Source organism: Paraprevotella xylaniphila YIT 11841, from assembly GCF_000205165.1.
Lineage (GTDB): Bacteria > Bacteroidota > Bacteroidia > Bacteroidales > Bacteroidaceae > Paraprevotella > Paraprevotella xylaniphila.
Map to the genome: position 1 here is coordinate 85,082 of NZ_GL883837.1, position 57,671 is coordinate 142,752.

A 57,671-nucleotide genomic window follows, 5' to 3' on the forward strand; every position below is an offset into this window, starting at 1 on the left:
GCAGCAGACTCCGAACTGTTCACCGTGATGGCATTGCCTTCGATGGCAACCTTCACGCCTGCCAGCTTCTCCGGAACTTGGATGCCGGCCTCATACCCGTCTGTCACGGTGACTTCCGCCGTCGTGAAACCACTGGCCAAATAGGCATAGTTCACCGCCTGCACACCCACGGTATAGCTGCCGGCCGGCAATTTCTCGAACATATAGAAGCACGAACCCTCATCCATGGAATAGTTTACGGCATACGCACCGAACATGCTATAAGCCAACTGCTTGCCGGTTTCCGTATTGGCCGGGACCAACATACGGACGACACCGGTCTCATTGTTGCGGATATACACATTGTGGACTGCCACATTGCCATTGCTCAAATAAGCAGCAGGCCATTTCACCATTACCTGACCTTTTTCGGCAGCCTCGGCCGTCACTTCAGCAGGCGCATCAGGATAAACCGGCTCATAATCGGTTTCATTGTAGCTGATGATAAAGTTGTCCGTACCGGCTTCGTAACCGCTTGAAATGAGATCCAACTTGCCATCATTGTCCACATCCCCGAAGTTACCTGCGACCGGATGGTCGTCATCCCATTGCCACATAAATCCTCCAAATATGTCGTTGCTCCAATAATCAAAACCATAAGAAGTATAAAGCCCGACACTACCTCCTTCGCTTACATCAAAAACCCTGCAATAGTCCCATCGGTTTCCATCAGGCTTCAACGCATCCGAACGTCCGCGATGGTATACATCCGGCACATCATCACCATTGAAGTCCCCATAGAAGAAACCACTGTTCCCACAACCGGTCATACCCACAATATTCACCTTCTCCTCATAAAAGCTGAACACAGAGCCTTCAACCGGCGTGTTAATCAGACAGAGGGTTTCAGGTACACCCGTCCGTGATTTACCGCAAATCATAAGATCCATCAAACCATCTTGGTTATAGTCCGTAGCCATCATTACTAAATTCTCCGTAGCCCAAGCTGTGAAAACATCTTCCAACGTACCTTTGGTTTCGAGTCCCAATCCTGCCAATATCTCCTGAGCAGCTGGAATCAACTGGTCTGTCACATCTTTGAACGTGCCGTCCTTTTGGTTATGGTAAAAGCGGATTTCGTCCCCTCCGGGTTCGGCACCGACATCTCCCATGTCTGTACCGTCAGCATATCCGGTAACTACAATATCCAACCAACCGTCATTGTCCATGTCAAGAAAAGCCACAGACCCGTGGCTTAAAGGCTTAGCCTTCATGGTAGGTTGGTCTTGCAAGTACACGCTCTTGATGGATTCACCGGTTTCCGGATTGTCACTCACACCAGTTTCTTCCCATAAGCCACGCCGGTTCACTTCTTTGTCAAAAGGCAAGGCCTCAAATACATTTTGCACTTCAAAACGTTTACCTTCCACATTCCGAAGCAATCTCATGAAACGGCCATTCACATCCATGCCCGTTATCAAAAGGTCTACAAAACCATCCTTGTCATAATCACCGGTCACCACGGAAGTAAAGGCATTCTCTTCATTAAACTTATTGAAATCTCCTCTTTTTGGATTCTCCGAGAACTTCATGGAACCGAGGGTTTCGTCCTCTACTTCTTCAAACCGTCCGTTCCCTAAGTTCTTTACCAACTTATACCCTTGGACATCCCCGACCTCTCCCGGATGAAGGACCAAATAATCCACCAAGCCGTCTGCATTGAAATCAATGGGTTGCGAACCGGCACTCCAAGCTGTCTCGGGCAATCCGTTTTTCGTCCCCATATAATTTTCATGTTCTGTCACTATGGTATCATTCACGGGATTTCCTTCATCGTCCAACACCGGTGCCAGTTCTTCTATGATTTTATTCCCTTCACCGTCCAATACAAAATCCCCCTGATTGTCTTTCATCCATATCGTATCTATTTTCTGTACGATCGTAGAGTCGTAAGTAATCTCCATTATCGGTTCATAATCAGCAAGAAATTCTCTTCCGCCCAATCCTTTCGCAAAAACGGGCCTGGTCTGCCATCCTTGCGATTGCCGACGGCCATCCAACCACAAGTCGTTGATTCCATCATTGTCGAAATCACCAACCTTGGGAGTAGCATTACTATTTGCCCACCCATATTCTTCCCTAAACGTCATATCACGCGTGAACGTGATCGGGTTGTCCTGAGCCTGCACTTCACCAACTGAAGTCAACAATGCCGCGCTAAACAACATTCCTTTAAAAGTCCTCTTTTTCATAATTATATCTTTGGGTTAAACACTGCTTGTACCTATATGCTTCATTTCAAGTACCAACGCTCCTCTTCCATCAAGGCTTGCTCCATTCTTTCCGCATTTTCTCCGAAACGTTCGGAAACCTTTTTAGCCATATAAGCCGGATATTGGTTACGATGGCGGGCCACCCTCAACAGATCAAAGAACCTATTGCCTTCAAAGCATGTCTCTGCCGCCATCTCGTCCACGATACGGTCTTCCACAAACAAGATGGAATCTTCCAACGTTCCGGCCGAAGTTTCCGTATTGAAATCCGGGATGATATAAAATTCATTATCGTACGGAATCCCGTTTCCCCTCCCACGAGTGGCCGTACCTACGTTGTCAGCAAAGATGTCTTCCGTAAAATCCGTGTATATTTCCCCTTTGCGTTCACTCTGTTTCACCCGGTTGGGATTCTCAATCGTCGTGGCATTCAATCCATATTTCAAAACCGCAAAAGCCATTGTCGGTTTCCCCAAACGGTTCAAGGCTTCAGCCAAACGGAGGTAAACATGGGAAACACGGTATAAAGGCAAAGTCCGCTGCAGGTATAATCCCCCCAAAGCCTCATTTTCGGGGTCGCTTCCACCTGTCACAATAGTTTTGTCCATATTGCTAAATTTGCATATATATGTAGCAGCGACATTGTTTAATGTCATTGAACCATAGGCTGAAGCAATTACCGAACCACCGGAAAGGACCGCCTGTCCACGCAGGTCTCCGTCACAGTATCCTGACACGGTAGGCTTTCCTTCCACTCCTACTACATATAAAGCTTCCGCCATGTCTTCCACAAAAGATTGCGCCGGAGCTATAAAAGCCTTGTCATTGTAAGACCAACGCAACAACAACGGATGATAGTCTTTCGGATTTGAACTGTAAACCAATGAAGATACAACTTCATTGGTTGCATAACTCAATCCAGATGTATGCATAAAATACGAAAAGCCCTTACGGGATATGTCAAGCCATGCATTACGATACATCGCCGTCACCGTCAGTTCCCGTTCCTTTATCAGCCTGTAATACGCAGTGGCCGCATCCGCATATTGGTTCAAGAACAGGTATAAATCACCTAAGAGCATATCCACCGGAATAAATACCTTGTCAAGATTCAAACCGTCCACAGAACCGTAGTTCAAATCCCTGACCCCGATATAGGGTTTCAAGTCTTCTATCAGAAGCTCTGCCAACTGCTCTTGGTTCTTCTGTGGATAATCTTTCAAACTGGCTTCCAAATCCAAAACCGGAGTTTCAATCCAACTGACCTCACCGCAAAGCAACGCCAACTGCCAATAGGTCCATGCCCGTATCACCTTGATTTGCGCGAATTCAGGTATCATGACCTTGTCCTCGTAATCGACCAAAGTCGTATCCATGTGGGCTATGGCATAATTGCAATTATTGATGACCTGATAATAATCATTCATCATCTTATATGGGTTGGAAGCAGAAACCTCAAACCGGGATATTTCCTGAAGGTCCACATCCGCATTGGCCGTGGCCTCCATCAAATCGCCACGTAATTCCCCCATCAGTACATACCTATCTCCTAACCTCTGAATTTGGGCCAATATCCCCATGATGGAATACAGCGAATCATTGGGAGAATCCAACCGGTTCCCCGACTCAAAAACGACCGAAGTCGAATCTGTCTCAAACATGTCGGAACAAGCCGTAGGTACAAATAACCCCAAGCAAATCCATGCTCCCCAAACCGTCTTCATGTTCTTTATATTCATCTTCATAACCGACATTTTTACATTATAAATTGATATTCACACCTAATTGGAAAGACCTGGACTGAGGGGTCAATCCTCCGTCAATGCCCTGTTCCAATACAGATGTACTATAAGAAAACTCCGGATCTACACCCAAATATTTCGTCAACGTACAAACGTTGTTCACGGCTGCCCACACGGAAAGGCTTTGAATAAAATTCTGCCGCATCGGGACATGGTAAGTAAGCATCAAACGTTTGAACTTCAAATACGACGCATCTTCTATCCAACGATCCGAAAAGCGTGAGTTCCCCATAGGGTCATCATAAGTAGCACGAGGAATATCCGTTTGCTGCCCATTGGCCATCCATCTGTTTTCCATGGAGACAGACTGGTTATACAAACTCTTTCCCGACTCCAAACTGGCACGCAAGGCATTATAAGCGTCATTCCCCAACGAATAAGTAAACAATGCTCCCAACTCCAGGTTCTTCCATTGGAAATTCAGGTCGAAGTTTCCGTAAATGTCCGGATTCGGATCACCTATTACCACCCGGTCCTCCTCATTGATGATTCCATCCTTTTTCACATCTACGAAGCGTATATCGCCGGCTTGGAAGGGCACGCGCTGTCCAGAAGAAGAAAGAATGGCCAGACCGGCTTCTGCCGCTTCCTGCGAAGTAGAGTAGACCCCGTCCGTAAGATAACCATAAAATACACCAACCGGACGACCGACTTCTGTCAGCACTTGTCCGTCACATACTTCGGTAATGAAACTTCCATTTTCCAAGGATGTCACCTCGTTTTTATAATGTCCGACTGTCGCCCCGATGTTTAATTTAAAGTCACGCATATCCAACGCCCGGACTTTCACGGCGACTTCCAAACCATTATTCTTCAATTCCCCGTTATTGTCCCAAAAGTATTCCAACCCCGCTTCATCGTTCAACGGCCTGCGTGTCACCAAGTCTTTAGTGCGAGAGAAAAAGACATCGGCATTCACAGCCAAACGATTCGAAAACATACTAAAATCCAGACCGATATTGGTTCTTGCCGTTGTTTCCCATTTCAATTTCTCATTGCCGATATTAGCCAAAACCAACCCCGTGGCATCTTTAACAAAAGACGTAGACGTAAAATAACTCCTATTGGCGAAAAGCGGAAGGTTGTCGTTGCCCGACATGGTATAAGCCACACGAACTTTAAGATTATTGACGAAATCCACATTCCGCATGAACTTTTCCGATGAAACCAACCAAGCCCCAGAGACAGACGGGAAATAGCCCCAGGAAACACCAAATAAATCCAATCCTCCGGCTTCGCGGCCAAAACGCGAAGACGTTTCCAAAGACATGCCTACATTGAAAAAGTAACGGTGCCGGTAAGCATAATCCGCATTAAAATACCAAGCCGTGTTCCGGTCCGTATATTCATGACCGGTCAACGTGCGAAGGTCGCTGTTTGTATTGGAAAGCGCGGTCATATAGTCGTTTCCCGTATTATACCCTTGCCCCATGGTATAACGATAATAAGTATTGTAGAAACGGCCTCCTATACGCGCATTCAAATCATGCCGCCAGTCTTTCAGAATCTGCCATGCCAAATAACCGTCCACCGACATAGAAGTCTGCCGGGCCATAAGGTTACGCACTTCATTCAATGCCGTGGCGTAAATCTCTCCCCTATCATTATACAACGGCTCATTGGAAACACCGGCATCCGGGATAAAGAGGTTTTCATTTTCTTTATCATAAGAAATCCCGAACAAAGCGGCAACTTCCAAACGGTCCGTTATCTGATAGCTCGGTCTTAAGTTCAAATTAAAACGATATTTATCCAACTCGGGAACATCTTCGCCTGTCAACGCCAAGGGGTTGCCGACATTCAGTTCGTCGACATCCGTCAAACGCCCGCTGAACGTCCCATTGTCGTTGTACTGCCACGGAGCATACAACGGGGATTTCACCAATGACAGGAAATAAGGCGAACGCATGCCGTCCAATCCTTCAAAGACAACCTTATGCCCTGTTTGCGCATAAGAAATGTCGGTCTGGATTTTAAAATCCTCCGTCAATTTGATATCTGAATTAAAACGTACGTTCAAACGGTTGAAACTCGTTCCGTCTATGTTCCCGTCGTTCTTGGCATATCCCAAGGAAAAACGATACAATGCTATATCATCTCCACCGGCCACCGAAACGCCATAGTTTTGGATAAAAGATGTCTTGTTGATTTCATTCGTCCATTTCGTATCGTTGTGTACCGCACGGTAAAACGAACGGGTCGGGTCGTCATTGGTAAACTGGAATCCCTCAACCTCATCACGTTTCATGCCGGACATGATATCTGTCGCATAACGCCGATAGGCTGCCGCCCCCATCAGAGGCAGACTTTCAAAAGGTGTCTGAAATCCCATTGAAATATTTGCTTCTATCTGGGTGGCCATTTCACGTGCACGTTTCGTGTCTATCAGTACTACGCCGTTTGCCCCCTTGGCTCCCCAGACCGCAGAACCGTTCTTTAAAATCGTGACTTTCTCAATATCCGAAGGGTCAAGCAAGGTCAAAGGGTTATTATAATAATTGTCCACAGCACTGGCTACTTGATCCTGCATCTGCCATATCACGCCATCCACCACGAATAGGGGTTGGGCAGAAAGGTTCACGGAATTATATCCCCTGATAAAGAATGAGGAGCTGCTACCGGGATCCCCCGAGTGGGAAATAGCACGCAACTGGCCGTTTAACAACGATGTCATGTCATCGGTCATGCTCAAAGTTCCGGATGTAAACCCATCCACCACGGCTTCACCGTCCGACACCGACATTCCGTCGTCATAGTACGCATGTCCGGATACCGTAAACAATGACACATCGACTTCATTGCGCCCTTTCACCGGCACGACTTGCCTTGAATATCCGGGTGCCTCTACATAAAGTGCTACCGACAAGTCCGGCACTCCAATCTCATAATTTCCGTTCTCATCCGTCATGGCAGAAACATTCAGGTTAGGGGTCGTCACACGTGCGCCGGCAAATCCCTTTTTCGTCACAGCATCTATTATCCGTCCTTTCACTTTATAGGGCATGTCCGTTTTCTCCGTCCTCACCGAAACACTATCATTTTTTCCCAAATCCTGTGCTACGGCAAGCTCCGACAACACGACAAGTCCCATCACGGCACTTATCACTTTTACTGAATGGTATTTTGATATATTAGTCATCATACTTACGCTTTAATGAGTTTCTAATTATTTTTTGCAGGAACGAACCTGATACGGTCTATCCTAAACCGCCGTACATACTTTACATTCAACTCCGATGGTGACACGTTAGTCTTAATCTCCAATGTTGTCTTCGGGGATATCTCATTCACCTTGTCGGCGTTGTCTTCATCCAAATACCACATTGCATCGTAAAAATCGGAGGTCGGGAATTGATATGCGCTCCACACTTTCACCGTCTTCATATAGACATCTCCCACGCTGTCTCCTCCAACAATCAGTTCCTCGTCATTTTTCCCCTGACGGCTTTCATATTTAGTCCTACCGTTTTCCTGTTCCACCTTCATCCTATAAGACAGACAAGTCTTTTCCGTCGCACGGCTGTTGCCGTCAATCGCAGGAGGAACGAAATCGACATAAATATCATATTGGGTAGCCAATACATTGGGAATATCGAATGTCACGCCCGGATTCAAGGAAGACCCGGACACTTCCAGGTAACTGTTTTCACTAATCCCCTTTACCACACTGGTTCCGTCAACATCCCGTACATAGGCTGAAGTACCTGAAGCCGTAACCAAACGTCGGTCAAGATCTTCACCTTCCACTATTATAGGCTGGTTCCACACACACGTATCATCCAGATGGAGATTCCCGTCAGCCAAAAACATCAAGCCGTTGGAAGCCGGTTCTTGCCGATACCCGGCAAAATAATCTTTCGTATTCCGTATGACGCTTCCGGTTACAGTGACCAACGAATCAGCACTTCCGGGATCTGTTATCCGACCGCCGAAGGTCAATCCATACACAATGGCCTGCCCAGTCTGCACTCTCGTGATAGAATCCGCCACAGCCTCATCGACATTATAAACTTTGAAATAAGGACTGACTTGCTCATACGCCTTATCCCAAGCCTCATTGTCCGGCAAGATCATGGTGTAGACGGAATCTTCATCGTGAATCCATCCTATCCCATAATAATAATTCTGCAACAGCCGGTTATAGTCCCTAAAAACAGAGTCCTTCTGACTGCTCTCTCCCGAAACATAGATTTTCTCCGAGAACTGGTTTATAAAGTCATATATCTTTGAATAATTCTCTTGAGTGGAAATATACTCCCAAAAGTTATAACGATAAGGGATCGTGTCGTTCAACTTGTGCAAGACTCCGTTTTGTGCCAATATATCCTTCTGCACAATGGATATGCCGTTGAATACATCTGCCGACTCGTACGACATGACCTTTCCATCCAACATGTATATGGACTTCCCGGCTTCTGTCGCAGTCGAATTGGAATAACGGGCTATATGATTCTTTACCATCCGTTGCAACGCCGCCTCGTCATCCATGTCCACAGAAGACAGTGCTTCATCGACAGGTGCCCAAACCGTGTAAGTCTGTGTCGAGCCCAACAAAGAGTCCGCACCCGTCTTCATCAGGATTTGACTGAACTTGGTCAACTGGCTATCATTAAGAATCATATCCATTAAACTTACCTCAGGGATGCTTCCGTTACGGCTGTAATGTTCATCCCAATCATCGTTACAAGAAACGATTGAACCTCCGATGCCTAATATCAGGCAAATTATACCTTTATATCTCATACGTCCATTTCCTTATTTAATCACGTCCTTCATCCCTAATCATATCCGTAGGAATAAATTCAATATAGTCTAATTGAAAACCACGCCCCTTAAAGTCCACACTCCTTGCACGGAACGTATGCGCTCCATATTCCTCAAAGTGATACTGTCCCACGATGTAACGCAAAGCAAAGCTTACATCGCGCATGGGCACATTATCCCATCCTCCATGCCAATACCATAGAGCTTCCGGTGCTTTCATGTATCCCCGGTTACGCATCATCTTGTCATTCTCTACCCCGTCGTCATTGGTTTCGCTGTCCTTTACCCAACCCACGCGAGGGTCATCACCGTTGATTCTCAAATCCACAGGAGTACCTGCAATATTCCCGTCCACATACATCTGCCCCATTCCACGCGTACCGCCGGAGTTATAACCGATACGCATTTCATAGTCACCGGGAGGCAACGGAATCATACGCAACGTAAAATCATAGCTTTCCTGCATCACCAATTCGTCCCCTTGATAATCGGCCCAAGAATCTTCTGCCTGAAACACACAAACTCCCGCATCATTATAAGTGAAATACTCTCCACAGAATTCAGGCGTCACCGTATATCCGCTTGTACCCTCCGGGCGCGTACTGCTATAACACTTCCAACGTATATTGTTGTTCGTCAGATGAGGTATGCAAGCAAAGAAGTCGAAACGGATTCTTTCATGCAGCACATCCTTCTCCATGACTTCTTCGTCATATACCAATATGCCGTCCAAAGTATGTATGAAACCGTTGATCGCATCTACGTTGCTTTCCTTCTCAATCACCCTTAACGAAGTATTATCGCTGTTTTTGGCATTGAGCCTGTTGCCGGCCTTGATTTTTATCAAACGATAAGTGTACATCGTCTCATAATACTCCGTCCGTTCATTGGCATAATCGGGATTAGTCGTTTCACCCGTGTATAAAAACGAGTTGGTGGCCATTTGGCGGTTCAGCATGTGATAGGCTATAAAACGGTTCAAAGGATTGTTTTTGCTTTTATAGTTTCCCAAATCTTCCGAACCATAATACGTCCTGGCATAATTCTCCATGCTGGAAAGGTCCGTTATCCCATTTTGTTTCAGCAGTTCATCCGGCTCACAAAACAACGTATAACCTAACTTCAGTTTTTCCGGCACAGCCAATACCAACCCGATTATCTGGTACCGATCCGTATTAAAACTATTCACATAATCAGGGTCATAAAGCTCCGTCATTTCATCCGCCCAACCGGAAGCCTCGTAGGCTTCGGCCCAAAGTTCAAACCCTCCGTGTGCCTTCAGCGTCTCCAACAAAGTCTTCTCGGAAGGTTCGATAACTTCATCTACAATATGGACAACCCCGTTATGCACTTCGTGGTCCCCACTGATAAGCGTAGACTTTTCATTGACGTAAATACGCCGTTCTTCCCCTTCCTTACCGAAGGATATAAGTAAATACCGGTCTGACAACGTGGGTTCAGACAATGCGCCTTCTTCAAATTCATCCACTAAGATTTCTTTGGTCGCATTACGTATGACACTGTTATAGACAATCTTCTGCTTCTGTTCCGAACTCAGGCCGTCCCATGACAGGCCCTTTTCTGTCAGATATTTATTAATCGCATCATTCGTAGGCGCAAAACAGGTAAAATGCCCGTACACTTCCAACAAAGCCGTTTCCCCACACTCATCCATTAGTTTATAGAAGAGGGACAACTCCGGAGTCTTCTCACAGAACGAAGCCACAGTCTCTCCCGTAAAAGTGTACATCGCATCTTCCTTGATATCATCGCTGTTGCAGGATGACAGACCGCCGACACAAGCAAACAGCAAACCCACTGCCCATGCTTTAATGGCTGACAAATATCTTTTATCCATATCCATAATTTTCAGTTTTTAGAAATATCTTCAGAAGCCATATAAAACCTATTCTGTACCAACAATGGATTCACCCGAAGCTCCTCTTCGTGAATAGGAAGGTAAATGGCATCCTTATCGTCAAGTTTACTTCTCACAGTTGTCTCGTCCAAACTCATAGACGTATATTTGCGCATCAAATAAGTATTTACGATATTCGTGGGAGACCCTTCCCTGCGCATACGCCGCACAAGGTCGAAATAGCGCTTCCCTTCAAAAAGGAACTCACGCTGACGTTCGTCGAAGACCAGGTTACGGACTTCCGACTGGTTCGTGTATTTCCCTTTCAAACTGCCTTCCTCCAAGTCCGGATGGGCACGGTCATAGGTATATGAAACCAAGTCCACGGCCTCTTCCAGATTGGCAGCACCACCGATTTCAGCCAATGCTTCGGCCTTCATCAGGTAGACATCCGGAAGCCTGTAAAAAATCCAGTTGTTCGACCCGTCTCCAAAGCTGAACAGCGGGTTTTCATAATCCTGTGCACTGCAATATGCCACATATTTTTTTATGGAATACAAGCCATCGCCAGCATATCCTTGTACGTGCCTTAAATCCAGTCCTCCGAAGAAATCCGAACCGGCACTCAAATCGTAGGCCGACAACAAGGCATTCACGTCCGTTCCTCCGTAAAAAGTCCGGACCGCCCCGTTCTGCGTATTATTATCGAACTGCAATTCCCAAATACTTTCATCCGAGTTTCCACTGTAAAACAAAGCATTAGAGAAATTGGACGAAGGCAACAAAGTCAGGGGATTATCCCTCGATGCCAATATCTTATCACAGTAAGCCACGCAGTTCTCATAATCATTCAACCATAAATACATGTCGGCCAGTAAAGCCCAAACCGCCTTTTGTGTAACCCTACCTTTATTATAACCTTCATTGTCCGGATATTCTTTCACCGCAAAGTCTTCTATGGACTTCAAATCGGTAATCAAAGTATCCAAAATACTTTCACAAGAAGATTGTGCCACCTCATAAGCACGCGTATCATCAAGGTAAGGCTCCTCCACGTATGGGACATTATTAAACGCCCGCACCAAAGTGAAATAACAAAAGGCACGTATGGTCTTGGCTTCTGCCAAATATTGCTTCAGATGAGCCTCCGTGAAATCAGAATCATACTCACGTACCACAGGAGCATTCTTGATTAAGGTATTGCAGATATTTATCACGGTATATACCTCGCCCCATTTTACGTATCCGTTAGCGGCGTTGATATTGGCATTTAAGATATACCCCAAATCGGTATCCGAACCCGTCCCCGGCACTACATTGTCCGAACGGACTTCTCCCCACACGATAAGCCGCCTCATAAAGCCGTCTTCGTTCATCGCCCTGTAACAAGCCCCGACTCCACTCAGCACGTCCTGCTCATCTTTCCAAAAATCCTCTGCCACCATTTCCGACTGGGGCAGCAAAGTAAACCAATCGTCACAAGCCACTGTCATTCCCAAAACAGGAAGCAAGAATAAAGCACGTATTTTCAAAAAAAACTTTTTCATTTCTACCATTTTTTAAGTTAAATGCCCACCGTTAAACCGAAAGTAAAGTAACGGGAACGCGGAGTCCTGTTCTTATCCTCGCTCACTCCTATATTATTAGGTGATATTTCCGGATCTGCCCCCGTATATTTGGTCACGGTCAAGAGGTTATTCAAGGTCAAAGACAAGTTCAACGTATTCAGATGAGCCTTTTTCAACATCTTCGGATCGAAAGAATAGCTCAACGTCAACTGTTTGAAACGCAGGAACGAACCATCTTCCACAAAACGGTCACTGCCCAGATAGTTATAACCGTACTGATAAAGCGCACGGGGAATTTCCGTCATGTCGCCATCCTTGCGCCAACGCCAGTTCGTTGCGATGGACTGGTTATTGGTGGAGTACATGTTTTCTGCATCCATGCGCCCGTAATTGATGATTTTTCCACCTACACGGTAATTGAAGAACATGTTCAATGTCAGTCGCTTCCAACGCAACGTCGCTCCAAATCCCCCGTCAAACTTCGGATTGGAATTACCCAGATACACGATATCCAGTTCGTCTATGGTACCGTCATGGTTGACATCTTCATAAATGGCATCTCCTCCACGGAAACGGTAAGCATTTGAAGTCCCGTAGGCAAAATACATGGGGATGGTTTCCCCTTTTCCGTCCAAGACCACATTTCCATTCTCGTCGCGTACGACCGGAGCCGTAGCGTTTGGATTATCGGGCTGATATTTATCATATTGGTATACGCCTTTATACCTGAAACCATATATGGAACCGAAAGAGTTGTTAATCTGCAAGCGGGTCAAGTATCCTCCATTGGTATAGTTGAAATCCGGATTGTAATTATTCAGCACATTCTCGTCCAACTCAATGATGGTATTCACATAATTGGAGAAGTTAAGGCTCAAGTCCAAAGCCCAGTCTCCACGCTTCACCATGTTATTGGTACTGAACTCCAACTCCCAACCGTCGTTGTCCATCGTTCCCGCATTGACATACGACACCGACCCGAATCCGGTGGAAGAAGGAATCTTCTGGTCCTTAAACAACAAATCTTCCGTACGGCGATGGTAGACATTGGCCACCAGTTTGTAACGCCAGTCGAACAAGGTCAGGTCCACGCCCAAGTTATAAGAAGTAGAACGCTCCCATTTCAAGTTCGTCAGTTGCAATGAAGAGGGCTTGATGGCGGGCAAGTCGATATAATTCGAACCGTAACTGTTGTAGCGGCTTAAATACAAATATTCATAATCCGGCCGGTTACCCGTCACGCCCCAACCCAAACGTAAGGCAAACTCAGACATCCAGTTGTCGGCAAAGTCCATGAATTTCTCTTCGGAAATAAGCCACTTTCCGGAAACAGCCGGGAAAAATCCCCACCGATTGCCGGGGCCGAAGCGGGAACTGCCGTCCCAACGGGCGGTCAAGTCCAGAATATAACGGTCCAACAGGAAATAATGCCCACGGAACAGGAAGGCCATGTTGCGCCCTTCGCTCTTCCCACTGTTAAACGTATTCAAGTGTCCCTCGGAAGTCACATCCGTCCCCACAGTAGAAGCCAAACCGTACCGTTCAAACTCCTGGTACTGGGAGTTTGATATATCCATCTGCCAACCGGCATACAACATCAAAGACTGCCGCTCCCCGAGGTCCGGTTGCCAAGTGATATTATGGTCTGTATAAATGGATACGGCCTCAGACTCCTTACTATAAGACTTGTTCACGCTTCCATCGTTCCAGTTCTTGGACGTGGTTTCACGTGGCAGGAACTTCGTATCCTTCACGTTCTCCGAATCGAACTTGACATAACCGGCATAACGCAACTTGGCGGTGCCCGCCGGATCCAGGAAATCATACTGCAAACGTAATGTCGGCATGATACGCATGTTCGTCTGTTGGTACGAAGCCAAGTATCCCATCGCTACAGGGTTCTTCAAATCCCTTTGGTCGTCATTCAACTGGGTATTTTGCGCGATATTAAAATAGACATCCGTATTGTTCCCGTTCTTGTCTTGCCGGAAGACAGAAGCGTTTGGCATCTTCTTACGGGCGACGTCCAACAGGTTTCCGCCCTCCTCATTGTTCTTGTCATTGTCCGTGTAAGTGATGGCAAATTCCGTAAAGAACTTCAGACGGGAGGACACGGCATACTCCAAGTTCATCCGGTTGGAAAAGCGGTGCAGCTCCTGCCCGATGATGGTACCCGTCTGCTTGTAGTATCCGAAAGAAGCCCTGAACTTCGCCTTTTCACCTCCTCCGCTGACCGAAAGGTTATGGTCGTGCGTAAAGCCGTATTTGGAAACTTCGTCCACCCAATCTGTATTGTTGTTGAAGTTCTCAAAGTCCTGGGCTGTCCCGTACGCATTCACAAACTGCGCCTTGTCGTAACTATATTCCGGGATATTGCAATCTTCCTGGTTCCGGTTGAAGTAAGCCTGCTTCATCAGCATCGTATAATCGTCGCCATTCAGCAATTTGGTGCCTTCAGGCTGCTCCGACCCCGAGAAACGGTAAGAATAACTCACCCGTGTAGGTCCCGTCACACCTTTTTTCGTCGTAATATCAATCACACCATTGGCTCCGCGAGACCCCCAGATAGCTGCTGCCGCACCGTCCTTCAACACCGTAATCTCTTCTATATCGTCCGGACTGATGCACAGTAAGGAAGCAAATTGTTCCTGGTCGGCCGAAGCAAAGTCGAAAGAAGCGTCGATATTGCTTTCAAAGGGGATACCATTCAACAGAATCAAAGGTTGCGAATTGGAATTGATGGAAGTGATACCACGGATACGCATCACGGAACCACTGCCCAAGTCTCCCGAGTTCGCCACAATGTCCAGTCCGGCAATACGCCCCTGCAAGGCATCGTCGATGGAAGCCACAGACACCCCTTCGATAGCTTTCGTGTTAAACTTCTGCATGGCTCCGGAATATTCCCGTTCCGGTATGGCCAAACCGCCTCCTCCCACTAATTTGGAGGCTTTCACAGTGACTTCCTTCATCACGTTCTGCGATTCCAGTTTCACATCGAACCTGCGTTTGTTCCCTATGGGCAAGGTCAATTTCTTATACCCGACAAAAGAAAAATTCAAGGAGTTGTTGGGGTTCTTGATCTTCAAAGAAAAGTTCCCGTTGAAATCGGTCAAAGCCGAAGAGTAAATACGGCCATTCTTGTCTTGTTCTATCACGGTAGCCCCGATAAAGCCTTCAGGTTCGTCTTCCGCATACACCTTTCCGGTCACTATCACGCCTCCGTTTTGGGCAAACAGCCCATTGTGAAAGAAAAGCAATGCAAACCACAATAATATAGCATATACCTTATTCATAATCTTTTATTTAAAGTCTATTTTTGATAATTAATCGCATGGTCCACCAAATGCAATACAGCTTTTGACGAAGATAAGATTTGAGTGGCCAACGTATAGTCGTTGTCGTTCACGATATAGTCACGGGTCAATACATTATAATCCTCTTGATTCGATGTGATGACCTTGGCTTGTTGTTTTTCTCCGTTCCCGTTTTCCGGCTCGAAAGTGATGCCGCTACCGTCACTGCTCGCTTTGACATACACAAAGATTCCCTTATCATCCCGCGCGGCGGTCGGATAAGCCTTGCCTTGGTAAGAAACTCCGCTCACCGGCAACATGCCGTCTATAAAATGGAAGCGCAGGAAGTTCAACAAGTAGCGTGTCCAATCTGCTTTTACATCCAAATCCGCCTGGGCACTGATTTCGTCCCATGTATGCAGGTCGGGGTCGTCACGGAAAGCCTCTTCCAAGGCAGCACGCGTAGGCACCAGGACGGTATAGCGGAAATTATTAAAGGAAGTCACTACCGGTCCTATGCCGGACATCTTGCTGTTCTCCCCCTCGGAAGTCTCAAAAATCGGCTCTATGTCTTTATAGTCTTCGTTATCGGCCAAAGACAAAAAGACATCGTCATTCCCGACCAACAAATCAAAAAATGCACGATAATCTTCATTGGCAGTCATCGTATAATAGACCGACTTGAAAGGGTCCTGCAATATCCGGTCGATAAAGAATGTACGGCCATTGTCCATCTCATACCGTGCTTTCCTGTGGTCTTTCTCCAAAGTAACAACCTCTGCCTCAGGTAACCCTAATTCCATGTCACCGCCTCCTTGGACTTTCACCTGCTCGCCTGTTCCGGAAAGCGCGAGCACGGAGCCGCCCTTTGTCAGCACATACGGCAAAGTGCCCTCATCGATGAAACCGGAAAGCGGTTCGTCTTCATTATCGGCCACCACGATGTGCATGTCCAATATGTCTTGCAAGCGGTTGGCGACCTCTTCTGCCCCTTCCGTATCCAAGGCATCAGCCCCGACTGTCCGCAAAAGAGTTCCTTTCGAGCCGTCTTCGTTCGTGTCGTACACGTCCGCAACGACCTTTCCCATCTTCACATAAAAAGACCAGATTTCCCGCTTGTCTACTCCTTCATTCGCCCAAAGCGCCCACGTGATGGGATCCCGGTAGTTCGCCATGGCATCGTCTGTCGGGACAAGCAAGTTGTATTGGTTATCCATGGAGCGCAGGTAAAGGTGGTATTTCAGGTTATTCACGTCATCCATGTCATCATTTTTAATGGCCGCAGACATGGTGGTTGTCGTGTCGGCCGTCAACACCGGACCGTACACGGCCTGATAATCCACGGGCGGATAAACCTTATCCGTCATATACACGATACCGTTGCATGCGATGTATGCCTTTTGTACATCCTCTTCCTTCACAGACATCTCAAAACCGGCATTATCCGTCATGATATCCCAATTATGAGGCAAGGAGGTCAAGAAAGACAAACGCTGATGGTTTTGCAGGAAAACCGAAATGACATTCGTAGGCACCTCGTCCCATCCGGCGTAAGAATCCCGTAAGAACTGTCCGCGCGGCGATTCCCAATAATCTTTCATGGCCGCGTCGGAAGGGACGAACATGACCCCCATGTCCGTATTCCCGCCATACACATTATTCGACGGGTCGAAAGCCAATGTCCCGTACCCCGTAATATCCACCTTGCCCTCCGGGTCGGAAGAAAAATCCGTCAGGTTAAAGTAACGCTTCACAAACACGGAATCACTGATATTCCCCGCCCCGTAATAAGCCTTCACGGCATCGTCCACGCTCCCGTCATAATAAGGATAAGCAAACTTTTCCATCAGACCCGCAAAAGTGTGCATCCCCGCCGTCGAATTGATGACTTCCGACATATTGGGGGCGGGAGCCACTACGTCGTCCGCAATATGCAAATAACCGTTCTTGCAGGTCACGTCCTTCCGATTGGATTCCACATGCGCGTCATTCACATAAAACCCTTGAGTGTCATAGGGCTTGCCTTCCTCACCTTTCATGATTACCGCCCAATCGGCTTCTGTCAGGCCGGAAGTCGAAAAGAATTCCGGTGTCCAATATAATGCCATTTTAGAACCGTTGTCAGCCAAATAAGCTCCCTTACGTTCGCGGAAACGATTCCAAAAAGCAGTCTTCGGCAACGCGTCCGGCTTCACAAAAGAAATACTGTCTAAATAAGAGGCAGACGTTGCACGCCTCAAAGCGATGCCTTCCCCAATCCCCTGGTCGTTTGAAGAAACATTGGCCAACATGTGACTCAAGTAAGTCATATTCAGCATAGAGGAATTGAACAAATAACGCTTTTCCGAAGCCGACATCTTGTGAATCAGTGCCGGCCCGTCGCCTGTAAGTCCCTTTGAAAGGAAATAACGGGAAAAAGCCTCGTCATTAGCCGGAAACATGGTCTTACTCCCTGTAAGCCTCAAGGTCTCCTTATATCCCAAATCGTTCACTAACGCCAAATAGCAGTCAAACTGTCCGCTCGACTCCAAATATTCATAAATATTGGCACCTAACCAACTCGGCTCCTCATTATCGTAAATATAGTCATCCTTGCATGAATTCAACAAAGGAAAGCCTAACACGATGTATAGGCACCACCTCATGACCTGCTTTACATTTCTTTCCGCATGCATCTGTTTAGTATTAGAGATTTATACTTTTTAATATTTCACACCGCCTACTTTTCTTCCTTTCGGCAATACAAATTTAGCGGATATTAGGTCATTTGGAAATAGACAGATGCATCAAAATTTAAAAAATACAGTTCATAGCAGCAACAAACACCCGTATCGGCCCCGTCATAACGCAAATAATACCGTATGAGAATTAAATGTTTCTCTTTTAGCTCTCATGAGTGTGTCATTTACACTTTACAACAAAAGAGCGCGAATCGTTTAGCTCTTTTAACGGTTCCATCGTTTTTCATTTTCTTCTGCTCCGGCAAATACACGCGCCGTCTCCTTATCATCTGCCAAATATCACAACGTCATCCTTTTCGAGTTCCGGCAGACAAAATGAAAGGAGAACAGGACTTATTGGAATAAAGAAAAGCACGGCATAAAGCTGTTCCATACGTTTTCCTGCACATTCTTGAATACAGATTTTTACAATTCAGGATCTATTTTTTATTTTGTTAAGCAAAATTGCGAATCAATCTCAGCCAAACGAAAAACCGTTTGGCTGAAAAAACACTTTTTTTCTCCGCACGTCATTCCGGCAACCTCTGCACACCGGCTGAAAAACGGCCTGAAAACGGGACACAAACGTACGCTTCCGGGGCGTTTTTCCTCTATTTGGGACATTTCCGTCAACAAAAAACAAATATCAAGATGACGGAAAAACACCGCCATACGTTTACACCTCAACCATTCACACGCGGTAAAATCAGGCATCCGGAAGACTCCGTGACAAGCCAAAGCCGCATATCGCTGACCATACGCTTCCACCTCCTTGCACGAGAATCGAATATTTCCAGAAGACTCCGGCCGAGGGGACGGATACAGCAATCTCGCCCCCCTGACATTGACATTCTGACAAAATGAAAATCCGGTTCCCATGCCCCAAAAAGGACATGAGAACCGGACGCTTATAAAAATAACCTTTACTACCGCTCTACTTCGTCTTCGGCAAAGCCTCCTCCACGACTTTGGCCACTTGCCGGGCCAAGGCATCGAATCCGGCATCCACGGGATGCGTTCCGTCTCCCCCGGCATAATATTCGGGATGGTCTGCCACAACGCTCCACAAGTCGTTGACCTCGATGCCCTGCGACTTCACATATTCCGTCGCGATGGCATTACGGGCCTTCATACGCTCCGTGATAGGGGCAAACTCCTTCATCCCTTCACCTTGGCGTACCGGCGTGATCGTGGCCCAAATCAGTTTGGCATCGGGCGCATACTTCCTGAGCAACGCCACATACTCGGGAAAAGCTTTTGCATACTCTTCCTCCGTATAATCAAAACCGTGCAGGCCGTTGTTGAAATGAATCACGTCGAAGTGGTTGTGCTTCAGTATGGCCTCCACCTCGTCGAGCAAGGCAGGGTCGCCCACACTCTTCGAACCGGAAAGCCGCCCCACGTAGGCTTTGCCTTCCAACAACTTTTCGACTTTGGGGTGATACCCTCTCGTGATGGAGTTGCCGAGCAACAGGACGTGAGGCTTGTCCGTCTGGTTGGCACCCGTCAACCAGACATCGGACCATTCGATGTATTCGCGGGCAATATGTTCCTGTGCCCCGGCGGGAACGCAGAAACACATAAGGCCACTTAAAATTATCGAAAACAATGCTTTCATGACCGGTATTCCTTATTTTTTCAAGAAACGGTAAATCTTGGCATCCTTGCCCGGCACGTCGTAGGACAGACCGTCCTTGCCGACTTTCACGTCAGCACCGCTCCACAACTCCTTTACCGAGGAGAAAGAAGACGGGGAAAGCCCCAAACGCTCCAAAGCCACCTTACCGGCAATCTGGTTGTCTTTATAGTTCACGACAGACACATACAAATACTTTTCCGTATCCAAGACGAAACAGTTCTCCGCTCCGTCGCCCTTGTCGTTGTATTCGCGATAGCCATACACCGGACGGGCCGAACGTCCGAAATCCGCCATTTCGTTCACGTCCTTGTTCATCAAAATCTTTTGGGCGCGTTCGCGGGAAAGTTTGGCATCCCCACGTCCGGACTTGTCCTCCAAGCTGTAATTGTCCGACACCAATACCATCCCCGACACGGCCCCGTTGGTGATACGGGCACGGTTCTCGCCTTCCGTTTCCTTCTCCGCATCGTTTCCTACCAGCACGAGATGGTCCGGGTCGTTATATTGGTAAAACTCATTCGTCCACCAACCGCCCGACACGGCGTTCAGGCTGTATTCCGACTGTCCGATCTTGCCCCAAGTGTCGCAAGCGATGCGGCGTGAGTTCCCGTACTGATAAGGGAATATCGGAGCGATGGAAAGGGCGATGAACATCGGTTCGCCTTTGTCCACCTCGCTGATGAAGTGGGAGAAACCTTCGTTATAAGCCTCCACGGCCGTGGTCACGTCCTTATTATAATAGGAGTCGGCCTGCACCATACCGTTGCTGGTAAAGTCCACTTTCAGGTATTCAAATCCCTCTTTTTTCTTGTTCTGCACTTCACGGCTGATAAATTCCTTCGTTCCGGGATGCGTGGGGTCGAGGCAATACGCGCCGTCCAACTTGGCCGGTTTGCCGTTCACCTTAATCACACATTCATACCCCGTATACTGGCTGCCTTCGCAAATCTTCCTGTACAACATGTCTTCGTTCCACCACAGGCAGAAAGGCGTGACGTACGAACCGGGCACCTGCCCGTTCTTCTTCACCACTTCCGAGAACCGGGTACGTTGTTCGCTGTTCATGCCATCCCATGCATCAATGCTCATCACGTTGATGCCTTGGCTGTTGCAAAATCCATTCGGTTTCAATGTCTCTTTGAAGTATTCGGATACGGCCACGTCCACATCATAGCTGTTCTTGTCCGACATCACGCCCCAGCTCTGCCAACCGAAAGGCGTGCCGCGCTTCCATGTCTTACGCATGGGCTGCACCAAAGTATTAGCCCGGGCATATTCCTCCATTCCATTGCGCCAATCGGAAAAAGCCCCGATGAACATCAATGCCGAACGCACTTCCGGCCCTTTTACCTTTCCATGCGGCAGCTCGTCGCGCGTCTCCTTATTTGAAACCCCGGAGAACACCTTCAACGCTTCCACGCGGCTGTCGCCCGAAGCTTTCACCTCCACGGCACTCTTCCAACGGTTATGCTCCACCGAACCCAACACGATGCCCCGGCGGCTCTCTCCCGCATAAAGCGCGGAAACCTCGTAAGAGGTCATGTCGCCTGCCAGACGGTTCTTATGGTAACGTACGAAACCGTCATTGTCGAAAGGAATCTTCAACATGCGGTTCGTCTGCGCCGGAGCATACAGGTCGTAAGGCGTAGCCACCGCCACGGGCGCAAGGTAGTTGGAACGAAGGGAGGCATCCCCTTTCAGCACCACGTCCGTCAACACGTAATCCCGTCCTTCATACACGTAAAACTCTTGTGTAAGGGTCACGTCATCGCCACTGGCAGGCGATGAGAAGACAAACGCATGGCACGTCCCCTTTCCAAAGGCATCGTTCACCGTACGCTTCTGGTAGTCGGCCTCCGCACACGAAGCCGAACTGATACGGAAACCGTCCTTGCCATGGATGTCGTACGTAGCCTCCGGCACAGAACCCATGAACACGGGCCGGTAAGCCTTCCCGCCGTTATACTCCACATTGAATTGTTTCCCATTCTCCACGTACGTGATGCGCAAATCTCCCGCCTTGATGACCACATCTTCTGCCATAGCCGCCATGGCCGGGAACAGGCATGCACACCACATCGTACAAATCACTCCTTTCTTTCTCATTTTCATATAATTATTTCACAATCTTTTAATATACCAAAGTTTTGCAGACTTCTTTCGTTCCATCAGCATAGTGAATCCTCACCAGAGCCATACCGTTGAAATGTGGCAAGTCCAATTCCATTTGGGTACGACCTGACAAGTCTCTCGTACCGTTCAGACGTCCCTGCATATCATAGACCTCTATGCGATTCATATCTTTACCGGAATAAACCATCAAACGCTTTCCTCCGAGGGGTACGACTTTCGTTCGAACCATTGCTTCATTTTCCATGTCTTTCACTCCACTGCCTCCCGTTTTCTTAAAGCGGTACACACGTACATCTTTCTCTGGAACACTATACGGTAAGTTCCCGTCCACTTTTATCAATTCATTCGTCCAAAGCTCACGCACTTCGGAAAAAGCATCGGAAGAAATATCCAGTAAATCCAATGGAATATTACCCGAAAGCTCATTTTTCTGATAATTGAACACCGCTACGTACAGATATTTATCGTTATCGAACATGAAGAAATTTTCCGCTCCGTCCGCATTTCCGTTATACTCCTTGTAACCATATACCGGACGGAAAGAACGTCCCATGTCTGCCATCTCATTGATGTCCTTGTTCAGCATCACGGTCTGCGCCACTTCACGCGACCGTTCCGCCCAACCTTGCCCCGAACGGTCGTTCAGGCTGAAGTTGTCCGCCACGAGCATCATGCCCGTCACAGCCCCGTTGGTATAGCGGGCGCGGTTCTCGCCAATAGTATTGTTCAACTGGTCCTTGTTCCCCACCAACACCAAATGGTCGGGGTCGTTATATTGGAAAAGACGGTCGGTCCACCATCCGCCTGAGATGGCGTTCATACTGAATTCCGTCTGTTCGATAGACCCCCATGTGTCACACGCGATGCGCCGGGAGTTCGCATATTGGTAAGGAAAGAGCGGAGCGATGGAAAAAGCGGCAAACATGCCATACTTATCCATTTGACGGTGGATGTAATCCATTCCCTCGCTATAAGCGGCCACCGCCGTAGTCACCCCCGGGTTATAATAAGAATCAGCTTGTATGATGCCGCAATTCACAAAGTCCATTTTGATATACTTGAACCCATACGAATATTGCGTACGTATGAAATTCGCCATGGCACTTTTCGTATAAGGATGCGTAGGATCCATACAATACGCACCGTCATACCAAATCGGTTTGCCATTAGCCTTGAGCACGACATCCCAACGCGTCCACTTCGTCCCGTCGGAAGCCGTACCTAACACATCGTCCCAATTGGGGTTCTCCCCACTCCACATGGAGAACGGCGTACTGTAACACCCTACCATTTGGTTTTTCTTCTTACATTGGTTGATAAAGTTCAAATGCTCCACATTGCTCATTCCATCGCCTGCGTCAAGGCTAAAAATAATATTCCCTTGGCTGTTGCAAAAGCCCGCCGGAGTCAGCACGTCATGGTAATAATCTGAAATTTCCACATCCGTGGCATAAGAGTTCTTGCTTTCCAACACCCCCCAACTCTGCCATCCGAAGGGCGTGCCGTATGTCCAGGTCTCGGTACGCGGTGCCACAAGGTTGTTGGCATCGGCAAATGTCTCCATCCCCACGCGCCAATCATCGAAATATCCCACGAACATACGGGCAGAGGTCACGACCGGCCCTTTCACCTTGCCATGAGGAATGGCATCACGCGTTTCTGAAGTCGACACACCGGAATATACACGAAGTTCGTTCACGCTCCCGTTATTCGACAAGTTGGCACTGACGGCACTCTTCCATAAATCATGATCCACAGACCCTAAAACCAACCCTTCCCGGCTCTTCCCCTCGTAAAGCGCAGAAACCTCGTACGAAATGACTTCACCACTCATCTTGTATTTTCCGTAACGCCCGAAAGCATCATTGTCGAACGGCACTTTCAACATGCGGTTACCATCATCGGACATGTAAAGCGTATAATTTGCGTCCACAGAGACAGGAGCCAAATAGTTGCTTCGGATAGCGGCATTCCCCTCCACAGAAAGGTCCGTCAGCATGTAATCCAAGCCGGGATAAATATAAAAACGTTGCTTCATCGTCACTTCATCACCATTGTCCGGACGGCTGAACGTAAACGTATAGCATTTGCCCGTACCGAATTCATTATCCACCGCCTCTTCCGCACGGGCCACGTCGGCAAACGAAGCCGTTGTCACTTCACGTGCCACCCCTTCGGCATTATCATAACGGGCGACCGAAGCCGAATGGTTCACGACACACTTCCGCGCAGCCCCCCCTTCGTCCAGTACGTTGATACGGAAAGCCTTCTCGCTTTCCATATAAGTGATTTTCCACATCCCGTCCGCCACGACGATATCATCGGCCTGCGAAACAGCCGGCACGGTCCACAAGGACAAGAGGAACATTTTTTTGATAAGTGTAATATCCAATCTTTTTTTCATTGCTATTTTATCTAAGATTTAATTTTCCCAAACATTACATTCACGGCCACAAAGAGACTAAAAAAAACAGAGAAGCCGCAAGAATTACGGCGCAAAAAATAGAAAAAATGCTTCAGGCCGCTTCTTCCAAAGAAAAAAGCGGCCTGAAAAGGAATTTATTTCACCACAATGGTTTTCCGGAACACAATATTGTCGGATGCCCGCCCTATCTGAATTTCCACATCACCGGGTTCCACGACGCGTTTCAGATATTCGTTACAGAAAGACAACTCTTCAATGGGCATTTCCAACTCCACTTCCACTTCTTTGCCTGCCGGTACCTCCACTTTCTTAAAAGCCTTGAGCTGCTGCACCGGCTGTGAAACGGAAGCGACGAGGTCATGCACATACAGTTGTACGACCTCCTTCCCGTCACGTTTACCCGTATTCTTCACTTTGACCTTGGCTTTCAATTTTCCATTTGCCGAGAACACGGTATCGTTCAGGCTGAAATCACTATACTCAAAATTCGTATAACTCAATCCGTACCCGAAATTCCACAAGGCATAAGGTTTGTCGAACACGTAATGGCCGTTAGGCTCATCCAGACTTCCACCCTTGTCGAACACCGTTTCGCGGTCAGTCCGATAATAATTATAATAACACGGCGTATTACCGGTACTGCGCGGGAAAGAGACATTCAAACGACCGGAAGGATTCACCTTGCCCAACAATACATCGGCCATGGCATTCCCCTGCTGCTCGCCGCCATAAAACTGCAACACTACGGCATCGGCATTCTCCTTGGCCCAAGTCATGACCAAAGGCTTACCGGTTATCAGCACCACCACTACTGGCTTGCCTGTCGCTTTCACCGCTTTCAACAAATCCAACTGCTTGCCAGGCAACTCTAACGAAGAAAGGTCGAACCCTTCTCCCGAAGTCACTTTGTTGGCCTTGGCATTCCGCCCTAACCAAAGACTACGCGTACCCACAGCCACGATGGCAATATCACTTTTACGGGCCAACTCCACGGCGGCAGCGATACCGTCTTCTTTCTGGCTCCACCAATCACAACCGTCCAACTGGTTCACCTGTACCTTCTGTCCCAACGCATTCTTCAAGCCGTCGAACAACGTGACACACTCATGATGGTCGGCATTGACCCATCCATAATCACCGGCCACACCGTAATTGCTGTTCGGGCCCAACAAAGCGATAGATTTGTAACGCGACAAATCCAAAGGAAGGATATTGTTCTTATTCTCCAACAAGACGATACTTTCGTCCGCCACAGCCTTGGCTAAAGCCACATGCTCTTTGCTACGTACCACTTTGTCCACCTTGGCCGGATCAATGGCATCCTCGCCTTCATCGAAAAGGCCGAGTTTGAACTTGGCTTCCAGTATCCGCCGACAAGCCCGGTCGATATAGTACTCATCCAACTGCCCTTTCTTCACCTGCTCCTCCAGTGTCTGATAAGCCCAATCCCATACATCCATATCGATACCGGCGATAATGGCCTTACGGGCCGCTTCTTCGGAAGTGGCCACGGCCTGATGGAACACTTTCAAACGGTCTACAGCTCCCCAGTCGGAATACACATACCCTTTAAAGCCTAACTCCCCGCGCAGGAAGTCTGTCATATAATAAGCCGAATGCGTCATCGGCACACCATCATAAGCACTATAACAACTCATGACCGACACGGGATCGGCATTGCGGATGACTTTCGCAAAAGGATAAGCATACAAGTTACGCAACTCTCGCTCCCCCCCGGCCACATAAGCACAATTCAGACCTCCCGTCGGTGTACCATGAGCCACAAAATGTTTGGGCATTGCGCCTACGCCTTCCGTTTGCGAACCACGCACGAAGGAAGTGCCCATCTCGCCAATCAGGAACGGGTCTTCACCGAAAGTCTCTTCCACACGCCCCCAACGGAGTTCACGCGCAATGTCGAGCACAGGACATTGCAACTGCCGGATACCTATCACATGAGCTTCCCGGCCGATGGCTTCGGCCATATCCTCCACCAAATCAGGGTTGAAAGTGGACCCTTGCGCAATAGCCTGTGGAAATATCGTGCACCCATCCTGCAATACCCCATTGATGCCTTCCACGGTAATCAAGGCCGGAATCCCCCACAGTGTCCGTGTACGGAGATGATGTTGGAGTTTTTTAAACAGTTCGGCTGCTTCTTTCGCCGTCTTGCTCATCTCATGCATCGTACCTGTACTCTCCTTATAATGGCTTTCCACGGCATTAATGTCACTGTTGGAATTGTTTTGCAGTTGCAAGACCTTCTCATGCAAAGTCATGCGCCTCAGCAAATCTTCCACCCGTTCTTCCACGGGCAATGAGGCATCTTGGTAGCGTGGCTTCTCTTCAGCCACAGATGGTAAGGTGCCGCAAATCAACAACGCGGCAAATAAGAACTTTTTTTTCATTTTTTATCGTCCAACTTATTGAGTAAATAAATCATAAACATGCAAAAATAACATTCTTTCGGTCGTCTGATGAAATAAGTTTGCTCCAAAAAGCAACGGTTTTGGCGCAAGCCAAACGGGACTACCCCGGCATCCCGGAGCATTCGTCCTTACGTTCCAAGAAAAAGGCCCGGACGACCTTCACAGGCCATCCGAGCCCAACAACCTAACCTAATTCACAGTTAATCACTTAAACTGTGCTTCTTTATTTTACAATCTTGGCCACTTTGTCACCGGCTTCCACCACGAATACGCCCTTACCGTTCACCGTAATGGCTTCATTGGTTCTGCCTGAACCGACTTCAGAGCCTTGCATATTGTAAATATTCACTTGTACATCTTCGTCAGTTACTACCGTCAGCACGTCACCATCCACAACCACTTTCAAAGCCGCAGAAGTTGACATCGGTTTTACGCCATCAGCCCCTTCCGCCACCGTAACATCCGTCGTAACGAACGGAGTGGCAGCATAAGCGTAGTTCACGGCTTGCACACCCACTGTATAATCACCTGCCGGTAATTTGTCGAAAGTGTAATATTGATAATCTTCCGCATAAGTAGTCGCATACGTCCCAAACATCTGATAAGACAACTGTTTGCCCGTCTCTATGTTAGCCGGGACCAAAATACGGAACATGCTCCCGTCCTTACTCCGTGCATACACATTGTACATGGCTTTATTTCCATTCCCCATTTCCGAGCGGTCCCATTTCAGGGTAATGTAACCTTTTCCGGTTTCCGCTTCTATGATTTCCGGCTCATCGGGCATAATGACTTCCGCACCCTCCGTCACGTTATAACTGGGAATCGCATCATCAGCCTTATCCGTCCAATCCGTACACATGATATCCAACAAACCATCTCCGTTCACATCCCCAAAAGTCGCATCCATGGTCTGTCCATCACCATCGCTTTGAGGAATTCGTGCCCCATAGCATTCTGCCGTCCAATAATCGGCATATTGCGGATAGCCATAAGCACCAACCTGCCCTTCGCTAATACTGAACAAACGGCTCCATGAATAAGCCTGACCGAATTTCTCAGGCACGGACTCGTCTTGGCAAATTTCGTCACAACAACCACGTTGATAGAAATCGGGAATGTCGTCCCCATTGAAATCGGCAAACATAACGCCCAATTTCGCCACCGTATGTGCAGGAAGAATACCTGTAGGCCATTCTTCCACAGACGCATAATCTTCACCCATGCCGAACGTCAAATAACTCGAGAAACGTGGCCTGCCTCCCGCAACAGCCCCATGAATCCACAAATCCATCTTACCGTCCTGGTCAAAGTCGGTAGCCAACATCAAACCGGAATCCATTCCCCAGGCCGAGAAGACATCCCTTACCTCATAATTCGCATCTCGCGCAATACCCAACATATCCAAAATACCCTGAGCAGCCCCGACAAATCTGTCTGTCACATCTTGGAACTCTCCATTTTGCAGGTTACGATAAAAACGGATTTCATCTCCTCCAATCTCTACTCCGACCAACTTACCCTCTGTACCGTCAGCCCAACCTGTAGACACAATATCCAACCAACCGTCGTTGTCGAAATCTATAAATGCCACCGAACCATGAGACAAAGGCTTAGCCTGCATTGTCGGTTCCTCGGTATATTCGCCTTCTACCGTCGTACCGGTTTCCGGGTCATATATGCTTTCTCCCAATTTATATAACCCCTTCCGGTTGGGTTCTTTGTCAAATGGCAGAGGATGGAACACGTTCACATTCTCAAAACGCTCCCCGTTCACGTTACGGAACAACTTGACAAAACGCCCCTCCGTAGGAGCCTGTCCTGTAATCAACAAATCTGTATAACCGTCACGGTCATAATCCCCGGTCACTAAAGACGCATACTGTGAACCTTCATTAAAGAGGAAATTATCATCGCCGGTATAATTAAATGCAGCCAACGCCGCATCTTCCACAGTCTCGAACTGTCCTCCGCCTAAATTTTTCACCAATGTGTAACGGGGATTCAATCCTGACATGTTTCCACCTTGATTTAAGGTTATAAAATCCACCAACCCGTCGGAATTAAAATCAAAAGGTTGGCTTCCGAAGCCACGAAGAGAAACAGGCAGTCCGTTCTTCATACCTACAAACTTCTCGGTCACAATGGTATCCATCACGACCTTGCCGTCCAATATGGAATCCTGCAACTCATACGAACCGTCTTCGTGCCATATCGTATCAAAGAATAGACTTTTTCGTACGTTGTCTCATAGTCAAAGATGGCTTCCAAATTAGCAGAAAAAGCACCATCCCCATTGGAACGGGCCAACACGCCGCGACATGCCCAACCGTTTTCACAGGATGTACCTCCGTAATACACGTCCATGAAACCGTCATTATCGAAGTCGGCCACAATAGGGCATCCACGATGCACGGGCCATCCCACTTGGTCGCGGAAGTCCCGATTCTGTTCAAACGTTACACGCTGTGCCTCGGCTGCCTGACACAAGGCTAAAGCCGCACAACAAGTCAACACTGTTTTAAAAGTAGCATTTTTCATGTCTTCTGTATTTTTATTCGTTTAAAGTTATTTTCGAAAGACCCGGACTGCCTTCTAAGGCCGCCCGGGCCTTCATTCACATTCAATCACTATAACCGTTTTACTTATTTCACGACCTTGACGGCCTCATTTCCGGCCTTTACCACGAATACGCCCTTGCCATTTACGGTAATGGGTTCATTCGTCATTCCCGAAGCTACCTCGGCACCTTGCATGTTATAGACATTCACCGAGATATCACTAGCACTCGTCACAACAATAGCATCACCATTGACAATGACCTGCATACCCCGTGCCACAGACTGCGAAGACACACCCACATAATCACTCTCCGTCACAGACACCTCGGTCGTGGTCCATGCCGTAGCCTGATAAGCATAATTCACAGCCTGCACCCCCACGATGTAATCACCCACAGGAAGCTTGTCAAAGACATAAGAAGCTGCCCCATCCTCATTACCTGTATTCACATAACAACCAAACATAGCATAAGCCAACTGCTTTCCAGTCTCAAGGTTAGCCGGAACCACCATGCGCAGCGCACCGCTTTGCTTGTCCTGTATATAAAGGTTGAACATGGCCGGATTGCCATTGTTCATATCCGAAGCTTCCCATTCCACAGTTACACGTCCTTTCTCCGGAGTAACATTCACTTCACCCACTTCCTCCGGAGCATAAAATTCCACTCCGGTCTTATTCCAACTGATAACCTGTTGGTCGTTACGCCCATTGTCCGGACTTCCTGTATAATCTGAAGTGAGAAGCTCCATATTATAATCGTTATCAAAATCTCCGAAGTTGTTCACGCTCGGCTCGCTTTTGGCCAGATAACCGCCAAACACCTCATTGCTTTCATCATTGAAGAAATAGGTATTATAAACCGTACTATTATCGCTTAAATCCACAAAACGCCCCCATCCTGCGGCTTCTCCTGTGGCAGGATTGACCTTGGAAGTCCATCCGTTGGTCATATAGTCCGGATAATCATCCCCATTCAAATCCACACAAATGAAACGATAGCAGGATGCCATGGCGGCCGGAGTAATATCGGTGGGGATTTCTTCAAACCGGAAACCGTTTTCATCCGATATGTTTCTCAGTTGGTTAGATTGCTTTAACGTACGGGTACCACCCCAACCCCAAGAGCATCCCTGTGTGCCTAACTGCATCAGGTCGGTACGTCCGTCCTGATCAAAGTCCAACGCGAGGGTAATGCCTTCTTCGCATCCCCAGGCACGGAACACATCAGCCATTGTACCATCCACGGTCATACCATAAGTATTCAACACCGTACTGGCCGCTTCAATAAGCGAAGGAGAATTTGTCACATCCTGAAACTCGCCATTCTGTAGGTTCTTGTAGAAACGGATCTGGTTACCGGTGATTTCCCCCATATTCTCACGCGCCTCTGCATATCCTGTCACAACCACGTCCAACCAACTATCACCATCCAAATCAATGAACACGACAGAACCGTGGGACATTTGCATAGGTTTCAGCGTAGGCTTGTCTATATATGCTCCCGGAACATCCGCACCGGTCTCAGGATCTGTTGTATCTTCGAGTTGTTCATAGATTCCTTTTTTAGTCAGTTCCTCATCGAATGGCAGCGGATGGAAAACCCGCGCTTCCTCGAAATGGTCACCGTTCACATTACGCAATAACATCGTATAACGTCCTGCAGGCCCATTACCGCAAAGCAACACATCCGTGAAACCATCCTTATCATAATCCCCCGTCACCAATGAACCGTAAGGGCTATTCTCATTAAATTTGTCACCATTGGTATTAGAAGACAATCCACCTATACTAGAAAGAACCGGATCCTCCAACACCTCAAACTGCCAATCTCCCTTATTGATGACCAATACATAACCTTGCGATGTGCCGGTATCATTTCCACCGGTATTAAGAATAATGAAGTCCACCAAACCGTCATTATTGAAATCAATGGGCTGGCTACCTTGCCCGAACGCCGTGCGCGGCAGTCCGTTCTTCATGCCTACAAACTTCTCGGTCACAATAGTATCCATCACGACCTTACCGTCCAATATGGAATCCTGCAACTCATACGAACCGTCTTCGTGCCATATCGTATCAAAGAATAGACTTTTTCGTACGTTGTCTCATAGTCAAAGATGGCATCCGTAACCCCTTCAAACTGACCGTCGCCCAAGTTCTTGACCAACACGCCACGCGACTGCCAACCTTTGTTCTCGGAAGTTCCGTTCAAGTACATGTCCATCCATCCGTCATTGTTGAAGTCGGCCACAAAAGCCCGGCTCCGATGACTCGGCCATCCGCCCATATCACCCAACGTGAAGTCTGCCTCAAACGTCAGAGGGTCTTGTGCCTGCAACCCTTGGACACCAGTCAAGGCCGCAGCTCCCAACATCATTTTAACTACTAGTTTTCTCATATTTGCTAAAATCATTTATTACTTTAAAAACCATTCACTTTCATCCATCAGACGGGCTTTGACGGCCTCGCCCCCATTTCCAAAACGGGCTGCCACTTTCTCTGCTGCATAAGCCGGCCAACGCCCACGGTGGCGTGCAATACGCATCAAATCGAAGAAACGGCTGCCTTCGAAAGCGGTCTCTGCGGCCATTTCATCAATGATACGGTCTTCTACATATTCGATAGAATCAGCCTTGGCGGCAGCCAAACGGATGGGGTCTTTGGAAACCACCACCGTATCTTTTTCCTCTCCCGTCTCACCGTCTACCACCTTGATGGTATCATACGGTGTATAATCCGGGATGAGATAATCCGAGGTAGGAAAGCCTATGGCCCGCCCACGCCCACGGGTTGCCGTACCTACATTATTATCGTAGGAATCGGACGTAAAGTCCAAAAACATTTCCCCCGTGCGTTCAGATGCCGGAATCCTCGTCGTATTGGCCAAATTTGTCTTGTTCAAGCCGTATGCCAAGACAGCAAAAGCCGTAGCCGGACGCCCGTAACGGTTGATGGCCTCAGCCAAACGCAAGTAAACCTGTGAAGTACGGTATACCGGCAGATTACGTACATAACGCAATCCTCCCAACGCTTCATTTTCCGGATCCTCCACTCCGCCAGATGTGGACAAGGAATAGAATTTATCAATAAGCGTACCCTTATAATCCCCCAAACCATCGGTAGTATAAGACACAGAAGAAGTTGTACCATTCGAGAACTCAAACAGCCCACGTAAATCCCCAGTAAAGAATCCCTGTATACGGGTGGTATTTTCGGCGGCATAGTAATGTGACACACGTGACATCCAATCCACAAAAGAAGTTGTAGGTACAATCGAAGGCACTTCATTGTATGACCAACGTACCAACTGTGGGTGGTAGGCATCGGGACGGGAACTGTACACCAAAGAAGAAAGTAATTCATTGGAACCTGTATTCACATAAGCTGATATCCAAGCTGCAGACCCACCCGTACGAGCCGTATTCGTCCAATAGTTACCATAAGAACTTGTCAATGTCAGCTTACGTTTGTCTATCAGACGGTAATATGCCGTAGCAGCTTCCGCATAACGTCCCAAGAAAAGATACAAGTCGCCCAATACCATATCTACGGGGAGGAACATCTTGCGCGAATCGAAATTGTCTATCGTCCCATAATCCAAGGCACGTACACCTATATATGGTGTCAAATCATCAATCAGCAGCTGTGCCAAATCTTCAAGCCCCTTCTGCGGATACTCCTTGAGTGCGGCCTCCAAGCTCAACACGGGTTCTTCAATCCAACTGACTTTCCCGGCCGCCAAGGCCAGTTGCCAATAGGTCCAAGCCCGTATCACTTTGATTTGCGCATATTCGGGAATCATAACCTTGTCTTCGTAAAACACGATATTCGTGTCCATCTTCGCTATGGCATAATTACAGTTGTTAATAATATTGTAATAATCATAGAACGAAGCATACTCGTTATCCGACGAGACCTTGAAATTGGAAATCTCCTGAATATCCACTTTTGCATCCTCGGTCGCTTCCATCAGGTCGCCGCGCAACTCGCCCAACAGCACATAGCGGTCGCCCAAACGTTGCACCTGCGAAAGAATACCCAACACGGAATAGAGAGAGTCATTAGGAGAATCCAAACGGTTGTCCTCCTCAAAACCTACCGTAGTAGAATCTGTCTCCATCATATCCGTACAGGCGGGGAAAGCTGCCATGCAAGCACAAACGACACCCACAGCTTTCATATAGTTTTTGATAAATGTCTTCATATTCACTTTCTTATTTTGCATTACAAATTCAATTTCACCCCAATCTGGAACGAACGCGACTGTGGCACCAACCCTGCATCCACACCTTGGTAAAGCACGGACTGACTGTATGAAAATTCAGGATCCGTACCCAAATACTTCGTCAGCGTGCAAAGATTGTTCACTGCCGCCCATACCGATATTCCTTGCAAGAATGAGGTAGAACGTACGGGAACACGGTAAGACAACATCAGGCGTTTAAATTTCAAATAGGACGCGTCCTCAATCCAACGGTCTGAGAAACGGGCATTCCCCATCGGGTCATCAAAAGTGGCACGAGGAATATCTGTCACTTGGCCATCTGCCATCCAACGGTTCTCCATAGCTATGCTTTGGTTGGACAAACTGCTGCCCGACTCCAAGTTGGCACGCAAAGCATTATAGGCATCATTACCCAAAGAATAAGTAAAGAGTGCCCCCAACTCCAAATCACGCCAACGGAAGTTCAAATTGAAGTTACCATAGATGTCCGGATTCGGGTCACCGATGATCACACGATCATCTTCCCCGATGATACCGTCCTTAGAATGATCCACGAAACGCATGTCACCGGCCGAGAAAGGAATACGCTGCCCCGAAGAAGAAAGAATGGCAAGCCCGGCATCTGCCGCCTCTTGTGCTGTGGCATACACCCCGTCGGTCTGGTAACCATAGAACACGCCCACCGGCTGTCCTTCTGTAGTCAATACCGTTCCTCCGGCCAATTCCGTAGTGAAACTGCCATTGGGCAAGGATGTAATTTTATTCTTATAATGGCCTACGGTCAACCCTATATTGAACTTGAAATCTTTCGTATCCACGATACGGGCATTAGCCGCAATTTCAAATCCCTGATTTTCCATTTCGCCATTATTGTCATAATAATACTGCAAACCAGCCTCTTCGTTCAAGGAACGGAGCGTCACCAGATCTTTCGTTTTGGAATAGAAATAGTCGATGTTCATGCTCAAACGATTGGACAGGATACTAAAGTCCAATCCTACGTTAGCCCGACCTGTAGTTTCCCACTTCAACTTTTCATTCCCGATATTGCTCAAAACAATTCCCGTCGCATCATTAGCCACCAAAGAAGATGTGAAATAAGTACGGTTGGCATAAACAGGCAAATTACCGTTACCGGCCATCGTATAAGCCACACGCAACTTCAGATTGTCAATGAAGTCCACGTTGCGCATAAACTTCTCGGAAGAAATAAGCCAGGCTCCGCTGACCGACGGGAAATATCCCCACGACACACCGCATAAGTCTATACCTCCGGCTTCGTTACCAAAACGAGAAGAAGTCTCCATCGACATACCCAAGTTCAGGAAATACTTGTTCATAAAACCATAATCCGCATTCAAATACCAAGACATGTTACGGTCCATGTATTCCGTCCCGAAAAGATAACGCAAATCACTTGTCGTATTGGACAAAGCTGTCATATAGTCGGAGCCCGTATTGTACCCTTGGCCGTATGTATACTTGAAATAGTCGTTATAAAAACGATAGCCCAAGGCTGCGGACAGATTATGCCGGTACCCTTTCAGGATGTCCCATTTTAAATAGGCATCAAGCGAAAGGGAAGTCTGCCGGGCCATAGAGCTGCGAACTTCATTCAACGCCGTAGCGTACACTTCACCCAAACTATTGTAAAGCGGTTCGTTCGCTATGCCTGCATCGGGAATAAACAAGTCTTCATTTTCCTTATCATAAGAAAAACCGAAAAGCGCGGCAGCCTCCAAACGGTCGGTAATCTGGTAAGTCGGACGCAAGTTCAATGTAAAACGGTATTTATCAAGCGTCGGCATATTATCTTTCTCCAACAGAGCCAACGGATTACCATAATTCAACTCATCCACATCCGTCAAACGGCCGCTCAAAGAACCACTTTCATTATATTGATAAGGAGAATAAAGCGGCGACTTTACCAATGCAAGGTAATACGGTGAACGCATCCGGTCCAATCCGTCAAAAGTCACCTTATGTCCAGTTTGCGTATAAGCAATGTCGAACAATATCTTGAATTCGTCTGTCAACTTGATGTCTGAATTGAAGCGCACATTCAGGCGATCGAACTTTGTTCCATCTATGTTTCCATTATTTTGGGCATATCCCAAGGAGAAACGGTAAAGAGCTATGTCATCACCACCCGACACAGATATACCATAATTTTGGATAAAAGCCGTTTTGTTGATTTCATCCATCCAGTCGGTATTATTATGCACCGCACGGTAAAAAGACCGCGAAGGGTCATCGTTCGTAAACTGGAAATCTTCCACTTCATGCCTATCCATACCAGACATGACATCAGTGGCATAGCGACGGTAAGCATCAGCTCCCATCACAGGCATAGTCTCAAAAGGTGTTTGGAATCCAAAAGAAATATTAGCATCTATCTTCGTTGCCATCTCTCCGGCACGCTTGGTTTGAATCAACACCACACCATTCGCCCCTCGTGCCCCCCAAATAGCCGAACCGTTCTTCAACACCGTTACCTTGTCTATATCCGACGGGTCAAGCAAAGTCAGCGGGTTATTGTAATATCCGTCCACGGTAGAAATGCCCTCCTCATGAGACTGCCATACCACACCATCGACCACGAACAATGGTTGGGAAGACAGATTCAAAGAATTATAACCACGTACAAAATAGGAAGCACTCGCCCCGGGTTCACCCGAACGGGCAGAAGTACGCATCTGGCCGGCCAATAAGGAATTCATATCTTCCGTCATGCTTAACGCACCGGAAGTAAAGCCATCTACCGCAACCCGTCCGTCTGACACGGACATTTCGTCGTCATAATAAGAATGCCCCGGTACGGTATAGAGCGACACGTTTACCTCCGTCCGCCCCTTGACAGCCACCACTTGACGGGAATACCCCGGCGCATCCACATAGAGAGGCACCCGCAAATCGGGCAAACCAATCTCGTACTCACCTTTTTCATCGGTCATGGCCGACACATTCACATTCGGGGTCGTGATACGGGCACCGGCAAAACCTTGCCCAGTCACGGCATCCACAACCCGGCCTTTCACATGGTAAGGCATCCGGACCTTTTCTGCCTGCCCGGCCTTTACCGAATCTGCGGGAACCGGCTCCTGGGCCTGCAATGCAAAAGAGAAGAAAGCCAATCCGGCCATCGTTCCCGTAAGTTTCAACAAATAAGAATTAAATATAGAATACATAACTCATCATGCTTTAAGGATTAACAAATCAAGGTACAGGCACGAAACGAATCCGGTCGACACGGAAACGGCGACGATACTTCACATTCACTTCCGAAGCTTTCACATTGGTACGGATACGGAATGTCGTACGTACTTTCACATCGTCCGTGGAATTATCCTCATCCATGAACCACATACCATCATAATAATTGGCTGCGGGCAGTTCCAATGCTTCCCAAACTTTCAAAGTCTTCACTTTGTTGTCGCCTACACTGTCTCCTCCGATAATCAAATCCGGATCGTCATCATCGTCACGCGAGATATTGGCAGTACCATTCTTGTCAGCGCGCGGATAGACCAATCGGAACTCCAACCGCGTTTTTTCCTCGGCCAAAGCGACTCCGTCAATGACGGGGGGAACAAAATCCACATATACGTCGTATTTACCGGCCAAAATCTGAGGTATCTCAAAAGTAACTTCCGCTGTTCCCGTAGCATTGGTCACCTCCAGATAACTATTGTTGCTCACACCCTGCACGGCACTGTTGGCATCCGTATTGCGCACATAGGCACTTGTACTGGTACTCGTAGTACGACCGTTCAAATACTCGGCTTCCACTAAAATTTCTTTATTCCATGTACAAGTGTCATCTAAAACCAAATCTCCTTTCGCCAAGTACATCAACCCGTTGGAACCATCCAGTTTCGTATAAGGCGCAAAATAACGGCCTGTCTGATAAATCACATTTCCCGTAACTGTCACCAAAGAATCCTTTGATGCCGGGTCATCAACCCTTCCCCTGAATGTCAAACCGTTCAGGATAGCCTGCCCCGTCTGTACATCACGAATCGAATCAGCCACAGCCTCGTCCGCATTATACGTCGTAAAATAAGGACTGATATGAGCATAGGCTTTGTCCCAAGCTTCGTTGTCCGGCAGAATCATGGTATAAAGCGAGTCTTCATCATCAATATGGCCAATACCATAATAATAATTATAAAGCATCGGATTGTAATCCACAAACACCGAATCCGTTCCGACGCTGGCTGATGCATCATACCTCTTTTCTATAAAACGGTTGATGAACTCATACACCTTGGAATATTCAGGATAAACGGACATATATTCATAGAAATTATAACGGTAAGGAATGGTGTCGCTCAGTTTGTGCAGAATACCATTAACCGCCCGCTCATTACCTTCCTCCAAAGCCGTCCCATTGAAAGAACCCGTCCCGTCATACGCCATACGTTTACCGTTTAACATATAGATGTACTTCCCCGGCTGAGTGGAAGTAGGGTTGCTGTAACGGGCGATATGATTACTTACCAGGCGTTCCAATGCAGCTCGGTCTGTCATGTCTACATTCGCCAAGGCCTCGTTTACCGGCGCCCACACAGTATAAGTCTGGTTAGATGCAAGCAAGCTATCCGCCCCCGTCTTTTCCACTATTTGGGCGAAAGTACTCAACGATGCGTCATTACGGAGCAAAGCCATCAGGCTGACCTGAGGCACACTACCATTCAAGTCGTAATGCGCATCCCACTCGTCGTTACAGGAAACAAACAACGCCGCCCCCGATAACAAACAGATGATTCCTTTATTTATTTGTTTCATTTGTTCTTACTTTCTTAATAGTTATTACAAGCGATCCTCATCACGAATCATATCCACTGGAATAAACTCGAAATAGTCGATGGAAAACTCACGACCTGCGAAATCCACACTACGCATACGCAACTTATGTGCCCCATAATCTTGGAAACTATACTGGTTCACAATATAACGCAAAGCCTTATACCAATCCCTAAGCGGAATGTTATCATGTGCATACCAACAAGATTCAGGTGCCTTCATGTACCCCAAATTACGCATCATCTTATCATTTTCCACTCCATCGTCCGCAGTCGATTCATCAGCCACCCATCCCGTACGGGCATCGCCTTGCACGTCTCCGATTTTTAAATCGACAGGCGTCCCTGTGATAATCCCATCAAAATAGATTTGTCCCATTCCACGCCATCCTTCGGCATTATAGCCGATACGGAACTCCCAATTTCCAGGCGGAATAGGCAACAAGCGCAAAGTGAAGTCATAATTGTCCTTCATATTGATCTCGTCACCTTGGAAAGCCGCCCATCCTTGGCTTCCCCACATCAGGCATGAGCAAGCATCGTTAAATGTAAAATACTCCCCACAATAATCCGGAGTGACCGTATAACCATTTGCATCGGAAATATCCACATTATGCCAACGAATATTATTGTTAGTCAACTGCGGAGGTAGTGACATGGCATCGAAACGAATACGTTTGTGCAATACATCATTACGCATTACCGCGTCGTCATACACCAATATATTCTTCAGCGTATGGATGTAACCATTCAATGCTTCGATGTTGCTATTCGCCTCGTCTATGCCCACGTAATCTCCATTGGATTGTTGGTTAATCTTATTACCGGCCTTGATTTCCATGATGCGATAAGTGTACATGGTTTCATAATATTCCACCAGTTTATCCGCATACGTCGGATTAATCAACGCCGCCGGCGTATCAAACACCATGTCATTCGTGGCCATCTGACGGTTCAGCAAGTGATAAGCGACGAAACGATGTAACGGATTCTTCTCGCTCCTATAATTACCCAAATCCTCAGAACCGTAATACGTACGGGCATAGTTCTCCAAACTTACCAAAATCTCTTCGCGAGTATTACCCGTAATTCCTGCCTGCTTCAACAATTCATCCGGCTCGCAAAAAGCAGTCCAACCATAACGGCGGCTCGTCGGCACATGCAACTTATAGTCGCCATATTGATACATATCCGACCCATAAGTATTCACATAACTTTCATCATAAAGTTTCTCCATTCCTTCGTTCAAACCGGAAGCCTCATAAGCCATAGCCCATATAGTCAGGTTCTCGTTATTTTGCATCACCTCCAAAAGGGTCATTTCTGAAGGTTGGATAACCTTGTCCACCACATGGATTACTCCGTTATGCACTTCCTGATCCAAACGTTCCACACGAGCCTGCCCGTTTACCCAAATCTCCCGTCTGTTATCTGCCGAAGTTGTAAACGAAAGAATCAAATGACGCTCAGATAAAGTCATAGAAGACAAAGAACCGGCAACAAACTCCTGTGAAGTATATTCCGCAGTACCTCTAATCACACAGTTGTACACAATCTTTTGCGCCTCCTCTGCCGGAATGTCGTCCAAAGACTTATTGTTTGCCGACAAATAAGCAGCAATGGCGTCATTATTGGGCACAAAACAAGTATAATGGCCATAAACCTCCAATAAGGCATCCGCCCCACACTTGGTTATCAATTGGTAAAAATCCGACAATTCGGGGTCGTTCTGGCAAAATGAAGCTACCGTCTCTCCCGTAAACGTGTACATGGCATCAGCATCAATATCATCGCTATCGCAAGACACCTGTACGCCTGAGAGGCATAAGACCGCTACCGACCACAGCCCCCACTTAAATAATTTATGTATATTGTTCATAATCGTCAATTTTTAGAAATATCGTCCGAAGTTTTATAAAATGCGTTTTGTTCCAGCAAGGAGTTCAAACGTAATTCATCCTGATGAATAGGCATATAAATGGCTTCTTTGTCGTTAATCTTACTGAGTACTGTACTTTGGTTTAAACTCATAGCCACATATTTACGTAGCAAGTATGTGTTAACCAAAGCCGTCACATTACCTTCACGACGTGCCCGACGCACAATGTCAAAATAACGCTTGCCTTCAAAAAGGAATTCACGCTGACGTTCATCGAAAACCAAATCGCGAACCGCTGATTGCGGAGTAGAGGCGGGATATTGCACTTTTAAACTTCCAGATTCCAAATCAGGGTGCGCCCTGTCATAAGTATAAGAAACCATGTCCACGGCACCGGCAATGTCCCCCAACTCGACCAAAGCCTCGGCCTTCATCAAGTACACGTCGGCCAAACGGTAAACAATCCAATTGGACTCATTATTCCCGTATTGGAAATTATTGGACTTTACCTCTTCAAAATCCGTAGCATAACAATAAGACGTATATTTCTTAATCATATATAACCCGTCCTCTACATAAGACTGGGCACGGCGCATATCCAAGCCGTCCCACCAATCCTCTCCATTCTGTCCGTCGAAATCAAGCGAAGACAGCAACGGGGAAGAGTTATTGGAACTTCCATAAAACGTGTTGACCGCCCCATTGGTCGTATTGGGATCGAACTGCAATTCCCAAATACTTTCATCGGAATTTCCAGTTGCCGGGCCAAACACCGTATTAAAATAGGTATCAGCAGGTAAAAGAGCCAACGGATTTGTCGCCGTGGTCAGAATCTTATTGCAATAGTCTACACATTGACGATAATTCCCCCTCCACAAACTCATATCAGCAATCAAAGCCCAAATAGCCTTCTGCGTTACTCGCCCACGGGTATAGGCCGTGTTTTCACCATATTCTGTCACGGCCACATTTTCTACAGTCTTTAAGTCACGAATCAAAGTATCCAAGACATTCTCAAACGGAGTTTGTCCGACTTGAAATCTTTGCGTGTCGTCCACATAAGGCGTTTCCATATAAGGTATGTCCTTAAACGTGCGTGCCAACGTAAAATAACAGAATGCTCGGATTCCCTTGGCTTCTGCCAAATATTGGTTCAAGTCTTCCTCCGTAAAGTCCGCATCGCGTTCCCTCACCATTGGTGCGTTTTGAATCACCGTATTACAATAGTTAATGACCGTATAAAAATCATTCCACTTGCAATAGCTGTTGGCCTCGTTCAGGTTAGCATTCAGGATATAACCGATTTCCGTATCCGTCCCCAAACCATTTATCACATTATCAGAACGTAATTCACCCCATACAACCAAACGGCGCATGAAGCCGTCTTCCAACATAGCCCTATAACAGGCCCCCACGGCACTTTTCACGTCTTGCTCATCTTTCCAAAAGTCCTCGGCCACCATCTCGGACTGCGGCATAATGCCAAACCAGTCATCACAGGAAGCCGTGACACCCAAGAAAGGCAAACTTAGGAAGAAGACACCTATTTTATATATATACTTTTTCATCTCACATTTATTTTTAAAGGTTAAATACCTACGGTCAGGCCAAATGTAAAGTAGCGTGAACGCGGTGTACGATTCTTGTCCTCGCTCACCCCGATATTGTTCGGTGAAATTTCAGGATCTGCACCGGTATATTTAGTTATTGTAAACATGTTGTTCAATGTCAAGGAAAGATTGAGAGTATTCAGATGTGCCTTTTTCAACAACTTCGGATCGAAAGAGTAATTCAATGTCAATTGCTTCAAACGTAGAAAAGAACCATCTTCTACAAAGCGATCACTACCCAACCAGTTATATCCACTCTGGAAAAGAGCACGCGGGATTTCCGTCATATCCCCATCCTTGCGCCAACGCCAGTTCGTGGACACGGACTGATTCTCCGTGTTGTACATGCTCTCGGAATACATCCGTCCGTAATTAATAATCTTACCCCCCACGCGATAGTTGAAGAACACATTCAAGGAAAGGCGTTTCCAACGGATGGTCGTACCGAAACCACCATCGAATTTCGGGTTGGAGTTACCCAAATACACGATGTCCAATTCGTCTATCGTACCATCATGGTTAATATCTTCATAAATTGCATCTCCCCCACGGAAACGGTATTCATTCGTCGTTCCGTATGCGAAATACATCGGGATGGGGTCACCGGAACCATCCAACACCACATTGCCATTGGCATCACGCACCACCGGTGCCGTGGCATCCGGCTTATCCGGTTGGTAAGTATCGTATTGGTACACGCCCTTATACCGGAAGCCATAAATGGAACCGAAAGAGTTATTCACTTGGAAACGGTTCAAGTAAGACCCGTTCGAGTAGTTGAAGTCCGCATTATAGTTATGCAACACATTCTCATCCAAGTCAATAATGGTGTTCACATAGTTCGAAAAGTTCAAACTTAAATCTACAGACCAATCGCCACGCTTCACCATGTTGTTCGTGCTGAACTCTATTTCCCAACCATCATTGTCCATCGTACCGCCATTGATATAGGATATGGAGCCGAATCCCGTTGAAGACGGGATGGACTGGTCCTTGAACAACAAGTCATCCGTACGACGGTGGTATACGTTCGCCACCAAACGGTAACGCCAGTCGAAAAGGCTCAAGTCCACACCCAAGTTATAAGAAGTAGAACGCTCCCATTTCAAGTCTGTCAACTGCAAAGAGGCAGGTTTGATAGCCGGAATGTCAATGTAGCTCGTCCCGAAACTATTGTAACGGGCATAATGCAAGTACTCGTAGTCCGGACGGTTACCAGTCACACCATAACTCAAACGCAAGGCAAACTCATCCATCCAGTCATCCGCAAAATCAAAGAATTTCTCTTCTGAGATAAGCCATTTCACCGATGCAGAAGGGAAGAAGCCCCAACGGTTACCTGGTCCGAAACGCGTACTGCCATCCCAACGTGCAGTCACATCGAACACGTAACGGTCAAGCAGGAAATAATGGCCCTGCAAAAGGAAAGCCATATTGCGCCCCTCGCTCCGCTCGCTCTTGAACGTATTCAGATGCCCCAAGTTGGTCACGTCCGTAGCCGAAGTGGAAGCTAGCCCGTAACGTTCAAACTCTTGGTTCCTGGAATTGGCCATGTCCATTTCCCATTTCCCGTAAAGCATCAGGGAATGTGCCTCTGGAAGCTTGGGCTGCCATGTCAAATCATGAGCCGTGTAGATAGAAAAAGCTTCGCTCTCCTTTCCGTATGCCTTGTTCACGCTCCCGTCGTTCCAATTCTTGGATGTCGTCTCACGCGGCAAGAACTTGGTATCCTTGACATTTTCAGAGTCGAATTTGATATAACCCGAGTAACGGAGTTTGGCTTCGCCTGCGGGATCCAAAAAGTCATATTGCAAACGCAAGGTGGGCATGATACGCATGCTTGTCTGTTGATAAGAAGCCAAATTACCGATAGCCACGGGATTACGCAAATTCTTTTGGGCATCATCCAACTGCGAATTTTGCGCTATATTGAAATAAACATCCGTGTTATTTCCATTGGCATCCTGCCGGAAAATCGAAGCATTCGGCATGCGCTTGCGGGCAATGTTCAAAAGATTGTCCTCACCGTAAGGGTCATCCGTATAGTTCTTGTCATTATCCGTATAAGTGATGGAAAAATCCGCTGAAAACATCATCCGCGAACTTACGTTGTAGTCCAAATTCATACGGTTGGAGAAACGGGTCATTTCCTGGCCGATAATGGTACCCGTCTGGTTATAATAACCGAACGAAGCACGGAATTTGGCCTTATCACCACCACCGCTCACCGAAAGGTTGTGGTCGTGGGTAAAACCATGCTTGATGACCTCATCCATCCAATCCGTATTGTTGTTAAAGTTCTCAAAATCCTGAGCCGTTCCGTATGCAGAAATGAACTGTGAACGGTCATAGCTAAACTCTGGGATATTGCAATCTTGTTGGGCACGATTGAAATAAGCCTGTTTCATGAGCATCGTGTAATCATCGCCATTGAGCAATTCCGTACCCTTCGGCTGGGTATAACCTGAAAAACGATAGGAATAGCTTACACGTGTAGGTCCTGTCGCACCCTTCTTTGTCCGGATGTCAATCACACCATTGGCACCGCGGCTTCCCCAAATGGCCGCCGCCGCACCGTCTTTCAAGACTGTGATTTCTTCGATGTCATCCGGACTGATACACAACAAGGAGGCAAACTCTTCCTGGTCGGCCGAAGCGAAGTCGAACGAATCGTCGATATTACTTTCAAAAGGAATACCGTTCAGCAAGATAAGCGGCTGTGAATTGGAATTGATAGAAGTGATACCACGGATACGCATCACCGTGCCACTACCCAAGTCACCCGAATTGGCCACAATATCCAAGCCCGCGATACGTCCTTGCAAGGCATCGTCAATGGAAGGCACGGACACCCCTTCGATGGCTTTCGTATTAAACTTCTGCATCGCACCGGAATATTCCCGCTCGGGAATAGCCAACGCACCGCCACCTGTCACCAACTTAGATGCTTTGACCTGCACTTCTTTCAGCACATTCTGTGTCTCTAATTTCACATCAAACTTCCGTGTCGCCCCAATAGGCAAGGTCTTACGTTTATAACCCACAAACGAAAAGTTCAAAGAATGGGACGGGTCTTTCACCTTTAATGAAAAGTTTCCGTTAAAATCCGTCAGGGCAGATGAATATATACGTCCGTTCTTGTCCTGCTCCACGACGGTGGCTCCGATGAAACCATCAGGTTCATCATCGGCATAAACCTTACCGGTGACAATTACGCCACCGCTTTGGGCATAGGCAGCTCCCCCTAAAAGGAAGAAAGCCAACCACAATACCACTGATTTTATCTTATTTTCCATAACCTATCTGATTATTTTTTTATTAACGATAGTCTACTACATGATCCACCAAGTGGATGACTGCGTGAGAAGAAGCCGTAATTTGCGTAGCCGCCTTATAGTCGCTATTATTTACGATATAATCACGCGTAAATACATTATAATTATTCTCGTCCCCCGTCACCACATGAGCCTGTGTTCCCGTGTTCTCGGAAGTAAACGTCAACTGGTTGCCATTTCCCGATACATTCAAGTACACAAAATGGTTGTTTTCATCACGGGCAGCCGTGGCATACGAACCATTATAAGAAATGCCGTCCCCCATGGGAAGGATACCGTCCACGAAATGGTAACGCAGGAAGTTCAGCAAGTAAAGCGTCTTTGCTTTTTTCTTGGCCGGATCGGTTTCAGCCGCAATCCGCTCCCAAGTCCATAATTCCGGGTCTTCGGCAAAAGCCTTGTCCAAGGCTTCTTTAGTGGGAACCAATACCGTATAACGGAAGTTGTTGAACGAAGTAACAATAGGACCAAGCCCAGATGAAGAAGTCGTTACATCCAAATCAAAAATAGGCTCCACGTCCTCATCCTCTTCAAAATAAGCCCATACACGTTCGTCGCCCTGCAGCAATTGATAGAAAGCCGCATAGGCCTCGTGTGTCTCAGCATCAGCCATCGTGTAATACACCGACTTATAAGAATCCTGCAAAATACGGTCGATAAAGAACGTATGCCCGTTGGTCATTTCATAACGTGCGGGATTACCATCTTCCAACGCAACCACATGAGCCGAAGGCCATCCCATTTCTACATCACCGAGCCCTTTGACCGACAACGCGCTGCCAACGCCTTCTGCCTGCAACACGGCACCGCCTTTAGTCAGGAAATAAGGCTGAGTGCCTTCATCCATATAACCGGAAAGAGGCTCTGTTTCATCATTGGCCACAACAATGTGCATGTCCAACAAATCTTGTAACCGATCGTTTACTTGATTCCGCTCATCCCCCGTTTCATCATCCAACGTACGAAGGAGTTCTCCTTTGTTTCCATTTTCATCCACGGCATACACATCGGCTACGACACGCCCCATGTACACCCGGAACGACCATATTTCACGATTGTCGATCTGTTCATTCGCCCAAATGGCCCATGTAATGGGATCGCGATAATCAGCCAAAGCTTTATCTGTGGGCACTAACAAATTGTAACGGCTATCAAGCGAACGGAGATAGAAATGGTATTTCAAGTTGTAATCATTGTCCACATCGTTCTTAATGGCCGGCGACATGATTGTCGTGGAGTCAGAAATCAACACCGGAGCATACACGCTTTGGTAATCCACAGGCGCGAACACTTTGTTGGTCACATAAATCAATCCGTTGTTTGCCGGAATAGTTTTCACTACATCGTTTTCCGTAATCCCCAACTCGAAACCTGCATTATCAGACATAATGTCCCAATTATGCGGCAATGCACCGTTGAACGAACGCTGTTGATGATTCTGCAAAAAAGCAGAAACCACAGTCGTGTACACACTGTCCCACTGTGGAAATTTGTCAGAAAGGAACTTACCTTCTTCAGATGTCCAATATTCCTGCATGGCCTCATTCGTAGGTACAATCATCACTCCCATATCGCCATTACCGCCATAGGCATGTGAGGCAGGGTCGTAAAGTAACGTACCATAACCATTGATATCCACTTTGCCTTCCGGGTCAGCATTAAAATCCGTTTGGTTGAAATAACGTTTGACAAACACGGTAGAATCTTCGTTAAAAATACCACCATATGCAGCCGCCAAATTGGACTGAATCGCCCCGTCATAATATGGGAAAGAGAACATGTCCAACAATTCAGCAAACTGAGAAACCTCAGGAGTAGAAGTGATAACTTCTGCCATGTTCGGCAAAGGTGTCACCACACCGTCGGCCAAATGCAAATAACCGTTCTTGCAAGTCACATCCTTGTTCTGTGCCTGCACGTGAATACCATTCACATAGAAACCGCTTGCGTCCCAAGGCATTCCCCACCCTTTGGAAATTACATTCCAATCGGACTCCGTAAGGTTGATTCGAGAAAAATACTGAGGCGTAAAGAATACCGACATTCGGTTTCCATTATCTGCCAAAAAAGTACCTCCTTTTCTTTCAAAACGCTTCCAAAAACTTGTCTTTGGCATATCCGCATAAGAAACATAAGGAACCGTGTCCAGTAGAGTCGCAGATGAAGTCCTACGCACAGCAGTACCTTCGCTCAAACCATCTGCATCAGAGGTGATGTTTGCCAACATATTGCTCAAATATGCCATGTTAAGCATTGTGGAATTGAACAAATAGCGTTTCTGCGAAGCCGGAAGATTATGTACGAAATCTGCCCCGCCGCCATGCATTCCATTTTCACGGAAATAATCGGCAAAAGCCTCATCGGTAGCAGGAAACAGAGTCTTGCTACCCGTGCGGCGCAATGTCTCTTCATAACCCAAGTCTTTCACGAGTGCCAAATAGCTCGTGTACTGACCGCTTTTCTCCAAATACTCGTAGATATTCTCACCCAACCAAGCAGGAGCCTCGTCATCATAGATGTAGTCATCCTTGCACGAACTGAACAAAGACAAGCACACCGCAGCACAAAGGCAAGCGTTCAGGTTATTCATCTTATGTTTTCTCATATCTTATTAATTAATAAACTGCTCATTTAAGGAAAGTCTGGATTGCCATAAATAGGCCTTCTGACATATAGCGTACGACCCACATGGTATTGCATTTAGCACTCAGACACAATAAAGATGTCAAGGAGTTCCATGATATTATTTTTAACAGTCCGACAATGCCACAGCACGTACCTTTTCCTTTTTATCCTGATACAAAAGTAAGCACAAAGAAGCCATACAGAAGACAAAAATGCGTCAAAAAACGAAATTCATGCTTCAAAATAGGCTGAAAAACACAATAACGCACGTTTTTACCATTTTCTCACGCAACAAAGACTGTTAACTTCCCCAAGCATTAACGTTAAGTGTTTTCTCAACACTTTATAACACCTCCAAACCGAGATTTCTGTATTCTTAACACTCACAAGGAAGCACCGGATTAACGCCAACCACACAACCACAGGACACGACCTTGGCCGTCGCCTCCAGACATAAAATCAAAATGTAACTTCTGCCCCATCGAGAATCCGATATTTCCGCCCGACACCAAGGCCAGACGGAAATATCGGATTCTCACGCATCGGGATTTTATCATTTTGAAAAGGAGAAGGAAGAAGCGGCGACATTCCGCAATGGACAAAATCCTGTTTGTCCGTACACGAAAAAAACAATGAAAGCATTCTATCGCTTCCACGAACATTTTGCACTCCGTTTTTCAAGGATTTTTTTGGCCAAATAGAAGAAAAAAGCAAGGATACCCCAACCAGAATCTCCTTTTCCTTCACAAAAACATCATCTCTTGCGGCAGACATCCCCAAATTGTGCGGCAAATGATTTTTCGCTTTGCTCCAAATGAAAAATCGCTTGCCGCAAGAAAAACACTTAAAATGAGGAAAAGGAAGGAAAAACGGGATTTTTCACCACTGATTTCCGTATCAGGCCAATATATTTCCGCCTAAATCAGCGTCTCCAAAAAGATTAGAAAGACCTTTCTGCTAACTTTCCGGCATAGAAAAGCCGCATCCTGTTGCAAAAAGACAGGATACGGCTTTTTACCACCTTGGCTGCACCCTACACGGAAACAGCCGACATCACGGCATTACCGCAAATCCAAAATCTTGCCTTTGGGCTTGGCCGTCAACTCAAACTCCAACGTGCCCCCCTTCATGATGTCTGCATGCTTCAGCACATAACCGTCCAGTTTACGCCCGTTCAACCTTATGGACTTCACATAGACCGCGCCAACCCCGCCCTTACGCTTCACAACGATGGCGAACTTCTTTCCACCGGGCAGCATGATTTCCGCATGGTCCACCGTGGGGCTTCCTATCACATACTCTCCCGATGCCGGGTTTACCGGATAGAAACCGAGGGCAGAGAAGACATACCAGGCCGACATCTCGCCGCAGTCGTCGTTGCCCGCATAACCGGAAGAAGAAGTGTTGTACAAGGTACGTTTGATATGGTCCACCAACTGTTGGGTCTTGGCCGGTTGGCCGGCCATGGCATAAAGATAGGCCACGTGATGGCTAGGTTCATTGCCATGGGCATACAGGCCTACGAAACCGGAAGCATTATCGTTTTTCTCTCCACTCGTCTGGTCGGAAGTAAAGAACTCGTCCAACCGCTTGCAGAAAGCGTCTTCACCACCCGTCAGTCCAATCAAATCCGGAATGTTTTGCGGCACATACCAATAATATTGCCATCCGTTCCCTTCCGTAAAAGGATATCCCCCGTTTGCCCCATATTTATAGGGGTCGAAAGGCAATATCCATTCGCCCTTACTGTTCTTGGGTTGGAAGAATTTCGTCTCGGGATGATGCAGGTTGCGGTAGTAGGCCGAACGCTTCATAAAGAACTCATAGTCCTTGGCCTTATTCAAATGCTTGGCCAACTGCGCCGCACACCAGTCGTCGAAGCTCTGTTCCAAGGTGATAGACACCGATTGCGTCTGCAAGTCCTCCGGCATGTAACCGTATTGATCCCAAATCTCGAAAGGGGAATTGAGATGGGGAGTCGTCAGACTCATTTTCACGGCTTCATACGCTTTGTCCACGTCGATGCCCGGCAGCCCTTTCAAGATGGCATCTGCCACAACGGGCACGGCATGGTTGCCAATCATGCAATAATTGTCCTGCCCCCACAACTGCCAAACCGGCAGATACCCGTAATAGTCATATTGGCGTATCATGCTGTTCACAAAATCCGTGGAGCGTTCCGGTTCCAACATCGTATAAAGCGGATGGGCGGCACGGAAAGTATCCCACAAAGAAAAAGTGCTGTAATGTACCTGTCCCACGGGCAGACGGCGCACGGAATAATCCGCAGCCATATACTCCCCATTCGCGTCGGACATCACATTCGGCTGAATCATAGTATGGTAGAGTGCCGTATAGAATATCTCCTTCTCATGCTCCCCGCTCTCTACCTGCATTTTCCCAAGCTCCTTGTTCCAAGCTTCGTATGCCTGCGACTTGATGGCATCGAAAGATTTTCCGTCGGCCTCCGTACGCAGGTTCAGACGGGCATTCTCTATCGAGACCGGCGAGATGGCCAGTTTGCATTCCACCACGTCCTGCCGTCCGAAATCGAAGACAGCCTTAAGGTTCGTGCCGTTCACCACCGCGATGTCCCGGTGCGTCCGGTTGTCGTTCATCATCTCCGAAGCCACGATGGGTTGGGAGAATTCCGCATAGAAGTAGATTTTACGCAATTTACCCCAACCGGTGATGATGCGGTAACCCTCGATGGCCGACGGTCCTACCTGCCGTATCTGCGCATTGATGACGCGCCGTCCCCAACTGCCTTTGTTGGCCGAGTGGTCCAAGTCGAGAAATACCTTGGAGGCTTTCTCCTTATTATAATAGGTATAGCGGTGTACGCCTACACGTCCGGTGGCCGTCAGCTCGGCATTGATGCTGTCGTCCTGCAACAGCACACGGTAATAGCCCGGCACGGCATCCTCCTTCTCGTGCGTGAACCTCGACTCCTTGCGGTTCTCGTTCATGGGGAGCATGAGGATGTCGATGAAATCCGAAGCACCCGTCCCGCTCAACCGCGTATGCGAGAAGCCGAAAATCGTCTTGTCGTTATAGTCATATCCCGAAGCCTGCCCCCAGTCCGGCGCTTCGCGGGTATCCGGCGAGAGCTGCACCATCCCGAAAGGTACGGTGGCACCCGGATAATTGTTTCCACTCAGGCTCTGCGCCACCGCGCCCGTTCCGATAAAAGGATCCACATAACGGGCCACATCTTGCGCCGAAACGGCATGCCCCAATCCGCAGAGGGCCAAAGCCCACAAATATTGTTTCTTCATGATTTCCATTATTTAAGTTCTATCACATCACCTTTTTTCAAATAAGCCACCACGCAACGGTCCCCGTCCAAGTTGGACACCCACTTTTTCCCATTCAGGCGGATTGCATAATCCTTTCCCTCGGGCACTTGCAGGCGGAACAGGTTGTCCGCCGTGGCCTTCAACGAGGCTTTCACCACCCGGCTATCTTTCCATTCTGCCGACACTTCGGCACCGCCTTTCACGCAAAGTCCGGAGAAGCTGCCGTCCTTCCATTCTGTTGGCAAACAGGGCAATATCTCCACATAACCTTCGTGCGCCTGCACCAGCATTTCGGCCAGTCCGGCGGCACCGGCAGCGTTCCCGTCGAAGATGAACACGTCAAAAGGCGCACCGGCAATGCCTTCCGGAGATATGGTCAGCAAGTTTTCACGCGCAAAATCGGTCAGCAAGATGTTCAGGCTCTCTTCTGCCTTGGCCGCATCTTTCAGGCGGGCATAGAAGCATACCATGTTGGCCCGGCTCCATTCCGTGTCCTCCCACCCCTCGGCAGCCAACCGGTGTTCTATGGTGGTGCGCACGGCTTCCGTCAACTCCGGGTCTTTCCCGTTTGTAATCTGGGAGTAAGGATAATAAGCCAACAGGTGTGAGGTATGGCGGTGGTTGGGATGCGCCTCTTCATAGTCCTCATACCATTCGCACAAACCTCCGTAACTGTTGACACGGAACGGAGGGAATTTGGCCAAAGCCAGGCGCAGGGAGTCGGCAAAATCCTTGTCCACGCCCAAAATGTCGGAAGCCTGCACGCAGGCCGACATGATTTCATGGGCCAACACTCGGTCGCAGGTCGTCATCATGGACGCTCCAAGCTCCCACCCCTGATAGCGGAAAGAATTTTCGGGAGACACGCAGGGGCCTGTCACCATATAGCCCGTGTTGGGGTCTTCCACCATGTAATCCAACAGGAACTCGGCATTGCCTTTCAACAAAGGATAGGCCGTGCGGCGCAAGTAATCCTTATCCAACGTGTACTCATATTGCGTCCATAAATGGGTCGCCATCCAAGAACCGGCCAACGGGAACAGTCCCCAGCCCATTCCTTCTGAGGGAGCCGTGAACCCCCAAACGTTCGCCACGGTATGTGCCGTCCAACCCTTGCAGCCGTAAACCGTGCGGACGGTCTTGGCACCGTGGCGGGCCAAGTCGGCGATGTAGGTGAACAGCGGGGCATTGCACTCGGCCAAGTTGCCGACGTTGGCCAGCCAATAGTTTTGTTCCGTATTGATATCCAAATGGTAATCGCTTGTCCAACACATGTTGCAAGCCAGATTATCATTGAAGAAACCTTGCAAGGCAATGGGCAACGGCGAGTTTTCACGCGAAGAAGCAATGGTCAGGTAACGACCGTATTGGAAGAACAGGGCCTGCAAGCCGGCATCTTTGTTTCCTTCGCAAAGGGCCTTCCATCTGCGGTCCACCGGAACGGATTTTTTGGAATCGTCGGCCAACTTCAACGACACGCGGGCAAACAACGGTGCATAATCCGCCACATGTTCCTCCTTCATCGTTTCGAACGGACGGGCAATGGCTTCCCCTACAGTCTTCTCGCACAATGACGCATATTGCCCGTTCTTGTAATCGGTACGCACATCGGCCACGATGGTCACGGCATCCGCATGCTTCACGCGCACCGTCTCTCCCGCAGCTTCCACCTCGCCGTTGTCTACCTTCACCACGACACGTCCCTGGAATTTCACACCTCCCGTCCCCAATTTAGGAAACAAAGCCTGCCCGTCGAACACCAACAGGTTTCCTTCCGTGCGCACCTGGGCCGCCGTAATCATCTTCATCCTCATATCAAAAGAAACGGACTGTTTCTTGTCCGCAGTAAAGTGCATCACTACGGCATCTTGGGGGTTGGAAGAAATATACTCACGTTTGTACTTCGTACCTCCTTTCTTAAAAGAAACCGTCGCCACCGCATTCGTCAAGTCCAACTCACGGCGATAGTCCTCCACGCCTCCCTCTTTTCCGGCATAATCAAACTTGATTTTCAAATCGCCAATCGGCAAATGGGTGCCGAAAGAATGCGGCGTTCCCACCAGTTCGCGGCCGGCAATCCCGTTCCCTTCTATCAGTTTGCCCGCAAAAAACAACTCCCTCAGACTGTCCAACCGTGCCCGCCCGAAAGGCTTCTCCTGATTCGGGTCATATTCCCCGGCCCACATGCTGGACTCGTTCAGTGCCACCGTCTCCTCGTCCACACCGCCAAAGACCATGGCTCCCACCCGGCCGTTACCGACGGGCAGGGACTTCATCCATTCATCCGCAGGAGCATCGTACCATAAACTTGTTTCCTGGGCGGGCAACTGCAATACAGGCACACACGACAGGAAACCCAAAATAAATCTCAGTTTCTTTTTCATATCATCGGATTGTTTAGTATTCACAAAAATACGCACTTCCTCTTAACATAAGTCGCACCTGTATTTCTTATTTTAATAGAAATAGCTCCAAAAACATAGAATAAAGCATGATTTACAATGTTTGAAGCATTTATTTCAATCTTCATCACTTTTTGCCACGTCCTCCGGCATCCGTTTTCTCTCGCTCTTCCTACAGCCCTTGTTTGCCCACACAACAGGCTCCGATAGAAATAAAGCCACAAAATCTGCTATTTTTATCAGGTTTAATCCATATTTTTACTAATTTTGCAAAAAGTCTAATCACATATATCATGAAAAGGACCCTATTTTTATTATACGCCCTTTGCTTGTTTTGCATAACACCTGCGTATTCGCAAGACCCGCAAGGGTATTCTTTCATGCACATCAACAGCGAGACCGGATTGTCGCAAAGCAATGTAAAAGCCATCATACAAGACAGCTATGGCTTTATATGGTTTGGAACTAAAAACGGCCTGAACCGTTACGACGGGCAGCGGGTCGTTCAATTCGACTGCAACGACTATGCCCGTCAGCGTAGCAACCAGAATATTTCAACCCTATTCGAAGACGACCGGCACATCCTATGGATAGGTACCGACGAAGGAGTCTTCCGGTACGATCCGGCGGCCGACGTATTTACGTTCCTGGATGCTCAAACCGATAAAGGGGAGACCATCACCACCTGGATTTCCACCATATTAAAAGATGAGAAAGGAAACATCTGGATATGTGCCCCAAGCCAAGGCGTGTTCCGTTACGACGAAAAGAAACTTTACCGCTACTCCGATTTTCCCAACGGGTCTTATCCCCATAATATCTGCATCTGCGACAATGGGGACATTTATGCCGTGTCATGGTATACCGGACTTCTTAAATATGATGCCCACAACCAGAACTTCGTCCAAATAAAAGAAGACGCAAAGGGACGCTCGTTGCTGAACATGGAAATCAACACGCTGAGCCAACAAGGAGATTTCTTGATTATGAGCATACAAAACGGCGACCTAAAAAAATACAATATCCGGAAAAGCATTTTGGAAGACATTACATTACAAAGCCTGCGACATACCTTCACACGGTTCGCCACCGTATATGGAGATGAGATTTATGCCGGCACGTACGACGGCTTATATGTCATCAATGAAAAGGCACGCTCCGTCAAGCACTTCAGCCAAGACCTGCTCAACCCTTCCGGCCTGGCCGACAATATCGTGTATTCCGCCTACCGCGACCGCGAAGGAGGGTTGTGGATCGGTACGATGTACGGCGGAGTCAACTATTTGCCCAACAATACCTTCGCTTTCCGGAAGTACCTGCCCGGTTATCAGGAAAGTTCCCTGTCCAGCAAGAGAATCCGTGAACTGGCCGAGGACGGGCGTGGGAACCTTTGGATAGGGACAGAAGACGCAGGCATTAATGTCATGTCACTCAGCGACCACAAAATTTGGCGTTATCCCCTCCCCCAGGCCAACTTCAACACCCACATAACGATCGTAGTCAGTGCTTACGGCGACAACATATATTGCAGTCTTTACAAAGACGGGTTGGTGGTCATCGATGACAAAGGCAAATCGACATTCTATAACTACAATGAACTTCACGTAGGCTCTGGCGGATGCAGCATTTACGCGCTTTATATGGACCGTGAAGGAACGCTTTGGGCCGGTTCTGACTTCGGTGTATTCTATGCTCCCAAAGGAACCTTTAAATTCATAGCCCTCCCGGAACTGAAAGACCAATGGGTGTTCGACATCTTGCAGGAAAAGAACGGAACGTTCTGGTTTGCCACGATGGGAAAAGGCGCATGGAAGTACAATCCCCAGGACAATACATTCAAACATTATACGAATAAGGACGGGACTTCCGACAAGACCCCATCCCAATCTATCAGTTCCAATTCCATCAGTTCGCTGATGCAGGACAGTAAAGGGAATGTCTGGTTATCCACCGACCGGGGTGGCCTTTGCCGTTACAATCCGAAGGAAGACAACTTCACAAGGTTTTCTGTGGAAGAAGGCATGCCGGACAACGTAGCCTACAAAGTATTGGAAGACGACTACGGGTATCTATGGTTCGGAACCAACAGGGGATTGGTCCGCTTTAAACCCGAAACGAAAGAAATCCGCGTCTTCACCGTACACGACGGCCTGTGCGGTAATCAATTCAATTATAAGTCAGCGGTAAAAGGCAGTGACGGCAATTTCTATTTCGGCAGTATAGAAGGCTTGATTTCCTTTAATCCTAATATCAAGGAACAGACAGCCCCCGTACCTCCCATTTACATCACGCGCTTCTCCATCTTCAATGAAGAAGTGACGGTGCACACGCCCGGTTCTCCTCTCAAACAGAGCATCATCGGGACGGATAAGATAGTATTGCCTTACAATCAGGCCAATATCAGCCTTGACATAGCTTTGCTGTCCTATTCGACTTCGCAGACCAATGAATACTTCTATAAACTGGAACCTGTCGACAAACAATGGATACGTACGAGAACAGAAAACAGTATATCCTACGCCAATCTGTCACCGGGCAAGTATATCCTGCACCTACGTGCCACCACGAACGGAGGCACACCGGAAACCACCCAATATGCGACCCGTTCGCTGACCATAGTCATCTTACCGCCTTGGTATGCTTCCACATGGGCATACATCATTTATGCCTTATTGGGAATTTGTGCGTTCGGCGGTTGGTTCTACTGGTACCGGAAACACAAGAACGAACAATTCTCCGAACAACAGAAACTGTTTGAAATAGAAAAGGAGAAAGAACTCAATCAGAACAAGGTAGAGTTCTTCACGGAAATAGCACATGAAATCCGCACCCCGTTGACCCTAATCAACGGGCCGTTGGAAATCATACAGGAAATGCACATTCAGGACGAGAAACTGAACAAGAACCTGAATGTCATTGCCACCAATACCAAACGGTTGCTTAACTTGGCTTCGCAGTTGCTCGACTTCCAAAAGATGGGTGCCAATAAACTGACCTTGAATTACGAAGTCGTGAACATATCCGAATTACTGCAAGAGACAGTCAACCGTTTCGAGCCGACTTTCACCCATCAACATAAAGAGCTGAAAGTAGAGAATTTCGAAAACGACATCATCGCTTATATCGACAAAGAAGCCATCACCAAGATACTGAGCAACCTGCTTAATAACGCCTTGAAATACGGCAATGAGCATATTTCGGTCAATTTGAGCAAATATGATGGCAACTTCTCGGTCAGCGTATGCAGCGACGGAGCCAAAATACCCGAAGAGAAAGCAGAGCAGATATTCGAACCGTTCTTCCAAGGGGAAGAGAAAAAGAAAGAAAAACAAGGTGTCGGCATCGGCCTGGCCTTGGCACGCTCTTTGGCTTTGCTGCATAAGGGGACGCTCATGCTCGACACGCGTCAACCCGCCAATACCTTCGTATTGACCATTCCCCTCAATATGGAGGATATGATGGCCAACGGAAACAAACCGTTCAGCCAAGCCGACCTTCCGCTCAACGAAACCACTTCGGCCGACGAAAACACAAAGGGAAACGTCATCCTCATCGTCGAAGACGAAGACAGCATCCGCAATTTCATGAAAGAAAGGCTTTCGCCGCTCTTCATCGTGGAAACGGCATCTAATGGAAAGGACGCGCTCGACACCATACGGAAAGAACACATAGACCTCGTCATCAGCGATGTCATGATGCCGGAAATGAACGGTTATGAACTCTGTACCGCCATCAAGTCGGACATCAACCTATGCCATATCCCTATTATATTCCTTACGGCCAAGAATGATATAGACAGCAAAGTCAAGGGGCTGAAGGTCGGGGCTGAAGCCTACATTGAGAAACCGTTCTCATACGATTATTTAAAGGCACAGATCCTGTCCCTCCTCAATAACCGGCAGAAAGAACGCGAGGCATTCTCCAAACGGCCGTTCTTCCCCGTACAGAACATGCAAATGAGCAAAGAAGACGAAGTATTCATGAACAAGGTCATCGAAGTCATCAATGCCAACATGGAAGACGAAACGTTCAACGTAGAACGT

27 protein-coding genes (1 of these 27 cut by a window edge) are annotated in these 57,671 nt (G+C 47.6%); 1 reads left to right on the plus strand and 26 read right to left on the minus strand.

Features of this window, described 5'->3' with window-relative positions:
• The 26 genes from HMPREF9442_RS06090 to HMPREF9442_RS06220 form a co-directional block, all read right to left on the minus strand.
• Window positions 1-2,231 (minus strand): FG-GAP repeat domain-containing protein (locus HMPREF9442_RS06090; protein WP_008626478.1); only part of this gene is annotated, 2,231 nt, incomplete at its 3' end.
• A 41-nt stretch (window positions 2,232-2,272) separates the two neighbouring features.
• Window positions 2,273-4,006: a RagB/SusD family nutrient uptake outer membrane protein gene (locus HMPREF9442_RS06095; protein WP_008626479.1), complete on the minus strand. Its 1,734-nt coding sequence runs from the start codon at window positions 4,004-4,006 to the stop codon at window positions 2,273-2,275.
• A gap of 7 nt (window positions 4,007-4,013) precedes the next feature.
• On the minus strand, window positions 4,014-7,196 hold the full coding sequence (locus tag HMPREF9442_RS06100; RefSeq protein WP_008626480.1) for a SusC/RagA family TonB-linked outer membrane protein: 3,183 nt from the start codon (window positions 7,194-7,196) through the stop codon (window positions 4,014-4,016).
• Between the two features lie 20 nt (window positions 7,197-7,216).
• Window positions 7,217-8,797: a fasciclin domain-containing protein gene (locus HMPREF9442_RS06105; RefSeq protein WP_008626482.1), complete on the minus strand. Its 1,581-nt coding sequence runs from the start codon at window positions 8,795-8,797 to the stop codon at window positions 7,217-7,219.
• Window positions 8,798-8,813: 16 nt separating this feature from the next.
• Window positions 8,814-10,682, minus strand: coding sequence for a fasciclin domain-containing protein (locus tag HMPREF9442_RS06110; protein ID WP_008626483.1), 1,869 nt, complete (start codon window positions 10,680-10,682; stop codon window positions 8,814-8,816).
• Between the two features lie 5 nt (window positions 10,683-10,687).
• Window positions 10,688-12,232 carry a RagB/SusD family nutrient uptake outer membrane protein gene (locus HMPREF9442_RS06115; protein WP_008626484.1) on the minus strand — a complete coding sequence of 515 codons (1,545 nt, stop codon included), beginning with the start codon at window positions 12,230-12,232 and terminating at the stop codon, window positions 10,688-10,690.
• Between the two features lie 8 nt (window positions 12,233-12,240).
• Window positions 12,241-15,540, minus strand: a complete 3,300-nt coding sequence (locus HMPREF9442_RS06120) for a SusC/RagA family TonB-linked outer membrane protein (RefSeq protein ID WP_008626485.1) — start codon at window positions 15,538-15,540, stop codon at window positions 12,241-12,243.
• A 17-nt stretch (window positions 15,541-15,557) separates the two neighbouring features.
• Window positions 15,558-18,185 carry a hypothetical protein gene (locus tag HMPREF9442_RS06125; RefSeq protein ID WP_253271043.1) on the minus strand — a complete coding sequence of 876 codons (2,628 nt, stop codon included), beginning with the start codon at window positions 18,183-18,185 and terminating at the stop codon, window positions 15,558-15,560.
• Window positions 18,186-19,194: 1,009 nt separating this feature from the next.
• Entirely contained in the window at window positions 19,195-19,878 is a 684-nt protein-coding gene (locus HMPREF9442_RS06135) for an SGNH/GDSL hydrolase family protein (protein ID WP_008626488.1), read from the minus strand.
• A gap of 12 nt (window positions 19,879-19,890) precedes the next feature.
• A complete protein-coding gene (locus tag HMPREF9442_RS06140) occupies window positions 19,891-22,005 on the minus strand; it encodes an alpha-galactosidase (RefSeq protein ID WP_253271044.1) in 2,115 nt (704 codons plus the stop codon).
• Between the two features lie 25 nt (window positions 22,006-22,030).
• Entirely contained in the window at window positions 22,031-24,436 is a 2,406-nt protein-coding gene (locus HMPREF9442_RS06145) for an alpha-galactosidase (RefSeq protein ID WP_008626490.1), read from the minus strand.
• Between the two features lie 155 nt (window positions 24,437-24,591).
• A complete protein-coding gene (locus HMPREF9442_RS06150) occupies window positions 24,592-26,865 on the minus strand; it encodes a glycoside hydrolase family 3 N-terminal domain-containing protein (protein ID WP_008626491.1) in 2,274 nt (757 codons plus the stop codon).
• A gap of 244 nt (window positions 26,866-27,109) precedes the next feature.
• Window positions 27,110-29,074, minus strand: a complete 1,965-nt coding sequence (locus tag HMPREF9442_RS06155) for an FG-GAP-like repeat-containing protein (RefSeq protein WP_253271045.1) — start codon at window positions 29,072-29,074, stop codon at window positions 27,110-27,112.
• Window positions 29,041-29,427: a hypothetical protein gene (locus HMPREF9442_RS16705; RefSeq protein WP_008626494.1), complete on the minus strand. Its 387-nt coding sequence runs from the start codon at window positions 29,425-29,427 to the stop codon at window positions 29,041-29,043. The genes HMPREF9442_RS06155 and HMPREF9442_RS16705 overlap by 34 nt, the downstream gene beginning before the upstream one ends.
• A gap of 104 nt (window positions 29,428-29,531) precedes the next feature.
• Window positions 29,532-31,460 carry an FG-GAP repeat domain-containing protein gene (locus tag HMPREF9442_RS06165; protein ID WP_008626495.1) on the minus strand — a complete coding sequence of 643 codons (1,929 nt, stop codon included), beginning with the start codon at window positions 31,458-31,460 and terminating at the stop codon, window positions 29,532-29,534.
• Window positions 31,460-31,846, minus strand: a complete 387-nt coding sequence (locus HMPREF9442_RS16710) for an FG-GAP repeat domain-containing protein (protein WP_253271046.1) — start codon at window positions 31,844-31,846, stop codon at window positions 31,460-31,462. The genes HMPREF9442_RS06165 and HMPREF9442_RS16710 overlap by 1 nt, the downstream gene beginning before the upstream one ends.
• A gap of 18 nt (window positions 31,847-31,864) precedes the next feature.
• On the minus strand, window positions 31,865-33,652 hold the full coding sequence (locus tag HMPREF9442_RS06175) for a RagB/SusD family nutrient uptake outer membrane protein (RefSeq protein ID WP_232038411.1): 1,788 nt from the start codon (window positions 33,650-33,652) through the stop codon (window positions 31,865-31,867).
• Window positions 33,653-33,672: 20 nt separating this feature from the next.
• A complete protein-coding gene (locus HMPREF9442_RS06180; protein ID WP_040602717.1) occupies window positions 33,673-36,861 on the minus strand; it encodes a SusC/RagA family TonB-linked outer membrane protein in 3,189 nt (1,062 codons plus the stop codon).
• Window positions 36,862-36,889: 28 nt separating this feature from the next.
• Window positions 36,890-38,461, minus strand: coding sequence for a fasciclin domain-containing protein (locus tag HMPREF9442_RS06185; RefSeq protein WP_008626509.1), 1,572 nt, complete (start codon window positions 38,459-38,461; stop codon window positions 36,890-36,892).
• 24 nt (window positions 38,462-38,485) lie between these two features.
• Window positions 38,486-40,357, minus strand: a complete 1,872-nt coding sequence (locus tag HMPREF9442_RS06190) for a fasciclin domain-containing protein (protein WP_008626510.1) — start codon at window positions 40,355-40,357, stop codon at window positions 38,486-38,488.
• Between the two features lie 5 nt (window positions 40,358-40,362).
• Window positions 40,363-41,925, minus strand: a complete 1,563-nt coding sequence (locus HMPREF9442_RS06195; protein ID WP_008626511.1) for a RagB/SusD family nutrient uptake outer membrane protein — start codon at window positions 41,923-41,925, stop codon at window positions 40,363-40,365.
• Between the two features lie 20 nt (window positions 41,926-41,945).
• Window positions 41,946-45,263 (minus strand): SusC/RagA family TonB-linked outer membrane protein, encoded by a 3,318-nt coding sequence (locus HMPREF9442_RS06200; protein WP_008626512.1) that lies wholly within the window; start codon window positions 45,261-45,263, stop codon window positions 41,946-41,948.
• 22 nt (window positions 45,264-45,285) lie between these two features.
• Entirely contained in the window at window positions 45,286-47,907 is a 2,622-nt protein-coding gene (locus tag HMPREF9442_RS06205) for a fasciclin domain-containing protein (protein ID WP_008626513.1), read from the minus strand.
• A 421-nt stretch (window positions 47,908-48,328) separates the two neighbouring features.
• Complete coding sequence (locus HMPREF9442_RS16190; RefSeq protein WP_157183528.1) at window positions 48,329-48,466, minus strand: hypothetical protein; 138 nt, start codon at window positions 48,464-48,466, stop codon at window positions 48,329-48,331.
• A gap of 522 nt (window positions 48,467-48,988) precedes the next feature.
• Window positions 48,989-51,214, minus strand: coding sequence for a GH92 family glycosyl hydrolase (locus tag HMPREF9442_RS06215; protein ID WP_008626526.1), 2,226 nt, complete (start codon window positions 51,212-51,214; stop codon window positions 48,989-48,991).
• The gene (locus HMPREF9442_RS06220; RefSeq protein WP_008626527.1) at window positions 51,214-53,610 is read right to left on the minus strand and encodes a glycoside hydrolase family 95 protein; all 2,397 of its coding nucleotides are present in this window, start codon (window positions 53,608-53,610) and stop codon (window positions 51,214-51,216) included. Before HMPREF9442_RS06220 ends, HMPREF9442_RS06215 begins: the two co-directional genes overlap by 1 nt.
• 311 nt (window positions 53,611-53,921) lie before the next feature.
• Here HMPREF9442_RS06220 and HMPREF9442_RS06225 point away from each other — a divergent pair, with 311 nt between their 5' ends.
• A protein-coding gene (locus HMPREF9442_RS06225; RefSeq protein WP_253271047.1) for a two-component regulator propeller domain-containing protein crosses the window boundary here: on the plus strand, window positions 53,922-57,671 show its 5' portion. Its footprint extends 324 nt past the window's final position; 3,750 of the gene's 4,074 nt are visible here — the first part of the coding sequence; its start codon is at window positions 53,922-53,924; its stop codon lies beyond the right edge, outside the window.

Excerpts from the sequence above, each read along its gene's own strand:
- HMPREF9442_RS06095 (WP_008626479.1), bottom strand. The coding sequence starts at position 4,006 with ATGTCGGTTATGAAGATGAATATAAAGAACATGAAGACGGTTTGGGGA.
- HMPREF9442_RS06100 (WP_008626480.1), bottom strand. The coding sequence starts at position 7,196 with ATGATGACTAATATATCAAAATACCATTCAGTAAAAGTGATAAGTGCC.
- HMPREF9442_RS06105 (WP_008626482.1), bottom strand. The coding sequence starts at position 8,797 with ATGAGATATAAAGGTATAATTTGCCTGATATTAGGCATCGGAGGTTCA.
- HMPREF9442_RS06110 (WP_008626483.1), bottom strand. The coding sequence starts at position 10,682 with ATGGATATGGATAAAAGATATTTGTCAGCCATTAAAGCATGGGCAGTG.
- HMPREF9442_RS06115 (WP_008626484.1), bottom strand. The coding sequence starts at position 12,232 with ATGGTAGAAATGAAAAAGTTTTTTTTGAAAATACGTGCTTTATTCTTG.
- HMPREF9442_RS06120 (WP_008626485.1), bottom strand. The coding sequence starts at position 15,540 with ATGAATAAGGTATATGCTATATTATTGTGGTTTGCATTGCTTTTCTTT.
- HMPREF9442_RS06125 (WP_253271043.1), bottom strand. The coding sequence starts at position 18,185 with ATGAGGTGGTGCCTATACATCGTGTTAGGCTTTCCTTTGTTGAATTCA.
- HMPREF9442_RS06135 (WP_008626488.1), bottom strand. The coding sequence starts at position 19,878 with ATGAAAGCATTGTTTTCGATAATTTTAAGTGGCCTTATGTGTTTCTGC.
- HMPREF9442_RS06140 (WP_253271044.1), bottom strand. The coding sequence starts at position 22,005 with ATGAGAAAGAAAGGAGTGATTTGTACGATGTGGTGTGCATGCCTGTTC.
- HMPREF9442_RS06145 (WP_008626490.1), bottom strand. The coding sequence starts at position 24,436 with ATGAAAAAAAGATTGGATATTACACTTATCAAAAAAATGTTCCTCTTG.
- HMPREF9442_RS06150 (WP_008626491.1), bottom strand. The coding sequence starts at position 26,865 with ATGAAAAAAAAGTTCTTATTTGCCGCGTTGTTGATTTGCGGCACCTTA.
- HMPREF9442_RS16705 (WP_008626494.1), bottom strand. The coding sequence starts at position 29,427 with ATGAAAAATGCTACTTTTAAAACAGTGTTGACTTGTTGTGCGGCTTTA.
- HMPREF9442_RS06165 (WP_008626495.1), bottom strand. The coding sequence starts at position 31,460 with ATGGATACTATTGTGACCGAGAAGTTTGTAGGCATGAAGAACGGACTG.
- HMPREF9442_RS16710 (WP_253271046.1), bottom strand. The coding sequence starts at position 31,846 with ATGAGAAAACTAGTAGTTAAAATGATGTTGGGAGCTGCGGCCTTGACT.
- HMPREF9442_RS06175 (WP_232038411.1), bottom strand. The coding sequence starts at position 33,652 with ATGAAGACATTTATCAAAAACTATATGAAAGCTGTGGGTGTCGTTTGT.
- HMPREF9442_RS06180 (WP_040602717.1), bottom strand. The coding sequence starts at position 36,861 with ATGTATTCTATATTTAATTCTTATTTGTTGAAACTTACGGGAACGATG.
- HMPREF9442_RS06185 (WP_008626509.1), bottom strand. The coding sequence starts at position 38,461 with ATGAAACAAATAAATAAAGGAATCATCTGTTTGTTATCGGGGGCGGCG.
- HMPREF9442_RS06190 (WP_008626510.1), bottom strand. The coding sequence starts at position 40,357 with ATGAACAATATACATAAATTATTTAAGTGGGGGCTGTGGTCGGTAGCG.
- HMPREF9442_RS06195 (WP_008626511.1), bottom strand. The coding sequence starts at position 41,925 with ATGAAAAAGTATATATATAAAATAGGTGTCTTCTTCCTAAGTTTGCCT.
- HMPREF9442_RS06200 (WP_008626512.1), bottom strand. The coding sequence starts at position 45,263 with ATGGAAAATAAGATAAAATCAGTGGTATTGTGGTTGGCTTTCTTCCTT.
- HMPREF9442_RS06205 (WP_008626513.1), bottom strand. The coding sequence starts at position 47,907 with ATGAGAAAACATAAGATGAATAACCTGAACGCTTGCCTTTGTGCTGCG.
- HMPREF9442_RS06215 (WP_008626526.1), bottom strand. The coding sequence starts at position 51,214 with ATGGAAATCATGAAGAAACAATATTTGTGGGCTTTGGCCCTCTGCGGA.
- HMPREF9442_RS06220 (WP_008626527.1), bottom strand. The coding sequence starts at position 53,610 with ATGAAAAAGAAACTGAGATTTATTTTGGGTTTCCTGTCGTGTGTGCCT.